Genomic DNA, 57,232 nt, shown 5'->3' on the forward strand with positions numbered 1-57,232 from the left:
AAATCGCCGAAATCCTCGCCGACCTCAAGCTGGACCAGGACTCGCTGGTAGCGGCGGTCATCTACCGCTCGGTACGCGAAGGCAAGGTGACCTTGGCTGAAGTCGGCCAGCGTTTTGGCCCGGTGGTGTCCAAGCTCATCGACGGCGTGCTGCGCATGGCCGCCATCAGCGCCAGCCTCAGCCCTCGCCAGTCGCTGGTGCTGGGTTCCCAGGCGCAGGTCGAGAACCTGCGCAAGATGCTCGTGGCCATGGTCGACGACGTACGCGTGGCGCTGATCAAGCTGGCCGAGCGTACCTGCGCGATCCGTGCGGTCAAGTCCGCCGATGACGAAAAGCGCCTGCGGGTAGCCCGCGAGGTGTTTGATATCTATGCGCCACTGGCGCACCGCCTGGGCATCGGCCATATCAAGTGGGAGCTGGAAGACCTGTCCTTCCGCTACCTGGAACCTGACCAGTACAAGCAAATCGCCAAGCTGTTGCATGAGCGACGGCTGGACCGTGAGCGCTTCATCAGCGACGTGATGAACCAGCTGCAGAACGAGCTGTTGGCCACCGGGGTGAATGCCGACATCAGTGGCCGGGCAAAACATATTTATTCGATCTGGCGCAAAATGCAGCGCAAAGGCCTGGAATTCAGCCAGATCTACGACGTGCGCGCCGTGCGCGTGCTGGTGCCGGAAGTGCGCGATTGCTACACCGCGCTGGGCATCGTGCATACCCTGTGGCGGCACATCCCCAAGGAATTCGACGACTACATCGCCAACCCCAAGGAAAACGGCTACCGCTCGCTGCACACCGCCGTGATCGGCCCCGAGGGCAAGGTGCTGGAAGTGCAGATCCGTACCCACGGCATGCACGAAGAAGCGGAGCTGGGCGTTTGCGCCCACTGGCGCTACAAGGGCACCGACGTCAAGCCCAGCTCCAACCATTACGAAGAAAAGATTTCCTGGCTGCGCCAGGTACTGGAATGGCACGAAGAGCTGGGCGACATCGGTGGCCTGGCCGAGCAGTTGCGGGTCGATATCGAGCCGGACCGGGTGTACGTATTCACCCCCGACGGCCACGCCATCGACCTGCCCAAGGGTGCCACGCCGCTGGACTTCGCCTACCGCGTGCATACCGAGATCGGCCACAACTGCCGTGGCGCCAAGATCAACGGGCGCATCGTGCCGCTCAACTACAGCCTGCAAACCGGCGAGCAGGTGGAGATCATCACCAGCAAGCACGGCAACCCGAGCCGCGACTGGCTGAACTCCAACCTGGGCTACGTTACCACTTCGCGGGCGCGGGCCAAGATCGTTCACTGGTTCAAGCTGCAGGCGCGTGACCAGAACGTGGCTGCAGGCAAGACCCTGCTGGAGCGTGAACTCAGCCGCCTGGGCCTGCCACAGGTGGACTTCGAGCGCCTGGCCGAAAAAACCAACGTCAAGACCGCCGAGGACATGTTCGCCTCGCTCGGCGCCGGCGACCTGCGCCTGGCGCACCTGGTCAACGCCGCGCAGCAACTGCTGGAGCCGGAGCGCATCGAGCAGATCGAGCTGACGCCGCGCAAGCCCACCGGCCCGCGTACCGGCAAGCGTGGCGACATCCAGATCCAGGGTGTGGGCAACTTGCTTACGCAGATGGCCGGTTGCTGCCAGCCGCTGCCGGGCGATGCCATCGTCGGTTACATCACGCAGGGCCGCGGCGTGAGCATTCACCGCCAGGACTGCGCCTCGGTGCTGCAGCTGTCGGGGCGTGAGCCGGAGCGCATGATCCAGGTGAGCTGGGGCCCGATCCCGGTGCAGACCTACCCGGTCGACATCGTCATCCGCGCCTACGACCGCCCGGGCCTGCTGCGCGACGTGTCGCAAGTGCTGCTGAACGAGAAGATCAACGTGCTGGCGGTGAATACTCGCTCGAACAAGGAAGACAACACCGCGCTGATGTCGCTGACCATCGAAATCCCGGGCCTGGATGCGCTGGGGCGCTTGCTGGGGCGGATTTCGCAGTTGCCGAACATCATCGAGACGCGGCGTAATCGAACGCCTTGAGACCGCGATGGTTGCCTCGCGGATGAATTCGCCCCTGTAGGAGCGGATTCATCCGCGAGGCAGCCACCCCGAAGGACCTGCCAACAATGACCTACACCCTCGACGACCTGCTCCACCTCATGGCCCGCCTGCGCGACCCGCAATATGGCTGCCCATGGGACCTCAAGCAAAATTGGGCCAGCATCGTCCCGCACACCATCGAAGAAGCCTACGAAGTGGCCGACACCATCGAACGTGGTGACTTCGAACACCTGCAGGGCGAACTGGGCGACTTGCTGTTCCAGGTGGTCTACTACAGCCAGCTGGCCCGCGAAGAAGGCCGCTTCGAATTCGACGGCGTGGTCGACAGCATCACCCGCAAGCTTATCCGTCGGCACCCTCACGTATTCCCTACCGGCGAGTTGTACGCGCCTGTCGACACCCCCAAGCTCAGCGAGGGCCAGGTCAAGTCGCGCTGGGAGGAAATCAAAGCCGAGGAACGCGCCGAAAAAAGCACGCCTGAACAGCTTTCGCTGCTAGATGACGTACCCACGGCATTGCCTGCCTTGTCACGAGCAGCCAAACTGCAAAAACGCGCGGCCACCGTCGGTTTTGACTGGCCCGAAGCATTGCCGGTACTGGACAAGGTGCGCGAGGAACTCGACGAAGTGCTGCAAGCGATGGCCGACGGCGATGCCGAGGCCCTTGAAGACGAAGTCGGCGACCTGCTGTTCGCTGCCGTCAACCTGGCCCGTCACCTCAAGCAAGACCCGGAAAATGCCCTGCGCCGTGCCAATCGCAAGTTCGAGCGGCGTTTCCGCTTTATCGAACAGGCATTGCGCGACAGCGGTCGGCCGATTGAAGATTGTAACCTTGACGAGCTGGACGCCCTGTGGGGCGAAGCCAAGCGTCAGGAAAAGAACCTGCCCAGCTGCGGCTGAGCGGCTGCATAAGTGAGTGAATATCCATGAGTCTTTCCCTTCGCGACCAATTGCTCAAGGCCGGTCTGGTCAACCAGAAACAGGTCTCCCAGACCAACAAGGCCGAGAAAAAACAGAAACGCCTGGAGCATAAAGGCCAGGTCGAAGTCGATGACAGCCAGCAGCGTCTGGCCAAGGAAGCCATGGCCGAGAAGGCCAAGCGTGACCAGGAGCTGAACCGCCAGCAGCAGGAAAAGGCCGAGCAGAAGGCCCGTGCCGCGCAGATCAAGCAGTTGATCGAAGCGACCCGCCTGCCCAAGCTCAACACCGAGGACTACTACAACTTCGTCGACGACAAGAAGGTCAAGCGCATCGCCGTCAACGCCCTGATGCGCACCAAGCTGAGCAACGGTGCACTGGCGGTCGTGTCGTATGGCGGTGGTTATGAAGTGATCCCGCGTGAGGCGGCGGTGAAGATCCAGGAGCGTGATGCCGGGCGTATCCTGCTGCTCAACACCCATGTCGAGGAAGCGGATGAGGACGACCCGTACGCGGCCTACAAGATCCCGGATGATCTGATGTGGTAAGCACGAAAAACCCCGCCTAGGCGGGGTTTTCTTTTGGAAGACTGTGTCATTGCGTGGCGCGCTGGTTCTCGAGGGTTTCCAGTTCTGCGCGGTACTGATGGGCGTCCTGCTCGTTATGGAACATCCCCACCAATTCGCCTTGCTGGTGCACATCCCAAATCCGCAGGCCGCAAGCCAGGCCTTCGTGGGACATTTTCGATTCGTCGCGTTCGGTTACTTGGACTGTCATCGGTAAACTCCACTTTTCAGTTGGTTGCGACACTGTGTCGCACACCCCCTTTATAGAGTTTGTTAGCAGGCTAAGTAAATAAAACGGCCATGAAACAAGTTTCATGATTGGCTGATGTTGTCTTCTGTGTGTAGGAGCGGATTCATCCGCGATCACCGGCGCAGCCGGTGCCAGCTACGGCGTCGCCTGGATCGCGGCTGAAGCCGCTCCTATGTATGGACTCGCCCACACTGTCTAGCTGCTTTTTGAACATAGGAACCCGGTTGCATCTATGTATCAGGCCTATTCGAGGAAGCTTTTCGCTTCTGGCCAACATCGTGGTGAGCTCGCAGTTTGCCGTTTACATTGAGGCCATAATGTTGCCGGGCCTGTAGGAGCGGAGGCATTTCTCTGCGACGGTCTTACCAAGGGGCAATGTTCACTAGCAGGGGTTGGGGCGCGCAGCGCCCCGGTGGCATTGCTCGGTTGATCAGCTGCTCATGGCAGCCTCCTCATGACCTTTCGGTTTGCGTTGATAAACCTGATCACTTTGCAGCAGTGACCAAATAATGCGCAGATTTCGATTAGCCAGTCTGATCGCCGCCTCCTTGCGCCCAAGGCGGGATAGCCAGCGCAAGAGGCGGCGATCATCTGGCTGATCGGAATCAGGCTTTAGCTGACTCAAGACAGCATGCGCGCCTTGAATCATCAAGCTGCGTATGTAGCCGTCACCTCGCTTGCTCATTCTGCCCAGCCTGATTTTGTTTCCGCTGCTGTGCTGGTCGGGCACGACACCGAAGAAAGCAGAAAACATCCGGCCACTGGCGAAGCGTGCAGGTTCTGTCTCTTTCGCCACGATCGCCGTGGCGATGATGGGGCCGACACCACGAATGGTGATCAACCGTTGTGCGACCTTATCCTCTTGGGCTGTCGCTTCGAGCCGCGCACTTAGCGTCGCAATGCGCTCACTCAGAAAGAGCCAGTCAGCTAGCAGTTCATCGAGCAACTCGCGCAACAAATCAGGCAGGGGCAAGGAGGCATCCTCAAGAGCTCGCGGTACATGTGTACTGATCGCGGTATCACCTTGGGGCATGGATACACCATGCTCAAGCAGCAAGCCACGCATCTGATTACCCAGCGCTGTATGTCGCTTGATGTTGCCGCGCCGGATACGGTGCAGCGCCTGAATAGTCAGTGCTGTGGTGCTCTTGACCGGTATCGAGGCGATGCTGCTGTCGCGACCAGCGCGCAAAATGGCATGAGCGTCGTTACGGTCGTTCTTGGCGCCACTGCGGTGCTCGGCCACGCGTTGCGCAGGCAGAATGCGAACCGGATTACCCTTGGCCTGCAGCAACCTGGCCCAGGCTTGCGCACCCGGACCACACTCCATCAAGACAGTTACCGTCACTGGCACCTTGAGTAGGAAATCATGGAAAGCCTGTCGGGATTTGATGCGATCTTCGTAGATCACCCGACCGGTAGCATCCTCGCCTGCTAACTGGAAGACCTGTTTGGCCAAGTCTACGCAGATGGTTGTGCAAAGCTCCACATCAGTGGAAGACAGGGAATCGTGCTTCGAACTATGCTTTTTCATGGTCTCGCCCTCGCTGCCGTTGGCTTCTTCGAACGCCACCGTGGCACTGTGATGCCTCGGCGGGGGCGAGTCCATCGATTACAGGTGCCAATGCGGCACAAAAAAGCCCCGCGCTGGGCGGGGCTTGGAGGGCAGCAGGCTCAGTTGCCCTTAACCGACCGCCCACCCACCGTGCCATCCTGCAGCACGATCACGTATTCCTTGCCATCGGTCTCCACCTGGCGCAGTTGCACCAGCAGGTAGTCCCAATCCTTGGCAAACCACAGCTCGGTGATGCGCTTGCTCTGGCTTGGGTCGCGCACGCGCTCGACCTTCACCGCATCGACCTGGCCGGTCTTGGTGGTGACTTTTTCGGTGCCCAGCACGCGGAAGTCGTAGGTGTCGATCTCGTCACCGTCAACCACCTGGTAGGTCATGCTCTTCTTACCGGCGGCCACGTCATGCTGAAGCGCCAGTTGGTAGGACGACTTGTCCAGCACGCCACGGTTCAGCGGCAGGCTGATCGCATCGCCACGGTCGCTGCCGGTGACTTTCTTGCCATTCCAGTCGAAGGTCAGGTCAACCTTCTTGGCCTTGCCCAGGCCGCCGCGCTCGAAGTGGTACTTTTGCGGCAGCAGGGTGTCATTCTCCATGCGCAGCGTGCTCTGTTCGGTCAGGCTGGCAATCATCATGGAGGCCTTGAAGTTCAAGTCCCAGGTACCGTTGGCGTTCTTGACCAGGCTGCGTTCGGCAGTGCCGCTCATGGGCAGTTGCTTCCAGTCGGCGGTGTAGCTGGCCGAGAAGGGCTTAAGGTCAGCTGCCTGGAGGGGCAGGGCGAGCACGGCGAGAGCCAAGAGCAGGGCGCGACGCATAAATTCTCCTAAGGGCGGATCAAATGACCAGTGGCCGGCAAGGGCTGGCCATCCAGTAATGCACCTGATTCACCCAGGCGCAAGCGCCCTTCGGCAAACCAGCGCACCGCAAGCGGGTAGATCTGGTGTTCCTGGTGGTGAACCCGTTGGGCCAGGCTTTCAGCCGTGTCGCCAGAGGCTACCGGCACCACAGCCTGTACGACCAATGGGCCGCCATCGAGTTCCTCGGTGACGAAGTGTACGCTGCAGCCGTGCTCGGCATCACCGGCTTCCAATGCCCGTTGATGGGTATGAAGGCCCTTGTACTTGGGCAGTAGCGAAGGGTGGATGTTGAGCAGGCGGCCCTGGTAGTGGCGCACGAAGTCGCCACTGAGGATGCGCATGAAGCCCGCCAGCACCACCAGGTCCGGCGTGAAGCCGTCGATGCACGCCATCAGCGCGGCATCGAAGGCTTCGCGGCCGTCGAAGGCCTTGTGGTCGAGCACGGCGGTGTCGATGCCGACTGCCGCGGCCCGTTGTAGCCCGTAGGCATCGGCGCGGTTGGAAACCACCGCGCGGATGCGTACCGGGCCGTCGCCATGGCTGGCGCTGTCGATCAGGGCTTGCAGGTTGCTGCCGGAACCCGACAGCAGAACTACCACATTGCAGGTCTTGCTCGGCATCAGTGCGCCTTGAGGTTTTGCAGCTCGACCTGGGCGGCGCCTTCGGCGGCTTCGGCGATGTGGCCGATCACCCATGGCTGCTCACCGGCGGCGCGCAGTTCGTTCAGGGCAGCTTCGACCTGATCCTGGGCAACGCAAATGACCATGCCGACGCCGCAGTTCAGTACGCGGTGCATTTCGTGCTCGTCGACGTTGCCTTTTTCCTGCAGGAAGTCGAACACCGCCGGGCGCTGCCAGCTGGCCACGTCAACCACGGCCTGGGCGTTTTTCGGCAGAACGCGAGGGATGTTGTCCAGCAGGCCGCCACCGGTGATGTGGGCCATGGCCTTGACTGCGCCGGTGTTTTTGATCAATTGCAGCAGCGGCTTGACGTAGATACGGGTCGGCGCCATCAGCAGGTCGGTCAGCGGCTTGCCGCCCAGCTGGGTGTTCTCGATGTCGGTGCCGGACACTTCGAGGATCTTGCGGATCAACGAGTAGCCGTTGGAGTGCGGGCCGGAGGACGGCAGGGCGATCAGCGCGTCACCGGTGGCAACCTTGGAGCCGTCGATGATCTCGGCCTTTTCCACAACGCCAACGCAGAAGCCGGCCAGGTCGTAGTCTTCACCTTCGTACATGCCAGGCATTTCGGCGGTTTCGCCGCCAACCAGCGAGCAGCCGGCCAGTTCGCAGCCGGCGCCGATGCCGGTGACCACGGTGGCGGCCACGTCGACGTTGAGCTTGCCGGTGGCGTAGTAGTCGAGGAAGAACAGCGGCTCGGCGCCGCATACCACCAGGTCGTTCACGCACATGGCGACCAGATCCTGGCCGATGCTGTCGTGCTTGTTCAGGTTCAGTGCCAGGCGCAGCTTGGTGCCGACGCCGTCGGTGCCGGAGACCAGCACCGGCTGTTTGTAGCCGGCCGGGATCTCGCAGAGGGCGCCGAAGCCGCCCAGGCCACCCATGACTTCAGGGCGTGCGGTGCGTTTTGCCACGCCCTTGATGCGTTCGACCAGTGCTTCGCCGGCGTCGATGTCTACACCGGCGTCCTTGTAGCTCAGGGAGGGTTGCTTGCTCATTGATCCAGGCCTTTAAGAGGGAGGGATTCGTAAAAACGACCTTGACGGCCAACGCCGCCCGGGTGGGGTGGCTGCCTGAAACGTCAGTGGTCTGTGAAGGCGCGCGATTTTATCAGGGTTGCCGTGCAGCGGCCATCCTCAGGCCGACGCTTGGCTTGAAGTTTGTGTTTGGGGCGTAGATCAAGCGCCGCCCGCGCGGCGCATCGCGGATGAATCCGCTCCTACATTTGTTGCAACGTGCCGAATCTGTAAGGCCATGGTTGCCTGCCTGGTGTAAGCCTGTAGGAGCGGATTTATCCGCGATGCGCCGCGCGGGCGGCGCTCGATCTCCCAGACGCCAACTCACTAACGGCGAACACTAGCTCACCACCCCAACCCTCTATAAGGTAAAGAAAGCATTTAGCCCCAAACAACGGTCCAACCCTGCGCTACGCTCCCGTTGTTTCCGTGTTTTCTGGACAGGAATCCTCCATGCGTTTTTCCCACATTCTGGCAACGGCGTGCCTGGCCCTGGCGTCTTTCGCCACCCAGGCCGAAACGGTTTCCGGGCTTTATCAGGTGCGTGAGCCGTTGGAAGGACAGGGCGCCGATGCGCGCTCGGCCGCCACGGTCAAGGCCCTGGATACCTTGGTGCTGCGCCTGACCGGCGACCCCAAGGCTGTGCAGAATCCGGCGCTGGCCGAGCTGCGCAAGGACCCGCAGCAAATCATCAACCAGGTCGGTACCGAGGCCGGCCCGCCGGAATCGGTGATGGTCGAGTTCGACCCGGGCAGTACCGAGCGGGCCTTGCGCAAGGCCGGGCTGGCGTTGTGGGGCGGTAACCGGCCGTCGATCCTCGGCTGGTGGCTCAATGACACTGTTGAAGGCAGCAGCCTGGTCGGTGATGGGCAGGCGTCGGCCCAGCCATTGCGCCGCGCCGCGCAGCATCGTGGTCTGCCATTGCGCCTGCCGCTGGCCGATTTGCAGGAGCAGTTGGTGGCCAACGCCAAGCAACTGGAAGGCAGCGACCCGGCGCCACTGCGCGAAGCGTCCGAGCGTTATGGTGCCGATGCATTGCTGGCCGTGCATGCCCATGAGGCTGACGGCAAGTGGCAGGGCAAATGGCAGCTGTGGCTGGGCAACCAGCGCGAACAGGGCAACGCGGAGGGTGCCGACCAGGCCGCGTTGGCCGATGCCGTGATGCTCGCCGTGAGCAGCCGCCTGGCCCCTCGTTATGTAACCCGCCCGGGTGCCAGCAGCCAGTTGCAACTGCAGGTGCAAGGCATGAACCTGCAGCGCTATGCCGAGCTGAGCCGCGTGCTGGAACCCTACGCCCCGCGCCTGCAGTTGGCCGATGGCAAAACCCTGACGTATGGCGTTACCGCAAACCGTGAGCAACTGCGCGCCCAGCTGGGCCTGGCCAAGCTTCAGGAAGTCCCCGCCGAACAGGCCCCGGCAACCCCGCCACCCGCTGCCACCGCTCAGCCAGGTAGCCCCCTCCCGCCACCAAGCCGTTTGATGGCTTGCGTTTTCGCTGGTAAGGAGTGGTGACGATGCTTGATACCCGACGTTGGATCTGGCTTGGCGCGGCACTGCTGATTGCCGTGCTGCTGTACAGCCTGCATAACATTCTTTCGCCGTTTTTGGTCGGCATCCTGCTGGCCTACCTGGCTGACCCCTTGGTTGACCGCCTGGAGCGCCTTGGGCTTTCGCGCACCTGGGGCGTGGTGGTGGTGTTCAGCCTGTTCACCCTGATTCTGATGGCCTTGCTGCTGGTGTTGGTGCCAATGCTCGCCAAACAGCTGCTGCGCCTTTATGAGCTGGCGCCGCAGATGCTCGACTGGCTGCAACATGAAGCCTTGCCCTGGGTGCAGCACCGTCTGGGCCTTGCCGATGGCTTCTGGAAGTTCGACAAGATCAAGGCTGCCATTGGTGAGCACATGGGGCAAACCACCGACATTGTCGGTGTGGTGCTGTCTCAGGCGACGGCTTCAAGCCTGGCGTTGATCGGCTGGCTGGCCAACTTGGTGCTGATCCCGGTGGTGGGCTTTTACCTGCTGCGCGACTGGGACCTGATGATGGCCAAGCTGCGCAGCCTGTTGCCACGCCAGCGTGAGTCGCAAGTGGTAGGGCTGGCGGGGGAGTGCCATGAGGTGCTGGGCGCGTTCGTGAGGGGCCAGTTGATGGTGATGCTGGCGCTGGGCGTCATCTATTCCGCCGGCTTGATGCTGGTAGGGCTGGAGCTGGGCCTGCTGATCGGCATGCTGGCCGGCTTGGCGGCCATCGTCCCCTACATGGGGTTCATCATCGGCATCGGCGCTGCACTGGTGGCCGGGCTGTTCCAGTTTGGCGGCGACCTGTACCCGCTGGTGGGGATTGTCGCGGTGTTCATGGTCGGCCAGGCGCTGGAAGGCATGGTGCTTACGCCGCTGCTGGTGGGTGACCGCATTGGCCTGCACCCGGTGGCGGTCATTTTCGCCATCCTGGCAGGTGGCGAGCTGTTCGGCTTTACGGGCGTGCTGCTGGCGTTGCCGGTGGCGGCAGTGATCATGGTACTGCTGCGGCATGTGCACGATTTGTATAAAGAGTCGGACATGTATGCGGGGGACGTTGATCCGGACCTTTGATCGCGGTTTAACCTGTTGATTTTGCTTGCACAATCCGACTGCCGGATTGTGCAGCACGCGTTGCGGGTATAGACTTTGCACACTGTTCACCAAAGGCCCCCTGTGGTCCTCGCGACCGCCCGCCAGCATGAAACCGATCCAGTTGCCCCTGGGTGTGCGTCTGCGCGATGACGCCACCTTCATCAACTACTATCCGGGCGCCAATGCCGCGGCATTGGGCTATGTCGAGCGGCTATGCGAGGCCGACGCCGGCTGGACCGAGAGCCTTATCTACCTGTGGGGCAAGCAGGGTGTGGGCCGCTCCCACCTGCTGCAGGCCGCCACACACCGTTTCCAGCAGCGCGGCGAGGCGGCTGTTTACCTGCCCTTGGCGCAACTGCTCGACCGAGGCGTGGAGCTGCTGGACTACCTGGCGCAGTACGAGCTGGTGTGCATTGACGACCTGCATGTAATCGCCGGCAAGGCCGATTGGGAAGAGGCCATGTTCCACCTGTTCAATCGCCTGCGCGACAGCGGTCGGCGCCTGTTGCTGGCGGCTTCCGCGTCGCCGCGCGAGCTGCCGATCAAGCTGCCCGACCTCAAGTCCCGTCTGACCCTGGCCCTGGTGTTCCAGATGCGCGGCCTGTCCGACGAAGACAAGCTGCGCGCCCTGCAGCTGCGGGCCTCGCGCCGTGGCTTGCACCTGACCGATGAAGTCGGCCATTTCATCCTCACCCGCGGCACCCGCAGCATGAGTGCACTGTTCGACTTGCTCGAGCGCCTGGACCAGGCCTCCCTGCAAGCACAACGCAAGCTGACTATCCCTTTCCTGAAAGAAACACTCGGCTGGTAGCCCCCGGAATACGGGGCTTGCAGCCGGAGCACAAAAAAGTCACATGTTTTTCGATAAAATTTGCAAATGGTCCCGATAGAAGGCATAGTCGCAACCTTCTAAAGGATTAAAGACACGGTCGTGCCCATGCTGAAGCGCTTCGCACCCCTCGTGCCACTCGCACTCGTGACCCTGCTTTTTGGCTGCGCGGCCCAAGGCCCGGTTTCCCAGCCGCAGGAACACACCCCGGTCGCCACTCAGGCGGCAATCAATGCCAAGGCTTCGCCATCTTCCGTATTCGGCGAACAAGAGCAGGCGTCCGAAGACGACCTGGCGGCATTCTCCAGCAGCAAGCCTTACCAGTTGCCGGTGCTGGCCGACAGCATCCTCGAACGCGGCATGTCGTTGATCGGCACCCGCTACCGTTTCGGCGGCACCTCCGAGGCGTCCGGTTTCGACTGCAGCGGTTTCATCGGCTACCTGTTCCGCGAAGAAGCCGGCATGACCCTGCCGCGTTCGACCCGCGAAATGATCAACGTCGATGCGCCCAAGGTTGCCCGCAACAAGCTCAAGCCAGGCGATTTGCTGTTCTTCAGCACCAACGGCCGTGGCCGTGTGAGCCACGCCGGTATCTACCTGGGTGACAACCAGTTCATCCACTCCAGCAGCCGCCGCAGCGGTGGTGTGCGCATCGACAGCCTCGGTGACCGCTACTGGAGCAAGACCTTCATCGAAGCCAAGCGTGCCTTGGCCATGGCGCCTGCTACCAACATCGCGCGCAACTGATATCAAAATGATGTAACCTGCCGCGGCGGCGATGCTGAAAAGCTCGCCGCCGTGCGCATTTACAGAAAGCGTCTAATCTAAATTCTCAACTCTTTTCGGCTGCGGCCCTGCGGTCTCAGACAGGATGTTCTGGCCATGGCAATAATGGCGCGCTTCGCATTCCTTTCCCTGGTGGCCTTGCTGGCCGCCTGTTCCAGCCGTGCCCCGGCACCGGCCCCTGTGGTGCAGCCACAAATCACCTATGCCCCCAGCATGGCCTCGCCGGTTGCCGATGATGTGCTGATTCGTGCCATCGGCCTGGTGGGCACGCCTTACCGCTGGGGCGGTAATACACCGGACTCGGGGTTCGATTGCAGTGGCCTGATCGGCTATGTCTACCGCGATGCTGCCGGTATCAGCTTGCCGCGTTCCACGCGTGAAATGATCGTGATGCGCGCGCCGACCGTGGCGATCAATGCCCTGCAGTCAGGGGACTTGGTGTTCTTCGCGACCAGTGGTGGTTCGCAGGTCAGCCACGCCGGTATCTATGTGGGGGAAGGGCGGTTCGTACACGCCCCTTCTGCTGGTGGTACCGTGCGCCTGGACTACTTATCCAACAGCTATTGGGCCAAGGCCTATCTGCAGGCCAAGCGCGTATTGCCCCCGGAGCATCTGGCACAGAATCGCTGAGGTAGCAGCCAGCTACCACGTTTGCCCCTCTCGCCGCGGTAACGATTGTCGTCTTTGTTCGACAATCGGGAGCGAGTCATGAGCAGCGTGAGTGAAAGGCTGGAACTTCAGCTTGCAATGTTGGATGCGGGGCGGCCTTTGGTTCGCCTAGTGGATGAAATCATCCATGCTTACCCGGACCCTTCCTTCCTTGCCCGGGAGCATGCCCTGAATATCCTGCGCAAGCGTACGGGCAGGGCGATGGACCCGCGCTTCGTCTGGTGGCATCAGTTTGGCAGGGCCAACAATACCCGCTTGACGTTTACTGGTTGGGAACATGCTGGGCCGCCATTGAAATCCTTGCTTTTCACCGAGCTGATTACGGAGCGGTTTGACAGGCACTTTCAGATGGTGCCTGACGAGATCAACCAGTGGGGTGGCTTTTACCGGCAGGGGCCGAACGCTTCGTTTTACGACCAGCACAACGAGGTGCCCATGTTGGGTAGCCAGGTGCGGCTCGATTTTTGGGACATCGATTTTGCCTCGGAGTATCAGGCCGCTGTAGAGCACTTCTGGAGCGCTTATGGGCGCCACTTCCGGGTGCTGGCCAAGATCAACATGCTGGGGCGAGGTGTCATCGCCAGGCGCGCCGGGCAGATCACCGAGATTGATTACGCCCGCCTGCGTACGATGGCGTCGGATGCACTGGTGGCCGGGGTTATGCCGACCCTGGAACAGTTGCAGCATGACAGCGCCCACAGCCCGCTGACTGCCATCAGGTACGTGCTCGACGAGCGTGACCGGGGGTGCTTTTACAGCCTGGAAGCGGCGGACGGTCGCGTCATGCTGTACATGCCCTGGCAGGCCGATGCTTTCAGGGGGTTCGATTCGGTGCGGGCGATGGCGCGGTGGCTGCGTGGCCAGTTACAGGTCGCTGAAACCCTGGATGCCTTTGCCAGCGCTGCGCTGGCAGGTATTCAGTCCAGTGCGGGCGAGCATACCGTGCGGCGTCACCTGAAGAGCATTGCCGACAGTGTCTCCGTCGAGGCTGCCGAACAACTGCTGGTGTTCATGGCCAAGCCCGTCTCGGCTGACTTTTTCAAGTATCTGAGTAATCAGGCCCGTGACGACATGCGCCACACCACAGGCCTGATGCTGAGCAACAGTGACCTGCGTAAAGCCATGTGGAAAGGCTATCTCGCGGCGTTTCTGAAGGTGTTTGCAGGCTTTGCACCGTTGGGGTGGCCGATGACGCTCATGCTGCTGGGCGCCAGTGTTGCGAAAGTGGGGCTCGATGTGGACGAGGCTGTGCACGCGCACGATGAGCAAAGCCGCAAAAGCGCGCTGCGTGAAGCCATGCTGGACAGCCTGTTCGCGGCCTTGAACATGGCCGATTTGGGTTTTCAGTCCAGTTTCGCCACATTGGCCTATGAGGTGCCTGCTCATGAGTTGAGTGTTCCGCTCGAGCACTGGGAAGTGGTGCATGCGCCAACCCTGTCACTGCAAAGCCGTGAGGCGAACGAGATGATTGCGGTGGCACCTGAAGTTCAGGGTCGGCTGCGTGGTATTCGGGTTGGCAGCGATGGCAGTTGCTGGATCGTGATAAACAGCGTGGCCTACCGGGTGCGCTACAGCCCGGACATGGCGAAATGGCTGGTAGTACCACCTGAAAATCCTTTTGCCTTCGTCCCTGTCAACCCCGTGCGGTTGAATGAAGCCGGTGAATGGGAACTGCTGGCGCGCCCGCAATTGCTTGGGGGTAGCCCGCCGGTGGCGGTTGAAATTCCCAGTACCACGTCGCGTTTCTGGGAAACCTACACGGTGGCTGATGGTACGAAAAGCCTGACGCTGTCCGCACGTGCGCTGAGCCGTCAGAAGAAGTTACTGGTCGATTGGGGCATTGTGCCGTTGCCATCAGGCCGAGCGCCTGATCTGGATGCCCGTGGGCTGGACTGCGTCATGGTGGACGGTACACCGCACTATTCTTACCGGCATGAGCGCGAGTACTTCAATTCGTTGATCGAGTATTACACCAACGACGAATCGAAGATCAATGAAGTGTTCCGTTACGGCTCATATCGCCATGACGACGAGGATGTGTACATCAGTGAATTGGCCGATGAGCTGGAGCGCTTACCCACAAATAACCAGGCGGTGCTGTATCGCGGCGGCCACCGTTCGCGAGGGACCGGCGGTGAACGCTACCGCAGCGGCCAGTTGAAGGCAGGAGACATCCTGGTCAATATCGATATGACATCGTTCAGTGAGAACCCTTACAAAGCGGCAACATTCGCCTCGGCAGAGCCCACCAAGGCGTCCGGCGACCTTGTGGGGGTTTTCGATGATTCTTCCGTGGTGTACGAACTGCCGGCTGGGGAGTATCAGCATGCAACGCCAATCAGCCCATTCTCGTTGTATTGGGATGAAGCGGAATCACTGTTCCGGCCTGGTAACTATTTCCGTATCGACAGTTTGCAGCAGGTGTACGGCGAGGGCTTTCATTTCATTCACGTCACGCTGAAGCAGGTACCGACGCCAGCAGCAGGCCCGGTGTACGACTTGCGTACCGGCCTGCCGTTTGACTTATCTGTGTATCAGGCGCGTTTCAAGACCCCGGGCGTGGCTCAGCGCTTTTTCCCAGGCGGGGCGCTGCCCGCGTCGATTGACGCTCCCGGCACAACCCTCTAACCTTCGCGGCGTGTTTCAGGTGCCCTGCCAGCTTCGTCTGGGTCGGGTGAAACTGGGAAGCCGGTGAGCGCCAGCAGGGCGCGATTCCGGCGCTGCCCCCGCAACGGTAGGTGAGTCGAAGGCCGCTCAGGGCCGCTCACAAGCCCGGAGACCGGCCTGTTACTGCCAACGGCATCACGGAGGGTGATGCGCGGTGCTCCGTGGCTTGCCGCCAAGGCCCTGCGCATTCTCCGTCTGCCCGTCAATCGACCTGTCGCTGCTGCTCTGGTGGCGTCAGCCTGCGGAGAACCCCCATGAGCGAACCCACCGACCGCGACGAACGCCACCTGGCGCGCATGCAGCGCAAGAAGGCGATCATCGACGAGCGCATCGCCAACTCCCCCAACGAATGCGGCCTGCTGCTGGTACTTACCGGCAATGGCAAGGGCAAGAGCAGTTCGGCGTTCGGCATGCTCGCCCGTGCGCTGGGCCATGGCATGCAATGCGGTGTGGTGCAGTTCATCAAAGGCCGCAACAGCACGGGCGAAGAGCTGTTCTTCCGCCGTTTTCCCGAGCAAGTGCGCTACCACGTGATGGGCGAGGGTTTTACCTGGGAAACCCAGGACCGTCAGCGCGACATCGCCGCCGCCGAGGCCGCCTGGGCGGTTTCGCGCCAGTTGTTGCAAGACCCGTCCGTGCAGTTCGTGGTGCTGGATGAACTGAACATCGCCCTCAAGCACGGCTACCTCGACCTGGACCAGGTGCTCGCCGACATCCAGGCGCGGCCACCGATGCAGCATGTGATTGTCACCGGCCGCGCGGCCAAACCCGAAATGGTCGAAATGGCCGATACCGTGACCGAGATGGGCATGCTCAAGCATGCCTTCCAGGCAGGTGTTCGTGCGCAGAAGGGCGTTGAATTGTGAGTGAAGCGCGACACTGCCCGGCCGTACTGATCGCGGCGCCGGCCTCTGGCCAGGGCAAGACTACCGTAACCGCGGCCTTGGCCCGGCTGCATCGCAACCTCGGGCGCAAGGTGCGGGTGTTCAAGTGCGGGCCGGACTTTCTCGACCCGATGATCCTGGAGCGGGCCAGCGGTGCGCCGGTGTACCAGCTCGACCTGTGGATGATCGGCGCCGAGGAAAGCCGGCGTTTGCTCTGGGAGGCTGCAGCAGAAGCCGACCTGATTCTGATCGAGGGCGTCATGGGGCTGTTTGATGGCACCCCGTCGAGCGCTGATTTGGCGCGCCATTTTGGCGTACCGGTGCTGGCGGTGATCGACGGCACGGCAATGGCCCAGACCTTTGGTGCCCTGGCCCTGGGCCTGGCACGCTACCAGCCCGACCTGCCATTTGCCGGTGTACTGGCCAACCGCGTGGGCACGCTGCGGCACGCGCAGCTGCTCGAAGGCAGCCTGACCGAAGGCCTGCGCTGGTACGGCGGGCTGTCGCGCGAGCGCGGCATCGAACTGCCCAGCCGCCACCTGGGCCTGGTGCAGGCCAGCGAACTAAACGACCTTGATGCGCGCCTGGACGCTGCTGCCGAGGCCTTGGGCGCCAGTTGCGACGCGGCCTTGCCGCCGCCAGTGGCATTTGCGCAGCCCCAGCCGGAGTTGCCTGCCGCCTCGTTGGCCGGTGTGCGCATCGGCGTGGCGCGGGATGAGGCGTTTGCTTTCACCTACGGCGCCAACCTCGACCTGCTGCGCAGCCTTGGCGCGCAGGTGGCGTTCTTCTCGCCGCTGCATGACCGCGAGCTGCCGGAGGTGGACAGTCTCTACCTGCCGGGCGGGTACCCCGAATTGCACCACCATGCACTGGCGGCCAACACATTCATGTGTGAAGCCATCCGCAAGCACCACGCGGCAGGCAAGCCGCTGTTGGCCGAATGCGGCGGCATGCTGTACCTGCTCGATGCCCTGACCGACGTTGCCGGCGAGCGCGCCGAACTGCTTGGCCTGCTGCCGGGCGAGGCGACCATGCAGAAGCGCCTGGCAGCGCTGGCCCTGCAGGCGGTTGAACTGCCGGAAGGCACGCTGCGTGGCCACACCTACCACCATTCCCTGACCAGTACCGAGCTGCAGCCGATTGCCCGTGGCCTGAGCCCCAACGGTGGGCGTGGCAACGAGGCGGTGTACCGGTTGGGCCGCCTGACGGCCTCTTATGTGCACTTCTACTTCCCGTCCAACCCTGATGCGGCGTCGGCGTTGTTGCGCCCATGAGTGACCATGCCTTCAGCGCGCAAGAACGCGCCGCGGTTTACCGCGCCATTGGCGAGCGCCGTGACATGCGCCACTTTGCCGGGGGCAAGGTCGCGCCCGAACTGTTGGGGCGCTTGCTCGCCGCCGCGCACCAGGCGCCCAGTGTCGGCCTGATGCAGCCGTGGCGCTTCATACGTATCACTCGCCAGGATTTGCGCGGGCGCATTCAGGCGCTGGTCGAAGACGAGCGGGTACGCACGGCCGAGGCGCTGGGTGAGCGCTCCGACGCATTCATGAAGCTGAAGGTCGAGGGCATCAACGACTGCGCTGAAGTGCTGGTGGCAGCCCTGATGGACAAGCGCGAAAACCACGTATTCGGCCGCCGAACCTTGCCGGAAATGGACCTGGCTTCGCTGGCCTGCGCCATCCAGAACCTGTGGCTGGCCGCACGTGCCGAGGGCCTGGGGCTGGGCTGGGTATCGCTGTTCGACCCGCAAGCGCTGGCCGACCTGCTGGGCATGCCTGCCGGGGCAAAACCGGTGGCGGTGCTGTGCCTGGGGCCGGTGACCGAGTTCTACAAGGCACCGATGCTGGTGCAGGAAAACTGGGCCGAAGAACGCCCGTTGAGTGAAATGTTGTTCGAGAACACCTGGGGAGAGTGCCCATGAGCGTGGCGTTGCTGACCGTGGCCGGTGTGGCCCTGGACGCGTTGCTGGGCGAGCCACGGCGGCACCACCCGCTGGTGGCCTTCGGCAACATGGCGTCGAGCCTGGAGCGGCGCCTGAATGCAGGCGGGCGGGGCTGGCGCAGCCATGGCGTAAGTGCCTGGTTCCTGGCCGTGGTGCCGCTGACGCTGGTCGCGTTGATCCTGTCGTGGTTGCCTTACATCGGGTGGCTGGTTGAGGTGCTGGCGCTTTACTGTGCCTTGGGGTTGCGAAGCTTGGGCGAGCACGTGTTGCCCGTAGCCAATGCGTTGCGCCAAGGGGACCTGGATGAGGCACGCCGCCGGGTCGGCTACCTGGTCAGCCGCGAAACCCGCGAACTCGATGTGCCTGCAGTGGCCCGTGCGGCTACCGAGTCGGTGCTGGAAAACGGCAGCGACGCGGTGTTTGCCGCGTTGTTCTGGTTTGTGGTGGCTGGCGCGCCCGGCGTCGTGTTCTATCGGTTGTGCAACACCCTCGATGCCATGTGGGGTTACCGCAATGAACGTTTCGAGCGTTTTGGCTGGTGCGCCGCGCGCGTTGATGATGTGCTGAACTACATTCCTGCCAGGCTGGTGGCCTTGACCTACGCATTGCTGGGTAAAACCCGCCTGGCACTGGCGTGCTGGCGCAAACAGGGCCCGCTGTGGGACAGCCCCAATGCCGGCCCGGTAATGGCAGCCGGGGCCGGCGCCTTGGCGGTCGAGCTGGGTGGCCCGGCGGTGTACCACGGCGAACTGCACGAGCGCCCGCAATTGGGTGAAGGCCCGGTCGCCGATGCCGACGCCATCGAGCGTGGCTGGAGCCTGGTGCAGCGCGGTGTTTGGCTGTGGTTGCTGGTGATCTGCCTGGGAGCGTACCTCAATGCTTGAACACGGTGGCCGCCTGCTGCGGGCAGTGCGGCAGTACGGAATCGCCCGGGAAAGCTGGCTTGACCTGTCCAGCGGCATCGCGCCCTGGCCGTACCCGATCCCGTCGATCCCGGTGGAGGCCTGGGCACGCCTGCCGGAAGCGGAAGACGGCCTCGAAACGGCAGCACGTCGCTATTACGGCACGCGCGATCTGTTGCCCGTTGCCGGTTCCCAGGCCGCGATCCAGGCCTTGCCGCATCTGCGCCCATGTGGCCGGGTGGGCGTACTGTCGCCCTGCTACGCCGAGCATCCCCACGCCTGGCAAAGGGCAGGGCATACGCTGCTGGAGCTGGATGAAACCCAGGTCGAAGCGGCCCTCGACAGCCTCGACGTGCTGGTGCTGGTCAACCCGAACAACCCGACCGGGCGGCGCGTCCCCCGCGATACCCTGCTGGCCTGGCGCGCCCGGCTGGCCGCACGCGGTGGCTGGCTGGTGGTCGACGAAGCGTTCATGGACAACACCCCCGCGCACAGCGTGGTCGACTGCACAGGCCTGCCCGGCCTGATCGTGTTGCGCTCGTTTGGCAAGTTCTTCGGCCTTGCCGGGGTGCGGCTGGGCTGCGTGTGTGCAGAGCCCGCATTACTGCAGCGCCTGGCCGACCTGCTTGGGCCGTGGACCGTAAGTGGCCCGACCCGGGTGCTGGCCCAGGCCTGTTTTGCCGACGACGCTGCCCATCAGCAGCAGATCGCCCGCTGTGCCGGTGCCAGCCAGCGGTTGGCTTCGCTGCTGGCGCATCACGGTTTGCCTGCTTATGGCGGCTGCGACCTGTTCCAGTACGTGTGCAGCGAGCGTGCCGAACACCTGCATGACTTTCTCGCCCGGCGCGGCATCCTGGTGCGGCTGTTTACCCAACCGGCCGCCGTACGCTTGGGCCTGCCGGCCTGTGAAGCCGACGAACAGCGCCTGGCCGACGCACTGGCCGCCTATCAGAAGGAAACGGCATGACCACCCTCATGGTGCAAGGCACCACCTCCGATGCCGGCAAGAGCACGCTGGTTACCGCGCTGTGCCGCTGGCTGCTGCGCCAGGGAGTTGCCGTAGTGCCGTTCAAACCGCAGAACATGGCGCTGAACAGTGCCGTCACCGCCGACGGCGGCGAAATCGGCCGTGCCCAGGCGGTACAGGCCCAAGCCTGCCGCCTGGCACCCCACACCGACATGAACCCCGTGCTGCTCAAGCCCAACAGCGACACGGGCGCCCAGGTGATCATCCATGGCCGTGCGGTCACCAGCATGAACGCGGTTGCCTACCACGACTACAAAGCCATCGCCATGCAGGCCGTACTGGCCTCGCATCAGCGCCTGAGTGCAGCCTACCCGGTGGTGATGGTGGAAGGGGCGGGGTCGCCGGCCGAGATCAACCTGCGTGCCGGCGACATCGCCAACATGGGCTTTGCCGAAGCGGTCGACTGCCCGGTGATACTGGTGGCCGACATCAACCGGGGCGGGGTGTTCGCGCACCTGGTCGGCACGCTTGAGCTGCTGTCGCCGAGTGAGCAGGCGCGGGTAAAGGGGTTTGTCATCAACCGCTTCCGGGGTGACATTGCTCTGCTGCAGCCGGGCCTGGACTGGCTTGAACAGCGTACTGGCAAGCCGGTACTGGGCGTGTTGCCTTACGTGACCGACCTGCACCTTGAGGCCGAAGATGCCGTGGACGTACGCCAAGTTGTAAATGGCGAGCGCGTGCTGAAGGTGATCGTCCCGGTGTTGCCGCGTATCAGCAACCACACCGACTTCGACCCGCTGCGCCTGCACCCGCAGGTAGACCTGCAGTTCATCGGGCCGGGCCAGCCGATCCCGCCGGCCGACCTGATCATCCTGCCCGGCTCCAAGAGCGTGCGGGGCGACCTGGCACAACTGCGCGAGCGCGGCTGGGACACAGCCATCGCCCGGCACTTGCGCTACGGTGGCAAGCTGATCGGGATTTGCGGGGGGCTGCAGATGCTTGGCCGTGAAGTGCACGACCCGCTTGGGCTGGAGGGGCCTGCCGGCTCCAGTGCCGGGCTTGGCCTGCTCGACTACAGCACGGTGCTGGAGGCCGACAAGCAGTTGCGCAACGTGGCCGGCACCCTGAGCCTCGAAACATCGCCGGTCAGCGGTTATGAGATCCACGCGGGCGTCACCACTGGGCCGGCGCTTGAGCAGCCTGCCGTGCAACTAACCGATGGCCGCCGGGACGGCGCCATCAGCGCGGATGGCCAAATCCTCGCCACTTACCTGCACGGCCTGTTCGAAGGCAGCCACTCCTGCGCGGCATTGCTGCGCTGGGCTGGCGTGTGCGATGCCCAGACCATCGACTACGAAGCCCTGCGTGAGCGCGACATTGAGCGCTTGGCCGACCTGGTGGAAAACCATCTGGCCACCGATCAGCTGCGCCAGCTGTGCGGGGTAGCCTGACATGCTTAATCTGATCCTGGGTGGTGCCCGCTCCGGCAAGAGCCGCCTGGCCGAGCAACTGGCCACTGACAGTGGCCTGCCAGTGACCTACATCGCCACCAGCGAACCGCTGGATGGCGAAATGAATGAGCGGGTGCGCCTGCATCGCCAGCGCCGGCCCGCTGAATGGGCCCTGATCGAAGAGCCGCTGGCGCTGGCCGCCGTGTTGCGTGCCGAAGCCGCCGAAGGGCGTTGCCTGCTGGTGGACTGCCTGACGCTGTGGCTGACCAACCTGCTGATGCTCGACGACGAGCAGCGCCTGGCCGAAGAGCGTGATGCGCTGCTGGCCAGCCTGGCGCAGTTGCCGGGCACGGTGATTCTGGTCAGCAACGAAACCGGCCTGGGCGTGGTGCCGATGGGCGAACTGACCCGGCGCTATGTCGACCAGGCTGGCTGGCTGCACCAGGCCGTTGCCGAACGTTGCCAGCGCGTGGTGCTCACCGTAGCTGGCCTGCCTCTCATGCTTAAAGGACCTGCACTATGAACCAACCCTGGTGGCGAGAAGCCTGCCAACCCCTCGATATCACTGCCATGGATCAGGCCCGCGCCCGTCAGCAGCAGCTGACCAAGCCGGCCGGCTCGCTGGGCCAGCTCGAAGGCCTGGCCGTGCAACTGGCAGGTTTGCAGGGGCGTGAACGGCCCGTGCTGGAGCAGGTCGCCATCACGATCTTCGCCGGTGACCATGGCGTGGTGGAAGAGGGCATCTCGGCCTACCCGCAGGCAGTAACCGGGCAGATGCTGCGCAACTTCGTTGGCGGCGGTGCAGCGATCAGCGTACTTGCCCGCCAGTTGCAGGCCAGCCTTGAAGTGGTCGACCTGGGCACGATCGACCCACATCTGGAACTGCCGGGGGTGCGCCACCTGCGGCTTGGGGCCGGTACCGCCAACTTCGCCCGCCAGCCGGCAATGACCGACCTGCAACTGCAGGCCGCCTTGCAGGCGGGGCGCGACAGTGTTCAGCGTGCGGCGGCGCAAGGCGCGCAACTGTTCATTGGTGGCGAAATGGGCATCGGCAACACCACCGCCGCTGCAGCGCTGGCCAGTACCTTGCTGGGTTGCCCGGCCAGCGAGCTGAGCGGGCCGGGTACCGGCCTGGACACGCAGGGCGTGCAGCACAAGGCGCAGGTGGTCACCCAGGCGCTGGCGTTTCATGGCTTGCGCGCCGATCAGCCGCTGCAAGCGTTGACGTGCGTGGGTGGCTTCGAGATCGCGGCTTTGGCCGGTGCCTATCTGGCCTGTGCGCAACAAGGGGTCGCGGTGCTGGTGGACGGTTTCATCTGCAGCGTTGCCGCGCTGGTGGCCGTGCGCCTGAACCCTGAGTGCCGCGCCTGGTTGCTGTTTGCCCATCAGGGTGCAGAGCCTGGGCACAAGGCATTGCTGAATGCGCTGGAAGCCGAGCCGCTGCTGGCCTTGGGCCTGCGTCTGGGTGAAGGCAGTGGCGCAGCATTGGCGGTGCCGCTGCTGCGGCTGGCCTGTGCCCTGCACGGGCAAATGGCAACCTTCGCCGAAGCGGCCGTGGCGGACCGCCCGGCATGATCCTCGACCTGCTGCGCCACGGCGAAACCGAACAGGGCGGCGGCCTGCGCGGTAGCCTGGACGATGCGCTGACTGAAACGGGCTGGGTACAAATGCGTGCAGCCGTCGCCGAGGCCGGCCCTTGGGACGTCCTGGTCAGCTCGCCGCTGCAGCGCTGTGCGTGCTTTGCCGATGAGTTGGGCGCACGCCTGGGCCTGCCGGTGCAGCGCGAGGCCTCGTTGCAGGAGCTGCATTTTGGCGACTGGGAAGGGCGCAGCGCGCTGCAGATCATGGAAACACAAGCCGATGAACTGGGCCGTTTCTGGGCCGACCCCTACGCTTACACCCCGCCAAATGGCGAACCGGTCGTTGCCTTCGCCGAGCGCGTGCTGGCAGCAGTAGGGCGGCTGACCGCTCGGTATGCCGGCCAGCGCGTGCTGGTGGTGACACACGGCGGTGTCATGCGTTTGTTGCTGGCACGGGCCCGGGGTTTGCCCCGCGAACAGCTGTTGCAGGTCGAGGTCGGCCATGGGGCGTTGCAACGTCTGACGCTGGGTGCAGATGGCGAATTGAGCGAGGCCTGCTGACATGCTGCCGTTCTGGATCGCGTTGCAGTTTTTGAGCAGTTTGCCCGTCAGCCTGCCGGGTATGCCCGCGCTCCGCGAAATGGGGCGCTCGCTGCTGTGGTACCCCGTGGTCGGCCTGCTGTTTGGCGTGTTGCTGTGGCTGGCCAGCCATCTGCTGCAGGGCACGCCAGCGCCTTTGCATGCCGCGCTGCTGCTGACACTGTGGGTCTTGCTCACCGGCGCCCTGCACCTGGACGGCCTGGCCGACAGCGCGGACGCCTGGCTGGGTGGTTTCGGTGACCGCGAGCGCACCCTGCAGATCATGAAAGACCCACGCAGCGGGCCGATTGCCGTGGTCACGCTGGTACTGGTGCTGCTGCTGAAATTCTGCGCCTTGTGGGTGCTGGTCGAGCGGGGCGCTGGCGCACTGTTGCTAATGGCGCCGCTGGTGGGGCGTGCGGCCATGCTCGGGTTGTTCCTCGGTACACCCTATGTCCGCCCGGGTGGGTTGGGCCAGGCGCTGGCTGAGCACTTGCCGCGTCGCGCCGCCGGCTGGGTACTGTCTGGCAGCCTGCTACTGTGCCTGTTGCTTGCCGGTTGGAGTGCACTGGCGCCCTTGCTGGCGGCGTTCGTCGGCTTCTTCTGGCTGCGCCGGTTGATGTGCCAGCGGCTCGGCGGCACCACGGGGGACACCGCGGGGGCCATGCTGGAATTGCTTGAGCTTGCTGTGATTCTGGCACTGGCCGTCTGCTGAAACTTCTTGCAACATGGTTGATGCGGGTATATACACGTTTCCATGTTGACCAGTGAATGCATCTGCACCCACCTGCGTCGTGCTGCCCGCGGGGTAAGCCGGCACTATGACGAGGCCCTTGTCGGCTTCGGCATCAATGTCGCCCAGTTTTCCCTGTTGCGCCATTTGCAGCGCCTGGACCGCCCGAGCATTACCACGCTGGCCGAGGCCATGGGGCTGGAGCGCAGCACCCTGGGCCGCAACCTACGGGTGCTGGAGGCTGAAGGCCTGGTGGCGCTGGCCGATGGCGATGACCAACGTAACCGCGTAGTGCTGCTGACCGAAGCGGGCACCGCACTGCTGGCGGTGGCGCACCCGGCCTGGGAGCAGGCGCAACGCAGCCTGGTGGAGCGACTGGGAGAAGGGCCGAGGGACGAGTTGGTGCGTCTGCTGGAGCAGCTGGCCTGATTCAATGCGATTGAACGCGGGTATATACCCGCTTAACCTTGCGATGTGCCGGAGATAACGACAATGACATCGGTTTGGCGAACCAGCGGCTGGGTACTGGCGGGGGCGGCGTTGATTCTGGCGCTTTCACTCGGCGTGCGTCACGGTTTCGGCCTGTTCCTTGCGCCAATGAGCGTCGATTTTGGCTGGGGGCGCGAGGTGTTCGCCTTCGCCATTGCCCTGCAAAACCTGATCTGGGGCCTGGCCCAGCCCTTTGCCGGTGCCTTGGCTGACCGCCTCGGCGCGGCCAGGGTGGTGATACTTGGCGGCATTCTTTACGCCGCTGGCCTGCTATTGATGAGTACGGCCGACTCGGCATGGTCACTGTCGCTCAGTGCTGGCCTGTTGATTGGCATCGGTCTTTCCGGCACGTCGTTCTCGGTCATTCTGGGCGTGGTTGGCCGAGCCGTGCCTGCGGAAAAACGCAGCATGGCCATGGGCATCGCCAGCGCAGCCGGCTCGTTTGGCCAGTTCGCCATGCTGCCCGGTACCCTTGGCCTGATCGAGTGGCTGGGCTGGTCGGCAGCCTTGCTGGTGCTGGGCCTGCTGGTAGCACTGATCGTGCCATTGGTGGGCATGTTGCGAGACAACCCGCTGCCTGCCCACGGCGCTGAACAGACGCTGGGCCAGGCCCTGCGTGAGGCTTGCTCGCACAGTGGCTTCTGGCTGCTGGCGCTGGGCTTCTTCGTGTGCGGCTTCCAGGTGGTGTTCATCGGCGTTCACCTGCCGGCCTACCTGGTCGACCAGCACCTGCCTGCCACCACCGGCACCACGGTACTGGCGCTGGTCGGGCTGTTCAATATCGTAGGCACCTACACGGCGGGCTGGCTGGGCGGGCGCATGTCCAAGCCACGCTTGCTGACGGCCTTGTACCTGCTGCGCGCCGTGGTAATCGCGCTGTTCCTGTGGGCGCCGGTGACTCAAGCCAGCGCTTACCTGTTCGGCATCGCCATGGGCCTGTTGTGGTTGTCTACCGTACCGTTGACCAACGGCACCGTCGCCGCCGTGTTCGGCGTGCGCAACCTGTCCATGCTGGGCGGCATCGTGTTTCTATTCCACCAGCTGGGGGCCTTCCTCGGTGGTTGGCTGGGGGGCGTGGTGTATGACCAGACCGGCAATTACGACCTGGTCTGGCAGATCGCGATCCTGCTCAGCCTGATGGCAGGCGCCCTGAACTGGCCGGTGAGTGAACGCCCGGTCGCCCGCCTGCAGGCACGCGCGGCATGAGCCGCTGGTTGCTGGCCGGCGCTGTGGTGGGGGTGTTGGCCCTGGCGTGGTGGGGCTGGCATCGGGGTGGGTTGGCGTTGATGCAGTTGGGGATGGGGGTGTGTTGATCACTGGAAGATTGCGAAATCCTGTAGGAGCGGCCTCGCCGGCGCCCCGGCGAGGCCGCTCCTACAGGCCGAATCTCCTGCGGCAGTGGTGCAAAGCGCTGGGTACAGCGCTACCCTGCAAGCTCAAGGAACCGACTGGCAGGAGAACACGATGAAGCATGCACACTGGCTGGCATTGCCGTTGTTGACGTTGCTGGCCGCCACTTCAAGCTGGGCCGCCGACTGCCCGGCGCTGCTGCAGGGCAGCCTGCCCGAGTTGCGTGGCAAGGGGCAAATCGACCTGTGCGAGCGCTTTGCCGGCAAGCCGCTGGTGGTGGTCAACACCGCCAGCTACTGCGGTTTTGCGCCGCAGTTCGAAGGCCTCGAGGCCACCTACAAGGAATTCCACGACGAAGGCCTTGAGATGCTCGGTGTGCCGTCGAACGACTTCAAGCAGGAAGACGCCGATGCCGAGAAGACCGCCAAGGTTTGCTATGCCAACTACGGCGTGACCTTCACCATGACCAAGGCCCAGGCCGTGCGCGGCAAGGATGCGATCCCGCTGTTCGCGGAGCTTGCGCAGCAGAGCAGCGCCCCGAAGTGGAATTTCTACAAGTACGTGGTGGACCGCAAAGGCAAGGTGATCGGCAATTTCTCCAGCCTGACCAAACCTGATGATCAAGCCTTCAGGGCGGCGATCGAGAAGGCCATCGCGTCTCAACCCTGAGCTCAGTGAGGGTGTACGGTCAGTGCCACCAGGCGCATCACCATTGGCCTGACCATCAGCACGCAGACGAAGGCGACCGGCATGGCCAGCTGGTAGGCCTTGAGCACATTGCCCAGGTACTGCGGATTGACGCCGGCATTGGCGGCGGTAATCACGAAACACATCAATAGCGCCATGATCGACGACATGTAAAAGGCAAACACATAAGGGGTGGCGCCGGGGCGCAGTTTACGACGGCTACGGGTAGTGATCATGGAGCCTCCAATGAGCAAGTGAGGCTGCAGGTTAGCAATGCGCGATGCCACTGCTGTAGACCACTGACACTGAGTTCTTTATAAAGAGATTCTTACGAATCGAAGGGCTCGCCATGGATCAGCTCAATGCCATCCGAAGTTTCATCAGAGTGGTGGAGGCGGGCAGCATTGCGGCCGGTGCTCGCGGCCTTGGCATCAGCCCTGCTGCGGTTAGCCAGAATCTGGCTAGGCTCGAAGCGCATCTGCAGGTCAGGCTGATCAGCCGCACCACGCGCAGCATGGCCCTGACTTCGGCCGGAAGCACCTATTACGAGCGGGTTCGGCACATTGAGCGTGACCTTGTTCAAGCCGAACTGGCGGTCACCACGCCCGAAAGCGAGCCGCAAGGGCGGTTGTGCATTGCCTCGACGTCTGCCTTTGGCCGCCATGTTCTGGCACCGTTGATCCCTGCGTTCAGTGCACGCTACCCATTGCTTTCCATAGAGCTTGTAACGACTGACCGGCAGGTTAATCATGCGCGAGAAGACGTCGACATAAGCCTTCGCATCACGCCGCAACTGGAGGACCACCTGCTGGCACGGCACATCGCCCGCATCCCGTTTATCTGCTGCGCTTCCCCGGGTTACCTTGCCGAAGCGGGTTTGCCAGCCACGCCAGAGGCGCTGCGTGACCACCGTTGCCTGGTATTCCGCTACCCGGTGGATGGCCGCTTCCTGCGCTGGGGCTTCATACGCGATGGCCTTCGGTTTGAGGCGGCGTTTGGCACAGTGCTGATCAGTGACGACATCGATGCCCTGACCCAGATGGCACTCAATGACGGCGGCATCACCCGCCTGGCCGAGTTCGTGGTCAAGCCGCATCTGGCGTCCGGGGCACTTGTGCCGTTGTTCGAGTACAGCGAAAGCGGGCAGGCCTATGCGCAGACCGAGCCGATGGACATCTACCTGTGCGTGGCCGACCGCTTTGCCCTGACGCCAAAAGTGAGGGCATTCATGGATTGCCTGCGCGAATCGCTGGGAGCAAGTTGGCAGGTTCAGGTATGAAAAAACCGCCACAAGGGCGGTTTTTTGAGCAGCAAGTACGGCTTAGAAGCGGTAGGTAAGGGAGGCACCGATACCGTGCGCGCTGTTTTCGTACTTGGCCTGGTAGCTGCCTTTGAGCAGGGCTTCCTGTTGCGAGTCAGGCAGGTTGTTGACCTTGGTGTCTTCTTCCCACAGGTAGGAGTAGGCGACATCGATGGTCATGTCGTCGTTCGGGCTCCAACCGGCACCAAAGCTGACTGCCTTGCGATCGCCGGTAGGGATGCGTGGCGAGCGGTCGTGGTTGTTGGTTGGCGACTGGTCGATGGAGAAGCCTGCGCGCAGGGTCCACTCCTTGTTCACCTTGTAGGACGCACCAATGGCATGTGCCCAAGTGTCATGCCAGTTCTGCTCTTCCGTGATGGTCTGCAGGGGGTACGCTGCCGACACTTCGTTCTTGACGATGATGCTTTCCAGGCGGCTCCAGCGAGTCCAGGTGCTGCCTGCATACAGCGTCCATTGGTCATCAAGTTCGTGGGTGATCGAGAAGTCCACGGACTCAGGCGTCTTGATCTTGAGGCTTGCGTCGAATTTGCCACTCAGGCCCAGTTGCGGGATCGGGTAGGAAACACGCGTGTCACCTTCAAGCTTGTAGTCGACCATCGAGTGGTAGGTCAGGCCGAGGCGGGTACGGTCAGTGGCCTGGACGAGCACGCCAATGTTGTAACCGATGGCAGTGTCATCGCCTTTGATCTTGACTTCGCCATCAGGGCCATTCACACCCAGCAGCCCCTTGCTGCTCAGGTTTGAACCCAGCTCGCCCTTGATGCGGTTGATGGTCGGGCCAAAGCCGATCGACACCTTGTCATTGAAGGCGTAGCTGATGGTTGGCTGGAAGGTGACGACCTCGACCTTGCTCTTTTTACCCCAGTAGCGTGCCGCGTCATCGCTGCCATAGTCGGTGACCAGGCCGAAAGGCACATATACACCGAAACCTACGCTCCAGTGATCGTCGATTGGTTTGACGTAATAGCCCATCGGCACGCCAACGACCGGAACCATGTCACCGTCGGTTTCCCCACCATAGTTGCTTCCCGGGCCGGAGATGTCGGTTTTGGCGATGACAGCTGCGCCCCCCACGGTGAACTGTTCACGCTTCAGGCGGGACATGCCTGCAGGGTTGCCATACACGGTGCTGGCATCATCGGCAGAAGAAGAACGGCCCGCGAAACCGGTACCCATGCCGCTGATGCTTTGCTCGTTCAGTGCAAAGCCGGCAGCGAACAGTTGGCTGGAGGCGAGAGAAACGGCTACGGCGAGGGAGGTTTTGAGCATTGCTTTTTTCATTATTAGAAACTCCTTGTGATCTCCGGGGCGAAAAGCTACCAACAAATCACGCGCCGCGCTATAGCCTGAATCACTGGAGATAGAGCGGTTTTGTAGGACAATCCGACCAAAATTCCCTTTTTTCCGGTAAAGCTGTAAGACGTGTCTCAAGATGCCTGTGGCAATTTCTGCTCGATGCACAAATGCCACGCTTGGGTAAAGTCACGGAGGCGACCTTGTGGGTGGAAAATTTGCCGCCAGATGCGTGCCAGGCCCAGCAGATCATCTGCGGCCGGCAGGGCAAGTTGCTGTTCTTCGATGAGCATCCAGGCAATTGCGGTGGCGTAGCGCAGGTTCACGGCAAGCTCCAGATGGGGGCCGCCGAGAAATGCGTGCTGGCTCGCCAGGCCGCGTACCACGCTGGCCAGCTCGGGGTCGCGGGCGAGGTAGTCGTCCCACACGGCCTGGTGGCGATGCTCGCAAATGCGGTAGAGGCCGTGGCCACGGCGGTCATGCAAGGCCGAACCGAGTGCCGACTGGCTGGCCGCAATGCCCAGCAATAGGGCTTCGGCGCTGGCGCAATGGCGGTTCAGGTAGACCAGGGTTGGCCGGATCACATACAGACACAATTCATTCGCCGCGATACCCATGATGCCCTCGAGCAATTAAGGGCCGACGGGCGCTGGAGCTTGGCAGCTGGTGATTGGTCAGGCCCGCCGGAAGCGGCAAGGGCCGCTCGAGTTGAAGTGTAGTGTGATAAGCGTGGTGTAAAGGGCTGTTTTTAAATCGATTGCTGCCTGACGTGCAGCGCCATATGCCTTGCGGCAATTAGGCCAAGAACGATCAGGCAGCAGGCTGAGGGCGATATTCAGAGGCTGAATGCCCCGGTATTCGCCGCTCACGCGGTGAGCGACTGGCGGGTCCGGGCGATCACCGCCTGCAGCGGCTCGGCACGGCTGTACTGTTCGGGGTACAGGCGCTCGGTGTGGCAGGCGACGCCGTGTTCGTCCACCAGGGTAAAGCTGAAGCTGCCCTTGCGTGGGGCAACAATGAGGCACTTCAACGGCGAGAAGGCCTGGGAGAGGGTGCCAATGGCAGCCTGAATTTGATGATGAGTTTGCATATTGTTGGAGGTTCCTGCTTTAAACACGGGTTTCTGATCCGTGCATGATAGAAACGTTCCAGTGACGCCTTTATTAAGGGACGAACGAACCAGACTGGAACAAAGCAGCCAGAGGGGCGCAATCAAAGGTGGGCGCTTGGGCTGACCGGTAGGTACTTCAGAAGACAGGCAGCACGCCGGGGCCAAGGTTCTGGGCCGTCGGGGTTGAATCCTGATCAATCTGTAACGTGATTCGTGCTTGAGCAGCTTTAGGCTGGCGAGTGAATCATCGATGGGGCCGGTCCTGGTTTCAGCAGCGATCACTGTTGGGGGAGTGAGGCGGCAAGGACGTTGGTGGCCAGAATTGACTTTCAGCTGGTGTACTAACGGAGCGCACCTTACCGGAAACCGACAGGCTTGGCAAGTGCTGATACGTTTTGTCAGGTGAGCCGCGCAGTATGCCGCGTCTTGAACGCTGTGTGAAGAGGGGGCAAATGGCCCATACCTGGCCCGATGTGCCAATTTCGTGCATTCAAATGCAGGTTTTCGGTGCACTTGTTCACATTCGAGGCGTGAGTTGTAACGGCGCAATAACAGCCCTGGCAACGCTCGCCAATGCCTTGACTTGATCCTTAAGTCAATGAAAAAAAACACTAATTTTCACTGGTGAAAAAATCGTCAGTTTGACTTGAGGCCCCATTTCACGGGGGTTTGCGGGAGGTGGGAAGGGGTTGTCCACTGAGTTATCCACAGGAACTGTGGATTGTCCCGAGCGCTTGCTCTAGGACGGGTGTGCCAGCAAATTGGAGAACTGTCCGACAATTGTCAGGCACCCATCGACCGCTTGGTCATCCACCTGAAAACGTCAAGAAACGATCATGGGAATTTTTTTTACATACAGCCGAAATTGTCGGGTCAGGGGGTGCGAAAAGGAGTAGAGTGGCGCGCCTTTCGAGCTGCCTTCGCTGTTGGTCATGATGTTTCGCGGTAAAAATCTCGCCGGTTCTGCTGTTTCTACATCAAACGCTGCCCCCAAACGCTTTTCATTGAAAGTGGCCGCCTGGCTGCTCGATAACCCGCGCCTGGGTGACAAGCCACAGGTCAAGCACCTGGCCGGGCGCTTGCTCAAACAACCGGCGCGCCAAGGTGTGGTCGAGGCGCAAAGCCGCCTTGGGCAGATGCTCTGTCGTGATTGTGGCGGTGCCCGCGACCGCCGCATTGGCCAGGAGCTGCTGCGCCATGCGGCCCGTGCAGGTGACCGCCGGGCGCAACAGGAAATGGCCCGCCTGGGGCTGGGCGGCGAGCCAGAGCAGGCAACCTCCCGAGCAGACTGATAAGCTGCGCACACGTGGCAACGGACCGATCGGGGTAAGCATGGCAGTGGATTTGGCCAGCATTCTGCTGGGCTTGGTGGCAGGCGCTTTGCCTTGCCTGGGTTGGGTCATGCAGGTGCAGCGCCGCCAAGGTGCCTACAAGGCTGAGCGCGCCTTGCTGGACGAACGCCTCAATGGTGCACTGTTGGCCCAGGCAGGCTTGCAGGCGCAGCTGGATGCCAGCCGCGACGAAATCAGCGACCTCAGCGAAGCCAACACCGTTAAACAAACCCAGCTCGCTGCTCAGGGGCGGGAGCTTGAGTTGCTGCAAGTCGACCGAGACAACGCACGCGACGCTGCCCATGCCTGGCATCTGGAGCGTGCCGGCCGCGAAGCCGAACAACGCCGCCTGGAGGCGCAGGCCGCGCGTCTGGAAGCCGAGCTGCGCGAGCAGCAGGACAGCCACCAGCAACGCCTGGAAGACCTGCAAGAAGCCCGCGATACCCTGCGCGCCCAGTTTGCCGACCTGGCCACCAAGATCTTCGACGAGCGCGAGCAGCGCTTTGCCCAGACCAGCCAGCAGCACCTGGGCCAGTTGCTCGACCCACTCAAGGAGCGCATCCAGGCCTTCGAAAAGCGCGTGGACGAAAGCTACCAGCAAGAGGCCCGTGAGCGCTTTTCGCTGGGCAAGGAGCTGGAGCGCCTGCAGCAGCTCAACCTGCGCTTGTCCGACGAAGCCACCAACCTCACCCAGGCGCTCAAAGGCCAGAAAACCCAAGGCAACTGGGGTGAGCTGATTCTTGAGCGGGTGCTGGAACACGCCGGGCTGGAGAAGGGCCGCGAGTACCAGACCCAGGTCAGCCTCAAGAGTGCGGACGGTGAGCGCTTCCAGCCGGACGTACTGATCATGCTGCCCGGCGACAAGCAGGTGGTGGTCGACGCCAAGGTCAGCCTGACCGCGTACCAGCAGTTTGTCGGCAGCAACGACGAAGCGGCACTCAAGCAGCACGTGCAATCGCTGCGCAGCCACATCAAAGGCTTGTCCAGCAAAGACTACAACCGCCTCGAAGGCCTGCACAGCCTGGACTTCGTGCTGCTTTTCGTGCCTATCGAAGCGGCATTCTCGGCTGCGCTGCAAGCCGAACCCAACCTGTTCCAGGAGGCGTTCGACCGGCAGATCGTGATTGTCAGCCCAACCACCTTGCTTGCCACGTTGCGGGTGATCGACAGCCTGTGGAAGCAGGAGCGCCAGGGCCAGAACGCCCGCGAGATCGCCGAGCGGGCCGGTTGGCTGTACGACAAGTTCGTGCTGTTCATCCAGGACCTGGACGAGCTGGGCAACCGCCTGCAGCAGGTCGACAAAGCCTACGCCGCCGCACGCAACAAACTGTGCGAGGGCCGAGGCAACCTGGTCAGCCGCAGTGAACAGCTCAAACTGCTGGGTGCTCGCGCCAGCAAGAGCCTGCCGGCCGACCTGCTGGAGCGGGCATTGACTGGCGAAGCGCTGCCGGACGAAGCCGTTACTGAACCAGGCTCAGATGGCGATTGAGCAGTGCCCGCAAGGCCGCCGGCTTTACCGGCTTGGCGAGGTAGTCCAGGCCCCCGGCGTGCACCAGGGCGATGGTTTCCTTGCTGCCGTCGGCGCTGATCACCACGCCCGGTACCGGTTCACCCAGGCGGGCGCGTAGCCAGGCCATCAGCTGCGTACCGGTATCGCCCTCATCCAGGTGATAGTCCACCAGTGCCAGGTGCGGGCGCATGCCTTTGTCCAGCAAAGCTTCGCATTCGGCGCGGTTGCGCGCGGTCCATACCTGGCAACCCCAGCGGCTGAGCAGGCTGTTCATGCCGATCAGGATGCTGTCTTCGTTGTCCACGCACAGTACCTGCAGCCCGGCCAGTGGCTGGCTGGCCTGTTCGCTTGGCGCCACGGGTGCCGCAACCGCCTGACGGGCGATTGGCACGCTGACGCGAAACACCGTGCCCTTGCCCGGCCAGGACCGTACCTCCAACCGATGCCCGAGCACGCGGCACAGGCCATCGGCGATGGCCAGGCCCAGGCCCAGGCCTTTTTCGGCGCGGGTCTGGTGGCTGTCCAGGCGTTTGAACTCCTGGAAGATCACTTGCAGCTTGTCGTCGGCGATGCCAGGGCCACGGTCCCACACCTCCAGCCACAAACGTTCGCCCTGGCGGCGCACGCCTAGCAAAATCGGGCTCTTGCCATAGCGCAGGGCATTGGTGAGGAAGTTCTGCAGCACCCGGCGCAGCAGCCGCATGTCGCTGTCGATGCGCAACTGGCTGCCGCGCAGGCGGAATTCCAGGCCTTTTTCGGCGGCCAGCACCTTGAACTCGGCGCCGAGGGTATCGAACAGCTCGTTCAGCGCGAAGGGCTTGGCATCGGGGGTGATCTTGCCGTTTTCCAGGCGGGAAATGTCCAGCAGGTCGCTGATCAGCTCTTCGGCCGAGCGCAGCGAGCTGTCCATGTGCTGCACCAGCTGCTGGGCCTCCTCGTTCATGCCTTCGGCCTGCTGCGACAGGGCGGCGGAAAACAGCCGTGCGGCGTTCAGTGGCTGCATCAGGTCGTGGCTGACGGCGGCCAGGAAGCGGGTTTTGGACTTGCTCACCGCCTCGGCCTGGCTCTTGGCCTCCGACAACGCCTGGTTGAGTTGCGAAAGCTCGTGGGTACGTTCGGCCACCCGCTGCTCCAGCCCCTCGTTGGAATCGCGCAGGGCCTGCTCGGCTTCGCGGAACGGGGTGATGTCGGTAAAGCTCATCACAAAACCGCCACCGGGCATCGGGTTGCCGATCAGCTCGATCACCCGGCCATTGGGGAACAGCCGTTCGGAGGAATGCGCGCGGCCTTGGCGCATCCAGTGCAGGCGCCGCGCCACGTGCACCTGGGCTTCCCCAGGGCCGCACAGGCCACGGTCGGCGTTGTAGCGGATGATGTCGGCAATTGGCCGGCCTACGCTGATCAGTCCGTCCGGATAGTTGAAAAGCTCCAGGTAGCGGCGGTTCCAGGCGACCAGGTGCAGGTTCTGGTCGACTACGCTGATGCCTTGGTTGATGTTCTCGATGGCGCCTTGCAGCAGCGCGCGGTTGAACTGCAGCACCTCGCTGGCTTCGTCGGCGATGCGCACCACGTCTTCAAGCTGCATGTCGCGGCCTTCGATGGCGGCCTTCACCACGGCGCGGGTCGACGAGGTGCCAAGCACACCGGCCAGCAGCCGCTCGGTGTGTTCGATCCAGTCACCGTCGGCATTCTGGTTAGGGTTGAAGCCCTTGCCCTGGCGGTAGGCAAAGCGGATGAAGCTTTGCCGCGCGCGCTCTTCACCGACAAAGCGCGATGCCAGGGTCAGCAGGTCGTCGATCTGCACCGCCAGCAGCGGCTTGCCGTTGGGCCGTGCGCTGGTTTGCTGGCCGATGAAACGCCCCGCCTGCCAGTGCTCCGATACCCGTGTACGCGAAAGCATCGACACCCAGGCGAACAAGGTGAAGTTGCCGGCCAGCGACAGCACTACGCCTTGCGTGAGTGGGGTAATCGGCAGGTCCAGCGGGTTGCCGTGCAGCCAGGCCAGGCCCGGGAACAGCGTCAGCGGGACGTTCAGGCTGTGGGCAATGATCGGCAGCACCAGGGTGTAGAACCACAGGAAGATGCCGGCCGCGAGCCCGGCGAATACGCCGCGGCGGTTGGCCTGCTTCCAGTACAGCGCGCCGAGCATGGCCGGGGTCAGCTGGGTGACGGCGGCGAAGGCGATCTGGCCGATGGTTGCCAGGCTGGCGGTGGAGCCGAGCAGCCGGTAGCTGACGTAGGCCAGCAGCAGGATGACCACGATGGTGACCCGGCGTACCGACAGCATCCAGTGGCGGAACGCCTCGAAGGGCCGTTCAGCGTTGGTGCGGCGCAACAGCCAGGGCAGCAGCATGTCGTTGGAGACCATGGTCGACAGTGCCACCGCCTCGACGATGACCATGCCGGTAGCCGCCGAAGCGCCGCCGATGAAGGCCAGCAGGGCAAGGCTCGGGTGCGCCTCGGCCAGCGGCAGGCTGATCACGAACGAGTCGGAAATCACCGTGCCCGGCAGCAGCATCTGCCCGGCCAGGGCAATCGGCACCACGAACAGTGCGGCCAGCGCCAGGTACATCGGGAATACCCAGCGGGCCAGGCGCATGTCCTGGGGTTCGATGTTTTCCACCACCGTCACATGGAATTGCCGGGGCAGGCAGATGATCGCCATCATCGCGACAGCGGTTTGCACCACCATCGACGGCCAGTTGATGGTCTCTTGCCAGTAGCTGTCCAGGTGCACCGATTGGCGTGCCTGGCTGAGCAGGTCGTCAAAGCCGTCGTACAGGTTGAACACCACGAACACGCCCACGGCCAGAAACGCCAGCAGCTTGATCAGTGATTCGAAGGCAATCGCCAGCACCATGCCACGGTGGTGCTCGGTGACGTCCAGGCTGCGCGTGCCGAACACGATGGCAAACAGTGCCAGCACCAGCGAAACGACCAGCGCGGTGTCCTGCACCCGCGTGCCGGTGGCATCGGCGTTGGCGCCGATCAGCAGGTTGACGCCGAGCACGATACCTTTTAGCTGCAAGGCGATGTAGGGCAGCACGCCGACCAGGCAGATGAGCGCCACCACCACGGCCAGCGTCTGCGACTTGCCATAGCGCGCGGCAATGAAGTCGGCGATCGAGGTGATGTTCTGCTGCTTGCTGATCAGCACCATCTTCTGCAGCACCCACGGTGCGAAGATCAGCAGCAGGATCGGGCCCAGGTAAATCGGCAAGAACGCCCACAGCTGTTCGGCGGCCTGGCCGACCGCGCCGAAGAACGTCCAGCTGGTGCAGTACACCGCCAGCGACAGGCTGTACACCCAGGCGCGCAGGCGCGGCGGCAGCGGCGTGCTGCGGCGGTCGCCGTAAAAGGCGATGGCGAACATGATGGCCATATAGGCCAGGGCGACCACGGCGATCAGCCCGCTGGACAACGACATGAAGACTCCGGAGCAAAAAGGTAACGCGGTCCCGATCAATCAGTCTGGCACGTAGGGGCCGGTTCGTCAGCGTCGACGATGGTCGCAGCGTCAGGTCGTCGCAGGATGTCGGGTTCCCATCCGGTAAAACACGCCCGCCAGTATCACCGACACCACCAGCAGGTAGAAGATTACCCCCGGCCACCATACCCCCAAGGCAAAACCCACCAGCACCGGCCCCAGTGCCGCGCCCAGGTTGGACAGGTTCTGTGCCCCGTAATACACCCCCCGCAAATGCTCAGGTGCAATCAGGTCGATGAACATGTACTCCGCCGGTATGACGATGATTTCGCCCAGGGTGAACACCAGCATCGCCAGGCACCAGGCCAGCACCGACCCGGCCAGCGAAAAACCCACCAGCCCGGCAATGAACAGTGCCATGCCGGCCAGCAGCCAAGGCATCAATTGCTGGCGGCCGATGCGCTTGCCGATCAGGTACTGCAGGGCGATCACCGTGACGGCGTTGGTCGTCACCAGGTAGCCCACCAGCCGCGCCGCCTCGCTGGCGCTGGTGGTCACCACCAGATACTGGGACAGGTAAGCGGTGAATTGCCCGAACACCACGGCACTGAGGACACCGCCCAGCGTGAAGTACACCAGCCGCCGATCGCGTACCAGGCCCAATGCGACCTGAACAAACCCGGCACCGGGCTGCGCGCTGGAACTGGCCTGCAGGCTGCGGTCGCCAAGCTGCCAGTAGGTCAGGCACATGCCCAGGCCGGTAAGGGCCGAGGCGATGAAGGGCAGGTGATCGTCGAATTCCAGCATGGCCACGCCGAGCATTGGCCCCACGGCATAACCGATGTTGCTCAAGGTGTACTTGATGGCGAAAACCTCAGCGCGCTGCTCCACCGGCAGCAGCGCACAGAAACCGGCCTTGGCGGCAATGTCGACCACGGCCAGCGCCAGGTTGATCAGCACCAGGCAGACGAAAAACAGCAGCGCCGAGCGGCTGGCGATGGCGGCGATGAAGGCCAGGGCGAACACCAGTGTGCTGGCGGTCACCACGGTATGATTGCGCAGGGTGTCGACCAGGTGCCCGCCGTAGAGGCTCAGCAAGGAGGCGACGATCAGTGCGCCACCGATCAATACACCGATCTGGCCGACCGACAGCTGGAAGTTGTCGGCCAGGTAGACCACCAGGTAGGGCAGGGTCAGGGCACGTGCCACGGTCAGGGTAAACGTGGTGGCCAGCAGCAGGCGGATGGGGGAGGGGTAGCCTTTGAGGGCGGCGAGCATTGCCACGTCCTTGTTGTGGGGAAGTTGCCGATACCCAAGCATATAGAAGAAGGGCGACAGGCGGAGGATTGACAGCCCGCCCCCCAGCGGGAATACTCTGGGAAAAATTCATATATATGTTTATATAACAAGACGAGAGAGCGACCCATGCACCCATTGTCCGGTGATGCGCGACTGCCACTCTATCAACAACTGCGCGACCATCTGGTCGATCAGATTGCCAACAACCGCTGGCGCCCCGGTGAAGCCATCCCCACCGAAGCGGCACTGGCCAGCGAATTCGACATGTCGGTCGGCACCGTGCGCAAGGCGGTCGACGTGCTGGTTACCGAAGGTATTCTGGAGCGCCAGCAGGGCCGTGGCACTTTCATTCGCCGCCCGCAGTTCCAGTCCTCGCTGTTCCGTTTCTTCCGCTTCGAAACCGCCAACGGTGAGCGGGTGATGCCGGAAAGCCGCATTCTGTCCATCGAACCTGTCCCTGCACCGTCGGCCGTTGCCGAGGCCTTGGGGCTGGCCGCCGAAGCTGAAGTCATCCGCATCGTGCGTACTCGTCTGCTCGGTGCCCAACCGGTGCTCGCCGAAGAAATCTGGCTGCCGCGCCATACCTTCCAGCCGTTGCTGGATGTGGAGCTGGACCGCAAGGGCCCGCTGCTTTACCCGATCTACGAAGAATTGTGCGGCCAGGTGGTGGCCTACGCCGAAGAAACCCTGACCGCCGAAACAGTCGATGCGACGCACGGGCGCTTGTTGCAATTGCCTGCCGACAGCCCGGTGGTGGTGATCGAGCGTCTGGCCCGTGATTACGCCGGCAAACCCCTCGAATGGCGCCGCTCGCGCGGCCATGCGCAGCATTTCCGCTACCGCGTCGACATTCGCTAAACCGGCTGCTCTGCCCTGTTACCCGTCTGCGCCGTTGCCACGGCGCAGTGGCTTCGCCTGCCCGGTCGTCAGCGTGCCAGCGCTTAGGCATGCCCGGCCGCAACACACACAACTAGAAGGATAAAAAGCATGTTCAGCTGGTATCGCCAAATCACTTCACGGGAACGCAAGACGTTCTGGGCCTGTTTTGGTGGCTGGTCGCTCGACGCACTTGAGGTGCAGATGTTCGGCCTGGCCATCCCCGCGTTGATCGCGGCTTTCTCCCTCTCCAAGGGTGATGCCGGCCTGATAAGCGGCGTGACCCTGGTCACCTCGGCGATCGGCGGCTGGCTCGGCGGCACCTTGTCGGACCGTTATGGCCGTGTGCGCACCTTGCAGTGGATGATCCTCTGGTTCTCCTGCTTCACCTTCCTGTCCGCTTTTGTCACCGGCTTCTACCCGCTGCTGTTCGTCAAAGCCATGCAAGGCTTCGGCATTGGTGGTGAGTGGGCCGCCGGTGCGGTGCTGATGGCCGAAACCATCAACCCCAAATACCGTGGCAAGGTGATGGGCACCGTACAAAGTGCCTGGGCCGTGGGCTGGGGCCTGGCGGTGGCACTGTTCACCCTGATCTACTCGCTGGTACCGGCGGAGTACGCCTGGCGCGTGATGTTCTTCATCGGCCTGCTGCCTTCGCTGCTGATCATCTGGGTGCGCCGCAACGTACCGGAGCCCGAGAGCTTCCAGCGCCTGCAGAAGGAAAAAGCCATCCCGGGCAGCTTCTTCAAGTCCATGGCCGGTATCTTCCGCCCCGAGCTGCTGCGCGTAACCCTGCTGGGCGGCCTGCTGGGCCTGGGTGCCCACGGTGGCTACCACGCCGTGATGACCTGGTTACCGACCTTCCTCAAAACCGAGCGCAACCTCTCGGTGCTGAACTCCGGTGGCTACCTGGCGGTGATCATCTTCGCCTTCTGGTGCGGCTGCGTGGCCAGCGGCATGCTCATCGACCGCATTGGCCGACGCAAGAACATCCTGCTGTTTGCCCTGTGCTGTGTGCTGACCGTACAGGCTTATGTGTTCTTCCCGCTGACCAATACCCAGATGCTGTTCCTCGGCTTCCCGCTGGGCTTCTTCGCCGCCGGTATTCCTGCCAGCCTGGGCTCGTTCTTCAACGAGCTGTACCCGGCCGATGTGCGTGGTGCCGGGGTGGGCTTCTGTTACAACTTCGGCCGTGTGCTGTCGGCAGTGTTCCCCTTCCTGGTCGGCCACATGAGCGAGTCCATGTCGCTGGGCAGTGCGATCGGCATCGACGCCGGCATCGCCTATGGCGTGGCCATGATCGCCGCGTTGTGCCTGCCTGAAACCCGCGGCCGTAGCCTTGAAGCCGCCCCTGCGGCGCAGATGCCCGGCGCAGTCGCCAAGTAATATCAACCTGTTTCGATGAACATCATGCCCGACGCCCCAGCTTCACCCATCACCGCCATTGACAGCCACGCCCACGTTTTCAGCCGCGGGCTGAACCTGGCCAGCGAGCGCCGCTATGCGCCGACTTACGACGCACCGCTGGGCGATTACCTGGCCCAGTTGCAGGGCCATGGTTTCAGCCATGGCGTGCTGGTGCAGCCCAGTTTCCTGGGCACCGACAACCGCTACCTGCTCAGTGCCCTGCAGACCGTGCCGGAGCAGCTGCGCGGGGTGGTTATGCTGGAGCAGGGCGTCGAGCGCGAAACGCTGGATGAAATGAACCGGCTCGGGGTCAGGGGCGTGCGCCTGAACCTCATGGGCCAATCATTGCCGGACCTCACGGCCAGTGCCTGGCGACCGTTGCTTGAGCGCATCGGCGAGCAGGGCTGGCACCTGGAACTGCACCGGCACGTAGCGGACATTCCGGCGCTGGTGCGGGCGCTTGAGCCTTATGGCCTGAATATCGTGGTCGACCATTTTGGCCGGCCCGATGCACGCCTCGGCCTGGGGCAACCCGGGTTTGCCGAGCTGCTGACCCTGGGGGGCAAGGGCAAGGTGTGGGTGAAGGTGTCTGGCATCTACCGGTTGGAGGGCACACCGGAGGAAAACCTGGTGTTCGCGCGCCAGGCCTTGGGTGCGCTTGAAGCGCACTACGGGGCCGAGCGGTTGATGTGGGGCAGCGATTGGCCGCATACCCAGCATGAGGCGGTGGTGAGCTTTACCACCGTTGTCGAGCAGTTCGAAGCACTGGGGTGTTCGGTTGAACTGCGGCGGGCTTTGTTGGTGGAAACTGCGCGGGCATTGTTCGGTTTTGATTGAAGTACTGACTGTGCCGGCTCTTTCGCGGGGCTAGCCTGCGCCTACGGGATGTGAATTTCCCGTAGAAGCGGGCTTGCCCCGTGAAAGGGCTGGCACTGGTCATCTCAAACCCTGAACCGACTGATCATTTGCTGCAACTGCCCACCCAACCGCGCCAGTTCAATGCTGGACGCCGACGTCTGTTGGCTGGCCTCAGCCGTTTGTTCGGAAATGTCCCGCACCGTTACAACGCTGCGGCTGATCTCTTCGGCCACCGCGCTCTGCTGCTCCGACGCTGCGGCAATCTGCTGGTTCATCAGCTGTATTCCCGACACCCGCTGGGTAATCCCCTCCAATGCAACGCCTGCCTCGCGCACCAGCGCCACGCTGCTCTGGGTGAGGTTGCGGCTTTCTTCCATCAGCTCACTCACCGAGCGGGTACCGCCTTCCAGGCTACCGATCGCCGATTCGATCTCCAGCGTTGACGCTTGGGTACGTTGGGCCAGGCTGCGCACTTCATCCGCCACTACGGCGAAGCCACGGCCTGCCTCACCAGCACGGGCCGCTTCAATGGCGGCATTGAGCGCCAGCAGGTTGGTTTGCTCGGCCACGGCCTTGATCACGTCCATGACCTTGCCGATGCGCTGGCTTTCTGTGCGCAATGCCCCCATGGCCTCGCCGGTCGCTTCAACCTGGTCGGCCAGGCGGCCAATCTGCACCACCGCGCGGTTGACCACGCTGTCGCCCTCGCGGGCTTCTTCGTCGGTCGCACTGGCGGCCTGGGACGCTTCGCCCGCGTTGCGTGCCACTTCATGCACGGTGGCGGCCATTTCCTGCATGGCGGTGGCGACCTGGTCGGTTTCCACTTTCTGGTTGTTGGCACCGGCGCTGGTTTGCTCAGTGATGGCCGACAACTCTTCGGTGGCGCTGGCAATCTGCGAAATGCCATCGCGTACCTGGGCCACCAGGTCGCGCAGGCTGCGGGTCATGCCGTGCAGTGCGTTCTGCAACTGGCCCACTTCGTCACGGCGCTTGCTGGCAGGCTGCTCGCTGAGGTCGCCCGCGGCCACCTGTTGCATGGCCCGCAAGGCTTGCTGCAGGGGGGCGCTGATCTGGCGTGCGATGAGAATGGCGGCGAGGATGCCCAGCAACAAGGCCAGCAAGGTGGTGATGATCTGCAGGTTCTTGGCGAACTGGCTGTCGTTGACCACCGCCACCGCCTGGGCGTCGAGCAACTGGCCAATCAAGCCGTTGAGGGTATCAACGTCCCGGCCCATGGCATTGCGGTAGTCCACCAGCTTGCTGACTTCGCCACGGAAGGTTTCTACGGCCTGGGCATAGGTACGTACCTGCTGGCCCAGCGTATCGAACTGTGCGGCGAAATTGCCATTGAACCTGGCCACCAGGCCCGGCAGGTCGTTCACGGTGGTGGCGATCTGCTGGTTCATCAGCTGTTCGGTGTCGGCGTTGGTGTTACCGGTGTAGCCACGCACGTGGTAGCGCAGCAGAATCAGGTTTTCGCGAATCTGGTTGATCGCCTCGATGCGCACGAAGCGCTGCTCGGCGTCGGGCAGGGCGCGTACCTGCTTGCGGATGTCCTCGATACTGGCGAACGACTGAGTGGCCAGCACGCCCATTTCCTTCTGGGCAGCGCGCATCTTCTGATAGGACTGGAAGCTCTGTGCCTGGTTGGCGGCGTAGGCCTGCAGCGTTTGTTCGGCCTGGCTGACCAGCGCCAGGCTCTGTGGCTTGATCAGCACGCCGCGCAGTTTGGACAAAGGGGCCTGAAACGCCTCAAGCGCCCCTTGCAGTGCCTTGCCCTCGTTTTCGCCGCCATTGGCCATGGCATGACGCAAGCGGGCTTCGCGCAGGTCGCCGAGTGCATCGTTGAGGCGCGACACTTCGCTGACCACCTCGCTGCGCCGCACCAGGCTGCCCAGCCCGTCCCAGCTGATCAACGACTGGATCAAGGTCAGGCCCAGCACAAGGCCGAAACCGATGAAAAGTTTGTGGGCGATCTTCAAGTCGCCAAACCAGGTAAACATATACTGCTGAGCTCCTTTTCTTATGCGTTGGAGGAGACCGGAGGTCTGTTCCTTCTGTGAGATGTAGTCATACATATGAATTATCGACCGCTGGTCGGAATTCTGTAGATGTATTTCCAAATCTGTCAGGGCATAAGCTCGAAGCGCGCGGTACTGACCTGTTCGCTGTCCAGGCCGACCATCACATCAAAAGCGCCGGGTTCGGCGCCCCACTGCAGGTTCTGGTTGTAGAAGGACAGCGTGGATTCCTCAATGTCGAAGGTGATCTGGCGCTTTTCCCCGGGGGCCAGCAGCACTTTCTGAAAGCCTTTGAGTTCCTTGATGGGGCGGCTCACCGAACCGCTGATGTCGCGGATATACAACTGCACCACCGTTTCGCCTGCGCGGCCTCCAGTGTTCTGCACTTGCGCCTCGACTTGCAGCGTGTGCCCAGGCTGCAAGCGCAGGGTTGAAAGGCTTGGCGGTGAAAGGCTGAATTGCGTGTAGCTCAAGCCGAAGCCGAAGGGGTAGAGCGGGGTGTCGTCGATGTCGAAGTAGCGGGAGCGGTAGGCTTTGTGAAGCGCCGGGTCGAAAGGGCGGCCCGTGTTCAAGCGGTTGTAGTACAGCGGAATCTGGCCAACGCTGCGTGGGAACGTGACGGGCAGTTTGCCCGATGGGTTGTAGTCGCCCAGCAGCACATCGGCGATGGCGTTGCCACCTTCGGTACCACTGAACCAGGCTTCCAGCACGGCATCTGCCTGTCGGCTTTCTTCCTCAATGGTCATCGGGCGGCCGTTCATCAGCACCAGCACCAGAGGTTTGCCGGTTTCTTTCAGGGCCTTGAGCAACGCCTTCTGTTGGCTTGGTAAGTTCAGGTCGGTCTTGCTGGCGCCTTCATGGGCCATTCCACGCGCTTCACCCAGCGCCGCGATGATGACATCGGCCTGCCGTGCGACGGCCAGTGCTTCGGCACGCAGTGTGGCAGGCGAACGTGGGTCGAAGTCGACTTTGTTGTCTGCCAGCAGGCTGAACGCGGCTTGATCGTCACTGATGTTGGCCCCCAGTGCGTAAAGGACCTTGCCCTGGTTACCCAGCGCGGTTTTCAGGCCCTGGTACAGGCTGACCGCTTGCGCGGGCTGGCCGTTGGCTGGCCAACTGCCAAGAATGTCGACCCGGTTGTCGGCCAGCGGCCCGATCACGGCCACTGTGCCGCGCTTGGGCAAGGGCAGCAATTGATCACGGTTTTTCAGCAACACCAGCGAACGCCTGGCGACATCCCTGGCTTCGTTACGGTGCAGGCGTTGCTCAGCGTTCGGGTCGGCAGGGTCGTCCTTGGCCTCGCCGAGCCTGCGATAGGGGGCCTTGAACAGGCCCAGGTCATACTTCGTGGCAAGCACCTGACGCACCGCATCGTCCAGCACACGCATCGGCACCACGCCTTGTTCCACCAACCCTGCCAGTGCGTCTGCAAAAAAACGGTCACTCATGCTGACTTGTGTACCTGCTTGCAACGCAGCACTGGCAGCCTCGGCGGGGGTTGCCGAGTAACCGTGAGGGATCAGTTCCTGAACGGAATCGTAGTCACTGATGACCAACCCGCGATACTGCCATTGCTCGCGCAGCACTTCATGCAGCAACCATGGATTGGCAGAAGCAGGCACGCCGTTGAGGGTGGTGTAGGCCGACATTACGGCGCCTGCACCTGCGTCAAGCGCGGCGCGGTAAGGGGGCAGGTAGTACTGCAGTAATTTGTGCGGGCTCATGTCAGTGCTGTTGTAGTCACGCCCGCCTTCGACGGCGCCGTAAGCGGCGTAATGCTTGACGCAGGCCATCAGGCTGTCGGCCGCTCCCACTGTTGGCCCTTGGAATCCCAGAACTGCCGTCGCTCCGGCCTGGCCTGCCAGGTAAGGGTCTTCACCAAATCCTTCGGCGACGCGGCCCCAGCGCGGGTCCCGGCTGATGTCGACCATCGGCGCGAAGGTCATGTCCAAGCCATCGGCGGTTGCCTCTACTGCCGCCGTTCGGGCGCTGGTGGCGATGGCCTGCATATCCCAACTCGAGGCCAGGCCGAGGCCGATGGGGAATACCGTGCGATGGCCATGGATCACATCGCCAGCAAAGAACAGCGGGATCTGCAGGCGGCTGTCCATGGCTTCATCCTGCAGCGCGCGCAAGGTTGCGCGATCAACGCCGGGGGCGGGGAGAATCGAACCGACTTCGCCGCGGTGCACGGCATCGAGCAGGTCCTGAATGGCCGGTGAGTCCAGCGCGCCACGCGCGTCCAGCATGCGCAACTGGCCCACCTTCTCGCTCAGTTGCATCCGGCTGAGCACTTCATCCAGATAACGCTCCTTGTCATTGGCGGGCAAGTTTTTCGTATAGTGCGTGGCACCCGCAACCAGCAAGGCGCCCATCAGCAATGCCAAAACCGAAGGCATGTGGATGTGCTTCAGGTGCTGCCCGGCCATCGCAGTGCATCCGTTTGAAGGTATGCGACAAGGGTGCCCGCGCTGCCATGGTGGGGCTACTGGCAAAACTGTCAGTTGACATGGATGTGGCCTCGGCCCCTTTTGAGGCATTCTAATCAGGCAACGGCCACTCACGGCCCCACTCAGGACCATGGACGATGAGTCACCCTTCGCAATTCACCCTGCTCGGCAAGCGCCGTTTCTTGCCGTTCTTCATCACCCAATTGCTGGGTGCTTTCAACGACAACCTGTTCAAGCAGTCGCTGATCCTGGCCATTTTGTTCAAGCTCAGCCTGGGTGAGGGTGACCGGTCGATCTGGGTCAACCTGTGCGCGCTGCTGTTCATTCTGCCGTTCTTTCTGTTCTCGGCGCTGGGCGGCCAGTTTGGCGAGAAGTTCGCCAAGGACGCGCTGATACGCGCTATCAAACTGGCAGAAATCGGCATCATGGCCGTAGGCGCCGTCGGTTTTGCGACCGACCACCTCACCCTGATGCTGGTCGCGCTATTCGGCATGGGTACCCACTCGGCACTGTTCGGCCCGGTGAAATATTCAATTCTGCCCCAGGCACTGCGTGAAGAAGAACTGGTGGGCGGCAACGGCCTGGTGGAAATGGGCACGTTCCTGGCCATCCTCGCCGGCACCATTGGCGCCGGGGTGATGATGGCCAGCGACAGCTACGCATCGGTGGTGGCCGGTGGTGTGGTCGGCACCGCTGTGCTGGGCTACCTGGCCAGCCGCTGGATCCCAAGGGCGGCGGCCGTTTCGCCACAGATGCCGCTGGACTGGAACATCTTCAAGCAATCCTGGGCGATCTTGCGCATGGGCCTGGGGCAAACGCCTGCGGTGTCGCGCTCGATTGTCGGCAACTCGTGGTTCTGGTTTGTCGGCGCCATCTACCTGACCCAGATTCCGGCCTACGCCAAAGACTGGCTGCACGGCGATGGCACTGTCGTCACCTTGGTGCTGACCTTGTTCTCGGTGGGCATCGCCCTGGGTTCGCTGCTGTGCGAACGCCTGAGCGGGCGTAAGGTCGAGATTGGCCTGGTGCCGTTTGGCTCGTTTGGCCTGACCCTGTTCGGCCTGCTCTGGTGGTGGCATTCCGGCGACGTACCGGCCGCCCCCGTTCCCCACGACTGGCTGGCGCTGCTGGGCATGAGCGAAGCCTGGTGGATCCTGCTGTCGATCGTTGGCCTGGGTGTGTTCGGCGGCTTCTACATCGTGCCGTTGTATGCGCTGATTCAGGCGCGTACCGCCGAGGGCGAGCGCGCCCGTGTGATTGCCGCCAACAACATCCTCAACGCATTGTTCATGGTGGTGTCGGCGGTCCTCACCATGGTCCTGCTCGGCCTGGCAGAGTTGAGCATCCCGCAGCTGTTCCTGGTGGTGTCGCTGCTCAACGTGCTGGTCAATGCCTACATCTTCCGCATCGTGCCCGAGTTCACCATGCGCTTCCTGATCTGGCTGCTCAGCCACTCGATGTACCGTGTGGCGCACCGTGACCTGGAGCGTATTCCCGATGAAGGCGCCGCGTTGCTGGTGTGCAACCATGTGTCGTTCGTGGATGCGCTGCTGCTGGGCGGGGCGATTCGTCGGCCGATTCGCTTCGTCATGTACTACAAGATCTACAACCTGCCGGTGCTCAACTTTGTGTTCCGCACCGCCGGCGCCATCCCGATTGCCGGGCGCAACGAAGACCTGGCGACCTACGAGCGTGCCTTCGCCCGTATCGCTCAGTACCTGGCGGCAGGCGAACTGGTGTGCATCTTCCCGGAAGGCAAGCTGACCGGTGATGGTGAGATCGATGTGTTCAAAGGGGGCGTGAACCGCATTCTGGAAGAAACCCCGGTGCCGGTAATTCCGCTGGCGTTGCAGGGGTTGTGGGGTAGCTTCTTCAGCCGCGACCCGGCAAAAGGGTTCTTCAAACGCTTGTGGTCGCGGGTGACCATCGTGGCTGGCACCGCCATCCCGGTGGAGGCGGCGCAGCCCGAGGCCCTGCGCGAGCAGGTCAGCCGTTTGCGCGGGGATTTGCGCTGAAGGGGCAGGTCAGCTTGCGCTGATCTTGAGGCCGATCAGGCCGGTGACGATCAGCGCAACACTCACCAACCGCACCAAGGCCATGGATTCACCGAACAGGATGATGCCGGCGATGACCGTACCCACGGCGCCAACGCCGGTCCAGATGGCATAGGCAGTGCCCAGCGGCAGTTCTTTCATCGCCAGGCCCAGCAAGCCCAGGCTGATGACCATGGCGCCGACGGTAAGAATGGTGGGGAGCGGTTTGGTGAAACCGTCGGTGTATTTCAGGCCGACAGCCCAGCCGACTTCGAACAGGCCGGCAAAGAACAGGATGATCCAGGACATGAGAGTGTCTCCATCGTTTGAATGATGGGGCCGTCCCCGGATGCGGTCACGCGGTGCGTCGTGAGGCCGTCCTCACAGTGGGCACTATAGTGCACATTTGTGCAGAAATGGGCAAGTCTGTACCGGCCTCATCGCGGATAAATCCGCTCCTACAATGCCCGTGTAGGAGCGGATTTATCCGCGATGAGGCCGGCAAATCCATCATCAATGCCGAGCTGGCTCCCCGCTCTGAACGGTTTCCCCAGGCTCTTCCATCCGCCTGAACCAGGTAGAAAGCAACGCCCCCGAAATGTTGTGCCAAACACTGAACAACGCACTCGGCACCGCCGCCAACGGCGAGAAGTGCGCCGCCGCCAGCGCAGCCCCCAGCCCGGAATTCTGCATGCCCACCTCCAGCGCCAGCGCCTTGCGCTGGGCCAGCGGCAGTTTGCAGAACTTGCCGGTCAGGTAACCCAGCAGGTAACCGAAGCTGTTATGCAGCATGACCACAGCCATGATCAGCAGCCCCGACTCGGCAATCTTCGCCTGGCTGGCCGCCACCACCGCGCACACGATCATGACGATGCTCACCACCGACACCAGTGGCAGCACTTGCACCGCCAACTGCACCCGCGCACCGAGCAGGCGCTGGGCCACCACGCCGAGCACGATTGGCAGCATCACCAACTGCAGGATCGACCAGAACATGTCCATGAAGGACACCGGCAGCCAGGCCGAGGCCAGGAACCAGATCAAGGCCGGGGTCAGCAGCGGCGCCAGCAGGGTCGTGACTGCCGCGATGGCCACGGCCAGCGCCAGGTCACCCTTGGACAACCACACCATCACGTTCGACGCCGTGCCGCTCGGGCAGCAACCCACCAGAATCACGCCCACCGCAATTTCGGCCGGCAAGTGGAACAGCTGGCACAGCAGCCACGCCATGCCCGGCATGATCACGAAATGCGCCACCACGCCCAGCGCCACGCGCCAGGGTTGGCGGGCGAGGGCGGCAAAGTCGTCGAGCTTGAGCGTAAGGCCCATGCCGAACATCACCAGGCCCAGCAGCGGCACGATGGCCACCTTGAGGGCGACGAACCATTGCGGTTGCAGGAAGGCCAGGCAGGCAAACACCAGCACCCAGAGGGCGAAGGTGTTGCCGACGAAGCGGCTGAAGGCGGCGAGGGCGCGCATGGGAGGTCCTTTTCTATTTATAGGTAGCGGTAAATTTCACGGACGTCTCGCGGATAAATCCGCTCCTACAGGGGAACCACTCAACCTGTAGGAGCGGATTCATCCGCGATGAGGCCGGCCCTGCTTATTACACCCCTTGCGGAATCTCTTCACCGCCCAACGCCTCGAACAGCACCGGCAGGAACTCGGCAAAGGTCATCATCATCAGCTGGAAGCTGGCATCGAACTGCTGCGCCGCCTCATCGCCACCATCTTGTTCGGCTTGCTCCTGCAGCAGTTCTTCGAACTTCAGGCGTTTGATGACCATCTTGTCGTCGAGGATGAACGACAGCTTGTCCTGCCAGGCCAGGGCCAGCTGGGTGACCACTTTGCCCGTGCTCAGGTGCAGCTGGATTTCCTCGCCGGTCAGGTCCTGGCGCTTGCAGCGCACGATGCCGCCGTCTTCGGCGGTATCACGCAGTTCGCATTCGTCCAGTACATAGAAGCCTTCGGCGGCCTGCTGCGACTTGACCCAGTCGGTCATGGTGGCCGTAGGGGCAATTTTCACGGTGGCCGGGCGTACCGGCAGCGAGCCGATCACTTCACGCAGGGTCGAAAGCAGGTCTTCGGCGCGCTTGGCGCTGGCCGAGTTGACCAAAATCATGCCCAGGCGCGGGGCGATGGCGGCGAAGATCATCGAGCGGCGGATGAACGCACGCGGCAGGAAGGCCTGGATGATTTCGTCCTTGATCTGGTCGCGTTCCTTTTTGTAGACCTTGCGCATCTGCTCGGTCTCGATCTCTTCGACCTTTTCCTTGACCGCATCGTTGACCACGCTGCTGGGCAGGATGCGCTCTTCCTTGCGTGCGGCAATCAGCAGGTACTCACCGCTCACATGCACCAGTGGGGCGTCTTCGCCTTTGCCGAAGGGGGCCACGAAACCGTAGGTGGTCAGCTCCTGGCTGGCGCAGGGGCGGGCCGGCTTGCTGGCCAGGGCGGCTTCCAGTGCTTCAGCCTCGAACGGGATTTCCTGGGTCAGGCGGTAGGACAGCAGGTTCTTGAACCACATGGGGGGCGATCTCTCCTTAATGCATAAGCCGGGCATTATTCTCCGAGCAGCGCCTTCAGGCCAACCCTGTCATAGGGCCAGCAACCGTTAAACGCCGAGAAAAACCGGATTGCGCTAGGTCTTTGATACGGCTGATATTTTTTCGTGAAAAAAATTGAAAAAGTGCTTGCCAGCACGATTGGTCAACCGTAGAATGCGCGCCACACCGAGACGAAGGGTGATTAGCTCAGCCGGGAGAGCATCTGCCTTACAAGCAGAGGGTCGGCGGTTCGATCCCGTCATCACCCACCACTCGATGTATAGCGCAGCGGTAGTTCAGTCGGTTAGAATACCGGCCTGTCACGCCGGGGGTCGCGGGTTCGAGTCCCGTCCGCTGCGCCATATTCAACTTCCAGGGCCCACTGAACACCCGGAAGTTACAAAAAAGCGACCTTATAGGTCGCTTTTTTTTTCCTGATTTTTAGTATGCGGTGATGAAAAATAATTACGCGAAAGGCTTGCCAGCGTAAAAGTTCCTCCGTAGAATGCGCGCCTCACCGAGACGAAGGGTGATTAGCTCAGCCGGGAGAGCATCTGCCTTACAAGCAGAGGGTCGGCGGTTCGATCCCGTCATCACCCACCACTCGATGAATAGCGCAGCGGTAGTTCAGTCGGTTAGAATACCGGCCTGTCACGCCGGGGGTCGCGGGTTCGAGTCCCGTCCGCTGCGCCATATTCAACTTCCAGGGCCTACTGAACACCCGGAAGTTACAAAAAAAGCGACCTTAGGGTCGCTTTTTTTTTGCTTCGCGGTTCAAGCACACTCAGCGAGTGCGCTCTTCTTCCCGCAACGTCAGCACCTCAACCCCATCTTCCGTCACCGCCACCGTATGCTCCCACTGCGCCGACAGCGTGTGGTCACGGGTAATAACCGTCCAGCCATCGCGTAAGGTCCGGGTGCCGCGCCCGCCCTGGTTGATCATCGGCTCAATGGTGAACACCATCCCCGGCTTGAGCTTCATGCCCATGCCGCGTTGCCCGTAGTGCAACACTTCCGGCCCTTCGTGCATCTGCTGGCCGATGCCATGCCCGCAATACTCGCGCACCACGCTGTAGCCAGCGGCTTCGGCATGGGCCTGTACGGCGTGCCCGATATCACCCAGCGTGGCGCCGGGGCGCACTTGCCCGATGCCTTTCCACAACGCGTCGTAGGTGGTTTCGACCAGCCGACGTGCTTCATCACTGACCTGGCCAATGGCGTACATCTTCGAAGAGTCAGCGATGTAGCCACCCTGTTCCAGGGTGATGTCGACGTTGATGATCGAGCCTTCTTTCAACACTTCATCGGCCTTGGGCATGCCGTGGCAAACCACGTGGTCCACCGAGGTGTTGAGCGAGTAGGGGAAACCGTATTGCCCTTTGCTGGCGGGGCGTGCCTTTAGCGTGTCGATGATGAACGCTTCGGCGCGGTCGTTGATCTGCATCGTGGTCACGCCAGGGCGGATGAAACCGTCGAGGTCGGCGAACACCTTGGCCAGCAGTTGGCCGGCGTTGCGCATCAGGGCAAGTTGGGCGGGGGTCTTGAGAATCACTTGGGACATGGGGGAGGGGGCGTTGCTCGTGTTGGAAATTGCGCCAGCATAGCGCTTCGAGGTCTTGGCTTGCCACCGCGTGGTGCGTTGCCTGTGCCGGCCCTTTCGCGGGTAAACCCGCTCCCACAGGTACTTCGCACTTATAAAAGGCTGTGGTGATCCTGTGGGAGCGGGTTTACCCGCGAAAGGGCCGGCACAGCTGGCCCACAATTTGCTGGCTTGCCACTATCCGGGCCATCAACGTCGATCGCCCACACCCCACGACAAAGGCGCCGTGTTGCCCGCTTGCCATCCGCAAGCCCGGGCAGCCGGCGCCTTTTTGCGTTTTTAACGGAGACCCCTCATGGCCAATAGCGAAGTGCGCAGCGTGTGCCCCTATTGCGGCGTCGGCTGCGGCATTGTCATGAGCGTGGCTGACGGCAAGGTGGTGAAAATTGCCGGCGACAAGCAGCACCCGGCCAACTTCGGGCGGCTCTGCACCAAGGGCCTCACCGCCCACGTACCGTTGACCGCTGCGGGGCGCATGGAAAACGCCTACGTTCGCCACCCGCGCAATCAGCAGCCGGTACGCAGCAGCCTCGATCAGGCCATCAACCAGGCCGCCTGGCGCCTGCGCACCATCATCGACCAGCACGGCCCCGACGCCGTGGCGCTGTACGTTTCCGGGCAAATGTCGCTGGAAGCCCAGTACCTGGCCAACAAACTCGCCAAAGGTTTCATCCGCACCCGCCACATCGAATCCAACTCGCGCCTGTGCATGGCCAGCGCCAGCAGTGGTTACAAGCTGTCACTTGGCGCCGACGGCCCACCCGGCAGTTACCAGGACTTCGACCGTGCCGACGTATTCCTGGTGATCGGCGCCAACATGGCCGACTGCCACCCGATCCTGTTCCTGCGCCTGCTCGACCGGCTCAAGGCCGGCGCCAAGCTGATCGTGGTCGACCCGCGCCGCACCGCCACCGCCGACAAGGCCGACCTGTTCCTGCAAGTGCGCCCCGGTAGCGACATGGCCCTGCTCAACGGCCTGCTGTACCTGTTGCACCACAATGGCCACACCGATCCTGCTTTTATCGCCGCGCACACCGAGGGCTGGGAGGAACTGCCGGCATTCCTCGCGGACTACACCCCCGAGCGCGTGGCCGCAATCACTGGCCTGAGCGAAGCGGACATCCGCCAGGCCGCCGAATGGATCGGCACCGCCGGGGCCTGGATGAGCTGCTGGACCATGGGCCTGAACCAGAGCGTGCACGGCACCTGGCACAGCAATGCACTGTGCAACCTGCACCTGGCCACCGGTGCCATTTGCCGCCCCGGCAGCGGGCCGTTCTCGCTCACCGGCCAGCCCAATGCCATGGGCGGCCGCGAAATGGGCTACATGGGGCCTGGCCTGCCGGGCCAACGCTCCGCGCTGGTCGAAGCCGATCGCGGATTCGTCGAGAACCAGTGGGGGCTGGCCACCGGCACCCTGCGCGCTGAAAGCGGTGAAGGCACCATCGCCCTGTTCGAACAGATGAAGGCCGGTGCAGTGAAAGCCTGCTGGATCATTTGCAGCAACCCGGTGGCCAGCGTGGCCAACCGCCAGCAGGTGATCGATGGCTTGCAGCAAGCCGAACTGGTGATTACCCAGGACGCCTTCCTCGACACCGAAACCAACCACTACGCCGATATCCTCCTGCCCGCCGCATTGTGGGCCGAAGGTGAGGGCGTGATGATCAACAGCGAGCGCAACCTGACATTGATGCCCCGCGCCGTAGACGCCCCGGGCGACAGCCTGCCGGACTGGCAGATCATTGCCAGAGTCGCTTGCGCCATGGGCTACGCCGAGGCCTTCGACTACCCCGACGCCGAAGCGGTGTACGACGAAATACGCCGTTTCAACAACCCCGCCAGCGGCTACGACCTACGTGGCATCGGCTACACGCAATTGCGTAACAAGCCTCACCAGTGGCCCAGCGCCCCTGATCGTGAAGATGACCGCAGCCCACTGCGCTATGTCGACACTGGCACACTGGTGTTTCCGACCCCCAGCGGCAAGGCCCGCTTCTTCGCCCGGCCCTGGCTGCCAGCGCCTGAAATGCCGGGCGCCGATTTCCCTTTGGTACTCAACACCGGCCGCGTGCAGCACCAATGGCACACCCTGACCAAGACTGGCAAAGTGCCCGCGCTGAACAAGCTCGAGCCCGGCCCGTACGTTGAAATCCACCCGCAAGATGCCCAGCAGCTGGGCATCGCCGACAAAGACCAGGTCGCCATCCGTTCGCGTCGCGGCCAGGCGGTGCTGCCTGCTCGGGTCAGCGACCGGGTAATGCCCGGCAATTGTTTTGCGCCATTTCACTGGAACGATGTGATCGGCGAGCAACTGGCCATCAATGCCGTGACCTGTGACGCAGTCGACCCCGTGTCGCTGCAGCCAGCCTTCAAGCACTGCGCCGTGGCCCTGGAACGCGTGGCTGGCGAGCGTATCGATGCGCTCGAACTGGATGCGGCGCAGCCTTTCGAGGTTTCGGGGCATCAAGTGCTGTGGGCATCGCAAACCGGCAACAGTGAACGCCTGGCCGAACGCTGCGTGCAGCAGTTGCGCGCTGCCGGCCTGAACGCCCAGCTCAACAGCATGGAGGCTGTCAGCCCGCTGCAATTGCAGGGCGCAGCCAGCGTGGTGCTTATTGCCAGTACCTTCGGCGATGGCGATGCCCCCGATAGTGGCGCAGCGTTCTGGCGGGCGTTGCAGGGCGATGTGGGCAACTTTTGTGACGAAATGCCTTACGCCGTGCTGGCGTTGGGTGATTCCAACTACGACCAGTTTTGCGGTTTCGGGCGCAAGCTCGACCAAAGGCTGGCCGACCTGGGCGGGCGACGCTTGCTGCCACGGGTTGATTGCGAGGCGGACGTTGACGCCGCCTTCAGTGCCTGGCTCGAAGCCTTGATACCCGAACTGGGCGGGGCCAGTATTCCTATACCAATGCCTGAATCGGAGGTTACCGCCACGTTCAGCAAGCAAACGCCCCTGCCCGCCACCTTGCTGGAAAACCGCCTGCTGAACGGCCCGGGCGCCAGCAAGGAAACGCGCCAGGTGGTGTTCGACCTGGGCGGCAGTGACTTCGCTTACGAGGCCGGCGATGCCCTTGGCGTTTGGCCGCGTAACTGCCCGGCGCTGGTTGCGGAGTTGCTGGCATTGATGCAGCTGGATGGCCACATGCCGGTCGAACTCAACGGTTTGCCTGCAATGCCGTTGGCCGAAGCGCTGGAAGTGCATCTGGACATTACCAAGGTCACCCCGCAGCAACTGCAAGCTTTCAGCGAGCACTCGAACGACTTGCAGCACCTGCTGTTGCCCGAGTGCAAGGCCGAACTGCAAAACTGGCTGTGGGGGCGGCAGCTGGCCGATGTGCTGCGGACGTTCCCCCAGCACTTGCCGCTAGCCAGCTGGCTTGCCCTGCTCAAGCCGCTGCAGCCCCGGTTGTACTCGATCAGTTCGAGCCCCAAAGCGCACCCGGGCCAGGTGCACCTGACTGTTTCGACCGTGCGTTATGGTGAGCGCAAAGGCGTGTGTTCGGCCTTTCTGGCCGACCGGGGCGCGTCATTCAAGGTGGGTATTTTCCCGCAGGTATCGAAGCACTTTCGCTTGCCTGACGACGACAGCGCGCCGGTGATCATGGTTGGCCCAGGTACCGGTATCGCGCCGTTCAGGGCGTTTCTCGAAGAACGTGAAGCACGCGGGGCCACCGGGCAGAACTGGCTGTTTTTTGGCGAGCAGTATGCGGCTACCGACTTCTATTACCGGGAACAGTTACAGGCGTGGCAGGCGGCGGGGCACCTACGATTGAGCACGGCGTTCTCCCGCGACCAGGCCGAGAAGGTGTACGTGCAGCAGCGCATGCTGGAACAGGGCGCAGAGCTGTGGCGCTGGCTGCAGGCAGGGGCGTATTTCTACATTTGCGGGGATGCGCAGCGGATGGCCAAAGACGTGGATGCCGCCTTGCGCCAGATCATTGTCGAACATGGCGGGGTGGATGCCGATAGCTACATGGAGGCGTTCAGCAAGGCCAGGCGGTATCGGCGTGATGTGTATTGAAATGCACCGGGATGGGGAGTGATGCACCTTGGATGTGCGTTTCCTATGATGGCCATTCGCGGATAAATCCGCTCCTACACAGGCCACGCAGGCCTGTAGGAGCGGATTTATCCGCGAGAGGCCGGTGCAGGCCGCCACCTGGCACACTCCCTGCTTGACCCAAACTACAATCAGCCCCCTTGGTCAACGGCGATCAACCCGGGCACACACCGTGATGAATACAGGCAAAGGCGCCTGGAGCTTCGGCTCCAGGCGCTTTTTTTTTGATCGAGGATCGGCTATGAAGGCAACAGCGAACGGCGGGCAACGAGAACGTCTGGTCATCATCGGCAACGGCATGGTCGGCCACCACTGTGTCGAGCAGCTGGTCGAACGCGGCGCCCTGGCGCGCTTCGAACTGCATGTGTTTGGCGAAGAGCGCCAGCGCGCCTACGACCGCGTGCACTTGTCCGAATACTTCAGCGGCAGTTGCGCCGAAACCCTGGCCCTCTGCGGGCAAGGCTTTTACGGCGACAACGGTGTGCACTTGCACCTCGGCCAGGCCGTGCTGGAGATTGACCGCGAACGCTGTGAAGTGGTCACCGGCGAGGGCCGCTACGGTTACGATCAGCTGGTGCTGGCCACTGGCTCCTACCCGTTCGTGCCGCCGATCGAAGGCTCCAGCGGCAATGCCCGCCTGGTCTATCGCACTCTCGACGACCTTGATGCCATTCGCACTGCTGCCAGCGAAGCACGGCGCGGGGTGGTGGTCGGCGGTGGCCTGCTCGGCCTTGAAGCCGCCAACGCCTTGAAGTCCCTGGGCCTGGAAGCCCATGTGGTGGAATTTGCCCCACGCCTGATGCCGGTGCAGCTCGACAACGAAGGCGGCGCGGCGCTCAAGGCGCAGATCGAAGCGTTGGGCGTAGGCGTGCACCTGTCGCGCGCCACCCAGTCGATCAGCGCGGGCGAAACCTACCGCTACCGCATGAACTTCGACGGTGGCGAGCACCTGGAAACCGACCTCATCGTGTTTTCTGCCGGCATCCGCCCGCAAGACGCGCTGGGCCGGGCCAGCGGCCTGGACATCGCCGCGCGCGGTGGCGTAATGATCG

General features: G+C 62.8%; 46 protein-coding genes, 4 tRNA genes, 3 pseudogenes and 1 riboswitch (2 of these 54 only partly in view). Of the genes and pseudogenes, 35 read left to right on the forward strand and 18 right to left on the reverse strand.

Annotation, left to right across the window (positions count from 1 at the left end; all coding sequences use genetic code 11):
- From relA to PVV54_RS06220, 3 genes are all read left to right on the forward strand, one after another.
- Positions 1 to 2,033, forward strand: partial view of a GTP diphosphokinase gene (relA, locus tag PVV54_RS06210; RefSeq protein WP_274909095.1) — the 3' portion only. 208 nt of this gene lie to the left of the window's left edge; the window shows 2,033 of its 2,241 coding nt (coding positions 209–2,241); its start codon lies off the left edge, out of view; the stop codon is at positions 2,031 to 2,033.
- 86 nt (positions 2,034 to 2,119) lie between these two features.
- Complete coding sequence (mazG, locus tag PVV54_RS06215; RefSeq protein ID WP_274909096.1) at positions 2,120 to 2,953, forward strand: nucleoside triphosphate pyrophosphohydrolase; 834 nt, start codon at positions 2,120 to 2,122, stop codon at positions 2,951 to 2,953.
- A 26-nt stretch (positions 2,954 to 2,979) separates the two neighbouring features.
- Positions 2,980 to 3,519 (forward strand): DUF2058 domain-containing protein, encoded by a 540-nt coding sequence (locus tag PVV54_RS06220; RefSeq protein WP_274909097.1) that lies wholly within the window; start codon positions 2,980 to 2,982, stop codon positions 3,517 to 3,519.
- A gap of 46 nt (positions 3,520 to 3,565) precedes the next feature.
- Here the strand turns inward: PVV54_RS06220 and PVV54_RS06225 are convergent, their stop codons facing one another.
- The 5 genes from PVV54_RS06225 to purM form a co-directional block, all read right to left on the reverse strand.
- Complete coding sequence (locus PVV54_RS06225) at positions 3,566 to 3,748, reverse strand: hypothetical protein (protein WP_274909098.1); 183 nt, start codon at positions 3,746 to 3,748, stop codon at positions 3,566 to 3,568.
- Positions 3,749 to 4,217: 469 nt separating this feature from the next.
- Entirely contained in the window at positions 4,218 to 5,276 is a 1,059-nt protein-coding gene (locus tag PVV54_RS06230; RefSeq protein WP_274910394.1) for an IS110 family transposase, read from the reverse strand.
- Between the two features lie 185 nt (positions 5,277 to 5,461).
- A complete protein-coding gene (locus PVV54_RS06235) occupies positions 5,462 to 6,172 on the reverse strand; it encodes a DUF3108 domain-containing protein (RefSeq protein WP_274909099.1) in 711 nt (236 codons plus the stop codon).
- Positions 6,173 to 6,180: 8 nt separating this feature from the next.
- Complete coding sequence (gene purN, locus PVV54_RS06240; protein WP_274909100.1) at positions 6,181 to 6,834, reverse strand: phosphoribosylglycinamide formyltransferase; 654 nt, start codon at positions 6,832 to 6,834, stop codon at positions 6,181 to 6,183.
- Positions 6,834 to 7,892 (reverse strand): phosphoribosylformylglycinamidine cyclo-ligase, encoded by a 1,059-nt coding sequence (gene purM, locus PVV54_RS06245; protein WP_274909101.1) that lies wholly within the window; start codon positions 7,890 to 7,892, stop codon positions 6,834 to 6,836. Before purM ends, purN begins: the two co-directional genes overlap by 1 nt.
- A 471-nt stretch (positions 7,893 to 8,363) precedes the next feature.
- On the opposite strand from purM, the pseudogene PVV54_RS06250 reads away from it, so the two are divergent.
- The 19 genes and pseudogenes from PVV54_RS06250 to PVV54_RS06340 all read left to right on the forward strand — a co-directional run bounded on the left by PVV54_RS06250 (position 8,364) and on the right by PVV54_RS06340 (position 27,016).
- Positions 8,364 to 9,412: pseudogene (locus PVV54_RS06250) on the forward strand (DUF2066 domain-containing protein).
- 12 nt (positions 9,413 to 9,424) lie between these two features.
- On the forward strand, positions 9,425 to 10,498 hold the full coding sequence (locus PVV54_RS06255) for an AI-2E family transporter (protein ID WP_274909102.1): 1,074 nt from the start codon (positions 9,425 to 9,427) through the stop codon (positions 10,496 to 10,498).
- 127 nt (positions 10,499 to 10,625) lie between these two features.
- Positions 10,626 to 11,330: a DnaA regulatory inactivator Hda gene (gene hda / locus PVV54_RS06260; RefSeq protein ID WP_274909103.1), complete on the forward strand. Its 705-nt coding sequence runs from the start codon at positions 10,626 to 10,628 to the stop codon at positions 11,328 to 11,330.
- A gap of 126 nt (positions 11,331 to 11,456) precedes the next feature.
- Positions 11,457 to 12,095: a C40 family peptidase gene (locus PVV54_RS06265; protein WP_274909104.1), complete on the forward strand. Its 639-nt coding sequence runs from the start codon at positions 11,457 to 11,459 to the stop codon at positions 12,093 to 12,095.
- A 135-nt stretch (positions 12,096 to 12,230) separates the two neighbouring features.
- Positions 12,231 to 12,764 carry an NlpC/P60 family protein gene (locus PVV54_RS06270; RefSeq protein WP_274909105.1) on the forward strand — a complete coding sequence of 178 codons (534 nt, stop codon included), beginning with the start codon at positions 12,231 to 12,233 and terminating at the stop codon, positions 12,762 to 12,764.
- 117 nt (positions 12,765 to 12,881) lie between these two features.
- Positions 12,882 to 15,431 (forward strand): dermonecrotic toxin domain-containing protein, encoded by a 2,550-nt coding sequence (locus PVV54_RS06275; RefSeq protein ID WP_342456614.1) that lies wholly within the window; start codon positions 12,882 to 12,884, stop codon positions 15,429 to 15,431.
- A riboswitch (cobalamin riboswitch) is annotated at positions 15,432 to 15,605 on the forward strand.
- Between the two features lie 119 nt (positions 15,606 to 15,724).
- Complete coding sequence (gene cobO / locus PVV54_RS06280) at positions 15,725 to 16,336, forward strand: cob(I)yrinic acid a,c-diamide adenosyltransferase (protein WP_274909107.1); 612 nt, start codon at positions 15,725 to 15,727, stop codon at positions 16,334 to 16,336.
- The gene (locus PVV54_RS06285; RefSeq protein WP_274909108.1) at positions 16,333 to 17,628 is read left to right on the forward strand and encodes a cobyrinate a,c-diamide synthase; all 1,296 of its coding nucleotides are present in this window, start codon (positions 16,333 to 16,335) and stop codon (positions 17,626 to 17,628) included. The genes cobO and PVV54_RS06285 overlap by 4 nt, the downstream gene beginning before the upstream one ends.
- Complete coding sequence (gene bluB / locus PVV54_RS06290; RefSeq protein WP_274909109.1) at positions 17,625 to 18,275, forward strand: 5,6-dimethylbenzimidazole synthase; 651 nt, start codon at positions 17,625 to 17,627, stop codon at positions 18,273 to 18,275. The genes PVV54_RS06285 and bluB overlap by 4 nt, the downstream gene beginning before the upstream one ends.
- Positions 18,272 to 19,180, forward strand: a complete 909-nt coding sequence (gene cbiB / locus PVV54_RS06295; protein ID WP_274909110.1) for an adenosylcobinamide-phosphate synthase CbiB — start codon at positions 18,272 to 18,274, stop codon at positions 19,178 to 19,180. The genes bluB and cbiB overlap by 4 nt, the downstream gene beginning before the upstream one ends.
- Complete coding sequence (gene cobD / locus PVV54_RS06300; RefSeq protein ID WP_274909111.1) at positions 19,173 to 20,165, forward strand: threonine-phosphate decarboxylase CobD; 993 nt, start codon at positions 19,173 to 19,175, stop codon at positions 20,163 to 20,165. Before cbiB ends, cobD begins: the two co-directional genes overlap by 8 nt.
- Positions 20,162 to 21,616, forward strand: a complete 1,455-nt coding sequence (locus PVV54_RS06305) for a cobyric acid synthase (protein ID WP_274909112.1) — start codon at positions 20,162 to 20,164, stop codon at positions 21,614 to 21,616. The genes cobD and PVV54_RS06305 overlap by 4 nt, the downstream gene beginning before the upstream one ends.
- Before the next feature lies 1 nt (position 21,617).
- The gene (cobU, locus tag PVV54_RS06310) at positions 21,618 to 22,139 is read left to right on the forward strand and encodes a bifunctional adenosylcobinamide kinase/adenosylcobinamide-phosphate guanylyltransferase (RefSeq protein ID WP_274909113.1); all 522 of its coding nucleotides are present in this window, start codon (positions 21,618 to 21,620) and stop codon (positions 22,137 to 22,139) included.
- On the forward strand, positions 22,136 to 23,191 hold the full coding sequence (gene cobT, locus PVV54_RS06315) for a nicotinate-nucleotide--dimethylbenzimidazole phosphoribosyltransferase (RefSeq protein ID WP_274909114.1): 1,056 nt from the start codon (positions 22,136 to 22,138) through the stop codon (positions 23,189 to 23,191). The genes cobU and cobT overlap by 4 nt, the downstream gene beginning before the upstream one ends.
- A complete protein-coding gene (cobC, locus tag PVV54_RS06320; RefSeq protein ID WP_274909115.1) occupies positions 23,188 to 23,757 on the forward strand; it encodes an alpha-ribazole phosphatase family protein in 570 nt (189 codons plus the stop codon). The genes cobT and cobC overlap by 4 nt, the downstream gene beginning before the upstream one ends.
- 1 nt (position 23,758) lies before the next feature.
- Positions 23,759 to 24,490, forward strand: coding sequence for an adenosylcobinamide-GDP ribazoletransferase (locus PVV54_RS06325; protein ID WP_274909116.1), 732 nt, complete (start codon positions 23,759 to 23,761; stop codon positions 24,488 to 24,490).
- A gap of 42 nt (positions 24,491 to 24,532) precedes the next feature.
- Positions 24,533 to 24,937, forward strand: coding sequence for a MarR family winged helix-turn-helix transcriptional regulator (locus tag PVV54_RS06330; RefSeq protein ID WP_274909117.1), 405 nt, complete (start codon positions 24,533 to 24,535; stop codon positions 24,935 to 24,937).
- A gap of 63 nt (positions 24,938 to 25,000) precedes the next feature.
- Positions 25,001 to 26,203, forward strand: a complete 1,203-nt coding sequence (locus tag PVV54_RS06335; RefSeq protein ID WP_274909118.1) for an MFS transporter — start codon at positions 25,001 to 25,003, stop codon at positions 26,201 to 26,203.
- A 258-nt stretch (positions 26,204 to 26,461) separates the two neighbouring features.
- Positions 26,462 to 27,016: a glutathione peroxidase gene (locus PVV54_RS06340; RefSeq protein WP_274909119.1), complete on the forward strand. Its 555-nt coding sequence runs from the start codon at positions 26,462 to 26,464 to the stop codon at positions 27,014 to 27,016.
- 2 nt (positions 27,017 to 27,018) lie between these two features.
- Here PVV54_RS06340 and PVV54_RS06345 read toward each other — a convergent pair whose 3' ends face one another.
- A complete protein-coding gene (locus PVV54_RS06345; protein ID WP_274909120.1) occupies positions 27,019 to 27,270 on the reverse strand; it encodes a DUF2798 domain-containing protein in 252 nt (83 codons plus the stop codon).
- Positions 27,271 to 27,383: 113 nt separating this feature from the next.
- On the opposite strand from PVV54_RS06345, the gene PVV54_RS06350 reads away from it, so the two are divergent.
- Positions 27,384 to 28,313, forward strand: a complete 930-nt coding sequence (locus tag PVV54_RS06350) for a LysR family transcriptional regulator (protein WP_274909121.1) — start codon at positions 27,384 to 27,386, stop codon at positions 28,311 to 28,313.
- A 42-nt stretch (positions 28,314 to 28,355) separates the two neighbouring features.
- On the opposite strand, the gene PVV54_RS06355 is transcribed toward PVV54_RS06350, so the two are convergent.
- The 3 genes from PVV54_RS06355 to PVV54_RS06365 form a co-directional block, all read right to left on the reverse strand.
- Positions 28,356 to 29,636, reverse strand: coding sequence for an OmpP1/FadL family transporter (locus tag PVV54_RS06355; protein WP_274909122.1), 1,281 nt, complete (start codon positions 29,634 to 29,636; stop codon positions 28,356 to 28,358).
- Positions 29,637 to 29,782: 146 nt separating this feature from the next.
- A complete protein-coding gene (locus PVV54_RS06360; RefSeq protein ID WP_274909123.1) occupies positions 29,783 to 30,265 on the reverse strand; it encodes a hypothetical protein in 483 nt (160 codons plus the stop codon).
- Between the two features lie 248 nt (positions 30,266 to 30,513).
- Positions 30,514 to 30,738, reverse strand: coding sequence for a hypothetical protein (locus PVV54_RS06365; RefSeq protein ID WP_274909124.1), 225 nt, complete (start codon positions 30,736 to 30,738; stop codon positions 30,514 to 30,516).
- A 953-nt stretch (positions 30,739 to 31,691) separates the two neighbouring features.
- Here PVV54_RS06365 and PVV54_RS06370 point away from each other — a divergent pair.
- A pseudogene (locus PVV54_RS06370) lies at positions 31,692 to 32,033 on the forward strand (sel1 repeat family protein); the annotation flags it as partial.
- A 172-nt stretch (positions 32,034 to 32,205) separates the two neighbouring features.
- Complete coding sequence (gene rmuC, locus PVV54_RS06375; RefSeq protein WP_274910395.1) at positions 32,206 to 33,579, forward strand: DNA recombination protein RmuC; 1,374 nt, start codon at positions 32,206 to 32,208, stop codon at positions 33,577 to 33,579.
- Here rmuC and PVV54_RS06380 read toward each other — a convergent pair.
- A complete protein-coding gene (locus PVV54_RS06380) occupies positions 33,551 to 37,027 on the reverse strand; it encodes a hybrid sensor histidine kinase/response regulator (RefSeq protein ID WP_274909125.1) in 3,477 nt (1,158 codons plus the stop codon). The genes rmuC and PVV54_RS06380 overlap by 29 nt on opposite strands.
- Positions 37,028 to 37,117: 90 nt before the next feature.
- Positions 37,118 to 38,305: an MFS transporter gene (locus tag PVV54_RS06385; protein ID WP_274909126.1), complete on the reverse strand. Its 1,188-nt coding sequence runs from the start codon at positions 38,303 to 38,305 to the stop codon at positions 37,118 to 37,120.
- A gap of 147 nt (positions 38,306 to 38,452) precedes the next feature.
- On the opposite strand from PVV54_RS06385, the gene PVV54_RS06390 reads away from it, so the two are divergent.
- The 3 genes from PVV54_RS06390 to PVV54_RS06400 all read left to right on the forward strand — a co-directional run bounded on the left by PVV54_RS06390 (position 38,453) and on the right by PVV54_RS06400 (position 41,446).
- A complete protein-coding gene (locus PVV54_RS06390; RefSeq protein WP_274909127.1) occupies positions 38,453 to 39,184 on the forward strand; it encodes a GntR family transcriptional regulator in 732 nt (243 codons plus the stop codon).
- Positions 39,185 to 39,313: 129 nt separating this feature from the next.
- Positions 39,314 to 40,588 (forward strand): MFS transporter, encoded by a 1,275-nt coding sequence (locus PVV54_RS06395; RefSeq protein WP_274909128.1) that lies wholly within the window; start codon positions 39,314 to 39,316, stop codon positions 40,586 to 40,588.
- Between the two features lie 24 nt (positions 40,589 to 40,612).
- Complete coding sequence (locus PVV54_RS06400; RefSeq protein WP_274909129.1) at positions 40,613 to 41,446, forward strand: amidohydrolase family protein; 834 nt, start codon at positions 40,613 to 40,615, stop codon at positions 41,444 to 41,446.
- 104 nt (positions 41,447 to 41,550) lie between these two features.
- Here PVV54_RS06400 and PVV54_RS26545 read toward each other — a convergent pair whose 3' ends face one another.
- The 3 genes and pseudogenes from PVV54_RS26545 to bglX form a co-directional block, all read right to left on the reverse strand.
- Positions 41,551 to 42,414, reverse strand: a complete 864-nt coding sequence (locus PVV54_RS26545; RefSeq protein WP_446731453.1) for a methyl-accepting chemotaxis protein — start codon at positions 42,412 to 42,414, stop codon at positions 41,551 to 41,553.
- Positions 42,406 to 43,545 (reverse strand): annotated as a pseudogene (locus PVV54_RS26550) (methyl-accepting chemotaxis protein); the annotation flags it as partial. The pseudogene PVV54_RS26550 and the gene PVV54_RS26545, both read right to left, overlap by 9 nt.
- A gap of 50 nt (positions 43,546 to 43,595) precedes the next feature.
- Positions 43,596 to 45,917: a beta-glucosidase BglX gene (gene bglX / locus PVV54_RS06410; RefSeq protein WP_274909131.1), complete on the reverse strand. Its 2,322-nt coding sequence runs from the start codon at positions 45,915 to 45,917 to the stop codon at positions 43,596 to 43,598.
- 158 nt (positions 45,918 to 46,075) lie between these two features.
- On the opposite strand from bglX, the gene PVV54_RS06415 reads away from it, so the two are divergent.
- Entirely contained in the window at positions 46,076 to 47,953 is a 1,878-nt protein-coding gene (locus PVV54_RS06415) for a 1-acyl-sn-glycerol-3-phosphate acyltransferase (protein WP_274909132.1), read from the forward strand.
- Positions 47,954 to 47,962: 9 nt separating this feature from the next.
- On the opposite strand, the gene sugE is transcribed toward PVV54_RS06415, so the two are convergent.
- The 3 genes from sugE to rdgC all read right to left on the reverse strand — a co-directional run bounded on the left by sugE (position 47,963) and on the right by rdgC (position 50,498).
- Positions 47,963 to 48,280 carry a quaternary ammonium compound efflux SMR transporter SugE gene (gene sugE / locus PVV54_RS06420; protein ID WP_274909133.1) on the reverse strand — a complete coding sequence of 106 codons (318 nt, stop codon included), beginning with the start codon at positions 48,278 to 48,280 and terminating at the stop codon, positions 47,963 to 47,965.
- 204 nt (positions 48,281 to 48,484) lie between these two features.
- On the reverse strand, positions 48,485 to 49,450 hold the full coding sequence (locus PVV54_RS06425; RefSeq protein ID WP_274909134.1) for a bile acid:sodium symporter family protein: 966 nt from the start codon (positions 49,448 to 49,450) through the stop codon (positions 48,485 to 48,487).
- A 127-nt stretch (positions 49,451 to 49,577) separates the two neighbouring features.
- On the reverse strand, positions 49,578 to 50,498 hold the full coding sequence (gene rdgC, locus PVV54_RS06430; protein ID WP_274909135.1) for a recombination-associated protein RdgC: 921 nt from the start codon (positions 50,496 to 50,498) through the stop codon (positions 49,578 to 49,580).
- A 215-nt stretch (positions 50,499 to 50,713) separates the two neighbouring features.
- On the opposite strand from rdgC, the gene PVV54_RS06435 reads away from it, so the two are divergent.
- From PVV54_RS06435 to PVV54_RS06450, 4 genes are all read left to right on the forward strand, one after another.
- Positions 50,714 to 50,789 (forward strand) — tRNA-Val (locus PVV54_RS06435).
- Positions 50,790 to 50,802: 13 nt separating this feature from the next.
- A tRNA-Asp gene (locus PVV54_RS06440) sits at positions 50,803 to 50,879 on the forward strand.
- Between the two features lie 165 nt (positions 50,880 to 51,044).
- Positions 51,045 to 51,120 (forward strand) — tRNA-Val (locus PVV54_RS06445).
- Between the two features lie 13 nt (positions 51,121 to 51,133).
- Positions 51,134 to 51,210, forward strand: a tRNA-Asp gene (locus PVV54_RS06450).
- A 91-nt stretch (positions 51,211 to 51,301) separates the two neighbouring features.
- Here PVV54_RS06450 and map read toward each other — a convergent pair.
- Positions 51,302 to 52,078, reverse strand: a complete 777-nt coding sequence (gene map / locus PVV54_RS06455; RefSeq protein WP_274909136.1) for a type I methionyl aminopeptidase — start codon at positions 52,076 to 52,078, stop codon at positions 51,302 to 51,304.
- Positions 52,079 to 52,412: 334 nt separating this feature from the next.
- Between map and PVV54_RS06460 the strand changes: the two genes are divergently transcribed.
- Positions 52,413 to 56,141: a bifunctional nitrate reductase/sulfite reductase flavoprotein subunit alpha gene (locus PVV54_RS06460; RefSeq protein ID WP_274909137.1), complete on the forward strand. Its 3,729-nt coding sequence runs from the start codon at positions 52,413 to 52,415 to the stop codon at positions 56,139 to 56,141.
- Between the two features lie 280 nt (positions 56,142 to 56,421).
- Positions 56,422 to 57,232 carry the beginning of a nitrite reductase large subunit NirB gene (gene nirB / locus PVV54_RS06465; RefSeq protein ID WP_274909138.1) on the forward strand. Its footprint extends 1,742 nt past the window's final position, so the window shows 811 of its 2,553 coding nt (coding positions 1–811); its start codon is at positions 56,422 to 56,424; the stop codon falls past the right edge of the window.

This window comes from Pseudomonas sp. PSKL.D1 (genome assembly GCF_028898945.1).
Lineage (GTDB): Bacteria > Pseudomonadota > Gammaproteobacteria > Pseudomonadales > Pseudomonadaceae > Aquipseudomonas.

Excerpts from the sequence above, each read along its gene's own strand:
- PVV54_RS06345 (WP_274909120.1), bottom strand. The coding sequence starts at position 27,270 with ATGATCACTACCCGTAGCCGTCGTAAACTGCGCCCCGGCGCCACCCCT.
- PVV54_RS06460 (WP_274909137.1), top strand. The coding sequence starts at position 52,413 with ATGGCCAATAGCGAAGTGCGCAGCGTGTGCCCCTATTGCGGCGTCGGC.
- PVV54_RS06390 (WP_274909127.1), top strand. The coding sequence starts at position 38,453 with ATGCACCCATTGTCCGGTGATGCGCGACTGCCACTCTATCAACAACTG.
- PVV54_RS06365 (WP_274909124.1), bottom strand. The coding sequence starts at position 30,738 with ATGCAAACTCATCATCAAATTCAGGCTGCCATTGGCACCCTCTCCCAG.
- PVV54_RS06325 (WP_274909116.1), top strand. The coding sequence starts at position 23,759 with ATGCTGCCGTTCTGGATCGCGTTGCAGTTTTTGAGCAGTTTGCCCGTC.
- bluB (WP_274909109.1), top strand. The coding sequence starts at position 17,625 with ATGAGTGACCATGCCTTCAGCGCGCAAGAACGCGCCGCGGTTTACCGC.
- PVV54_RS06355 (WP_274909122.1), bottom strand. The coding sequence starts at position 29,636 with ATGAAAAAAGCAATGCTCAAAACCTCCCTCGCCGTAGCCGTTTCTCTC.
- PVV54_RS06350 (WP_274909121.1), top strand. The coding sequence starts at position 27,384 with ATGGATCAGCTCAATGCCATCCGAAGTTTCATCAGAGTGGTGGAGGCG.
- purN (WP_274909100.1), bottom strand. The coding sequence starts at position 6,834 with ATGCCGAGCAAGACCTGCAATGTGGTAGTTCTGCTGTCGGGTTCCGGC.
- PVV54_RS06235 (WP_274909099.1), bottom strand. The coding sequence starts at position 6,172 with ATGCGTCGCGCCCTGCTCTTGGCTCTCGCCGTGCTCGCCCTGCCCCTC.
- map (WP_274909136.1), bottom strand. The coding sequence starts at position 52,078 with ATGTCCCAAGTGATTCTCAAGACCCCCGCCCAACTTGCCCTGATGCGC.
- PVV54_RS06335 (WP_274909118.1), top strand. The coding sequence starts at position 25,001 with ATGACATCGGTTTGGCGAACCAGCGGCTGGGTACTGGCGGGGGCGGCG.
- PVV54_RS06225 (WP_274909098.1), bottom strand. The coding sequence starts at position 3,748 with ATGACAGTCCAAGTAACCGAACGCGACGAATCGAAAATGTCCCACGAA.
- bglX (WP_274909131.1), bottom strand. The coding sequence starts at position 45,917 with ATGGCCGGGCAGCACCTGAAGCACATCCACATGCCTTCGGTTTTGGCA.
- PVV54_RS06380 (WP_274909125.1), bottom strand. The coding sequence starts at position 37,027 with ATGTCGTTGTCCAGCGGGCTGATCGCCGTGGTCGCCCTGGCCTATATG.
- purM (WP_274909101.1), bottom strand. The coding sequence starts at position 7,892 with ATGAGCAAGCAACCCTCCCTGAGCTACAAGGACGCCGGTGTAGACATC.
- cbiB (WP_274909110.1), top strand. The coding sequence starts at position 18,272 with ATGAGCGTGGCGTTGCTGACCGTGGCCGGTGTGGCCCTGGACGCGTTG.
- cobT (WP_274909114.1), top strand. The coding sequence starts at position 22,136 with ATGAACCAACCCTGGTGGCGAGAAGCCTGCCAACCCCTCGATATCACT.
- cobU (WP_274909113.1), top strand. The coding sequence starts at position 21,618 with ATGCTTAATCTGATCCTGGGTGGTGCCCGCTCCGGCAAGAGCCGCCTG.
- PVV54_RS06400 (WP_274909129.1), top strand. The coding sequence starts at position 40,613 with ATGCCCGACGCCCCAGCTTCACCCATCACCGCCATTGACAGCCACGCC.
- sugE (WP_274909133.1), bottom strand. The coding sequence starts at position 48,280 with ATGTCCTGGATCATCCTGTTCTTTGCCGGCCTGTTCGAAGTCGGCTGG.
- mazG (WP_274909096.1), top strand. The coding sequence starts at position 2,120 with ATGACCTACACCCTCGACGACCTGCTCCACCTCATGGCCCGCCTGCGC.
- PVV54_RS06415 (WP_274909132.1), top strand. The coding sequence starts at position 46,076 with ATGAGTCACCCTTCGCAATTCACCCTGCTCGGCAAGCGCCGTTTCTTG.
- PVV54_RS06270 (WP_274909105.1), top strand. The coding sequence starts at position 12,231 with ATGGCAATAATGGCGCGCTTCGCATTCCTTTCCCTGGTGGCCTTGCTG.
- PVV54_RS06305 (WP_274909112.1), top strand. The coding sequence starts at position 20,162 with ATGACCACCCTCATGGTGCAAGGCACCACCTCCGATGCCGGCAAGAGC.
- PVV54_RS06220 (WP_274909097.1), top strand. The coding sequence starts at position 2,980 with ATGAGTCTTTCCCTTCGCGACCAATTGCTCAAGGCCGGTCTGGTCAAC.
- PVV54_RS26545 (WP_446731453.1), bottom strand. The coding sequence starts at position 42,414 with ATGACCCGCAGCCTGCGCGACCTGGTGGCCCAGGTACGCGATGGCATT.
- PVV54_RS06360 (WP_274909123.1), bottom strand. The coding sequence starts at position 30,265 with ATGGGTATCGCGGCGAATGAATTGTGTCTGTATGTGATCCGGCCAACC.
- PVV54_RS06395 (WP_274909128.1), top strand. The coding sequence starts at position 39,314 with ATGTTCAGCTGGTATCGCCAAATCACTTCACGGGAACGCAAGACGTTC.
- PVV54_RS06255 (WP_274909102.1), top strand. The coding sequence starts at position 9,425 with ATGCTTGATACCCGACGTTGGATCTGGCTTGGCGCGGCACTGCTGATT.
- cobO (WP_274909107.1), top strand. The coding sequence starts at position 15,725 with ATGAGCGAACCCACCGACCGCGACGAACGCCACCTGGCGCGCATGCAG.
- PVV54_RS06425 (WP_274909134.1), bottom strand. The coding sequence starts at position 49,450 with ATGCGCGCCCTCGCCGCCTTCAGCCGCTTCGTCGGCAACACCTTCGCC.
- rdgC (WP_274909135.1), bottom strand. The coding sequence starts at position 50,498 with ATGTGGTTCAAGAACCTGCTGTCCTACCGCCTGACCCAGGAAATCCCG.
- PVV54_RS06275 (WP_342456614.1), top strand. The coding sequence starts at position 12,882 with ATGTTGGATGCGGGGCGGCCTTTGGTTCGCCTAGTGGATGAAATCATC.
- PVV54_RS06385 (WP_274909126.1), bottom strand. The coding sequence starts at position 38,305 with ATGCTCGCCGCCCTCAAAGGCTACCCCTCCCCCATCCGCCTGCTGCTG.
- cobD (WP_274909111.1), top strand. The coding sequence starts at position 19,173 with ATGCTTGAACACGGTGGCCGCCTGCTGCGGGCAGTGCGGCAGTACGGA.
- hda (WP_274909103.1), top strand. The coding sequence starts at position 10,626 with ATGAAACCGATCCAGTTGCCCCTGGGTGTGCGTCTGCGCGATGACGCC.
- PVV54_RS06265 (WP_274909104.1), top strand. The coding sequence starts at position 11,457 with ATGCTGAAGCGCTTCGCACCCCTCGTGCCACTCGCACTCGTGACCCTG.
- cobC (WP_274909115.1), top strand. The coding sequence starts at position 23,188 with ATGATCCTCGACCTGCTGCGCCACGGCGAAACCGAACAGGGCGGCGGC.
- PVV54_RS06340 (WP_274909119.1), top strand. The coding sequence starts at position 26,462 with ATGAAGCATGCACACTGGCTGGCATTGCCGTTGTTGACGTTGCTGGCC.
- PVV54_RS06330 (WP_274909117.1), top strand. The coding sequence starts at position 24,533 with ATGTTGACCAGTGAATGCATCTGCACCCACCTGCGTCGTGCTGCCCGC.